A 56,687-nucleotide genomic window follows, 5' to 3' on the forward strand; every position below is an offset into this window, starting at 1 on the left:
TCTTTGCATAGATGCGGCCGGATGAAAACGTCAACTCGACGGTGCCGAACGTCGCCGGATTGCGCGGATGTCGATATGTCCACGTCTTGCCGAGCAGCATCAACGTCTCCAGGTGCAGCCTGGGCAGCCCCGGCGCGGGCGTGCTGGTCGGCTTGGTGTACGCCGCCAAGGCGAGGCGGCCCCGCTCGGGCAGGTCGTGGATCCAGTCGGCTGGTCGCGCGAAGTTGAGGTTCTGAGCCGTGCCGGTGATGCCCGACGTAGTGATGCCCACCAGGCGGCCTTCCTCGTCGAACAGGCCGCCGCCGCTGGACCGGGGCGAGATCGGCGCGGAAATCTGGATGTACTCGACCGCGCCGTTGCCATTTCGGCGCAGGGCCGATACCAGGCCGTCGCTCATGGTTTGTTCCAGCGAGCGGGGGGTGCCTATGGTGTAGATCTTCTGCCCCACCCGCAGCGTGGCGACGGACGCCATCGTGACCGCGGGGGCCGTGAAATTGGCGACCCTGATCGAACACAGGTCGCGCTCCGTGTCGGGATATTCAAGCTGGGCCTGGAACGTCACGTTCTCGTGTTTCACCAGGATCGCCCCGGCTTTCGCGAGTACGTGGCAGTTCGTGACCAGCCTTTGCTGCTCGATCACGACACCCGTGCCTGTGCTCAGGGGCTTGCCCTGTGCATCCAGCGTGCTGACCACCCAGATCGAAGGGGAAGCGCGTCGGAACAGCTCCTCTGCCGACATGGCGCGGCAGACCGTCGGCGCGCTGGCGAGGATGCTCAACCCGAGTACGGCCCAGGTCGCGGTACCGCGGGCAGCGGCCGCGCTGCGCGCACCGGTTGCAGCAAGAGGCGCGCGCGGGTCTGGATTGCTCTCCACTTTGAAGAAGCGACGACTCATGATTTTGATGGCGGTTTGCGAAGAGCGCAAAAAAGTGGCAGCTACGGTTCAGGCGGGCGCAGTTGAAACTAGTTGCGGATGCTTACCGCATGCTGACCAAGCCATAGCGTTCGCGCGGTACCGCGCGGATGCATTCAACCCGCACGACTCTTCTTCAAGACGCACCGCCCGGGGCACGGTAAATATCGCTGGACACATTCACCCCGATTCATCGACCAAAGACCCCCCATGCCCCCCGAAAGCAGCAGGCCGCCCACCTTGACCACCGTGGGCGGCGCGCCCGTGGCGGACAGCCAGCACTCGATCACGGCCGGCCCGCGCGGGCCGATCCTGCTGCAGGACTACCAGATGACCGAGAAGCTCGCCTACCTGGCGCGCGAGCGCATTCCCGAGCGCGTGCTGCATGCCAAGGGCGCGGCCGCGTTCGGCACGCTGCGCATCACCGGCGACATTGCGCGCCATACGCGGGCGCTCTTCTTGCAGCCGGGCTGCGTCACGCCGGTGCTGGTGCGCTTCTCCGGCCTCACGGGCGAGCGCGGCTGCGCGGACGCGGAGCGCGACATGCGCGGCTTCGCCCTGAAGGCCTACACGCAGGAAGGCAACTGGGACCTGGTGGGCAGCCACCTGCCGGTGGCCTGCATCCGCGATCCGCAGAAGTTTCCGGACTTGGTGCGCGCGCTGAAGCGCCACCCGGTGAGCCACCTGCGCTCGCCCACCGCCATCTGGGATTTCTGGTCGCTCTCGCCGGAGAGCATTCACCAGATCGTGATGCTGTTCTCCGACCGCGGGCTGCCCGCCGGCTACCGCCACATGCACGGCTACGGCGTGCATGCCTTCGGGCTGCTGAACGAGGCGGACGAGCGGGTGTGGGTAAAGTTTCATTTCCGCACGCGCCAGGGCATTCGCTGCCTCACCGACGCGCAGGCGCGCGACACCATCGCCCACGACCGCGAGAGCGCGCAGCGCGACCTGTTCGAGGCCATCGAGCGCGGGGAGCATCCGCGCTGGCAAATGCATGTGCAGCTGATGACCGACGCGCAGGCGCAGGCGATGCCGTTCAATGCCTTCGACCCCACCAAGGTGTGGCCGCAGGACGCGTTTCCGCTGCTGGCGCTGGGCGAGCTCACGCTCGACGCCAACCCCGACAACTACTTTGCGCAGGTGGAGCAGGCCACCTTCAACCCGGCGTGCATGGTGCCGGGCCTGTGCGTGTCGCCCGACAAGCTGCTGCAGGGCCGCCTGCTGGCGTATGCCGACGCGCAGCGCTACCGCGTGGGCACGCACCATGCGGCGCTGCCGGTGAACCGCCCGCGCTCGCCGGTGCACACGTACCACGCCGACGGCGCGATGCGGCTGAATGTGCCGCCGCGCACCGACGCCTACTACGAGCCCAACTCCTTCGGTGGACCGCGCCCCGACCGCCGGCATGCGGAGCCGGCGCTGCCGCTGGACGGCGACGCCATGCGCTTCGACGACCGCCAGGGGCTGGGCGACTACGTGCAGGCGACGGCGCTGTACCGCCACATGAACGACGGCGAGCGTGCTCGGCTGGCGGGCCATCTGGCGGCGTCGATGGCCGGCGTGCCGCCGGGCATTCAGCAGCGGCAGCTGGCGCACTTCAGGCTGGTGGACGCCGCGCTGGGCGATGGCGTGGAGGCCGCGCTGCAGGGGTAGGCAACACGGCGCGTTGGGGCTCCGCTGCGCCGTGCCCCGCCGCGCCGTACCCCGCCGCGCCGTGCCGGCTCAGCTCATGGAGCAGTTGCGCCCGGCCGCCTTGGCCCTGTACAGGGCGCGATCGGCCGTTTCGATGAGCTCCAGCTCCCAGCCCTGCGACTGGCTGCCCTGCAGCGTGGCAACGCCGGCGCTGGCCGTTACGCGTGCGTGCGGGCTGGCGCGGTGCGGAATGTTCAGCGCATGAATGTGCTGCAGCAGCAGGTCGGCCACATTGCGCGCGCCTTGCAGGTCGGTGTTGGGCAGGATCACCGCCAGCTCTTCGCCGCCGTAGCGCGCCACCAGGTCGCCGGGGCGCTTGGCGCGCCGCTGCAGGGCGTCGCTCACGGCCTTCAGGCAGCGGTCGCCCGCCACGTGGCCGTAGGTGTCGTTGAAGCGCTTGAAGTAGTCCAGGTCGAACAGCAGCAGCGACAGGGCCGTGCCTTCGCGTGCCGCCCGGCGGGCTTCCACCGACAGCGCCTCGTCAAAGCTGCGCCGGTTGGCCAGGCCGGTGAGCGAGTCTTGCGTGGCCTGCACTTCCAGCCGGCGGTTGGCCCGCAGCAAGTCTTCGCGCAGGGCCAGCAATGACGCCTCGGCAACAACGCGGCGCTTGATGTTGACGATCAGCCGCCGGCCCACGGCCGCTACGGCGGCCAGCAAGGCGATCACCACGCCCAGCGTGACCAGCGCATCGTGCCGCCAGGCCGAGAGCGCCTCGTTCTTGCCCAGCGCCACGGTGGTCACCACCGGATACTGGTCGCTCTTGCGAAAGGCATACAGGCGCTGCGTGCCGTCCAGGCTGGAGCGGAAAGACGCGGTGCCCGACGCGGTGTCGGCAAACTGGCGCACCAGGCTGGAAGACTTCGACAGGTCGCGCCCCGTGTCCTGATCGCGGAACGGGTAACGCACCAGCAGCTGCCCACCTGTGCTGGCCAGGCTGATGGCGCCGCTGCCGCCGATGTCGATCTTGCCGAACGGCCGCAGAAAATTCTCGATGCCCAGCGACACCACGGCCACCCCATTGAAACGGCCGTTGCCGTCTTCCACCCGCCGGCTCACCGTGATCACCCATTCGCCGCTGGCAGGGCTGCGAAGCGGCGCGCCGATGAAGATGTCGCGCGAGGGGTTGTCGCGGTGATGAACGAAGTACGGCGGCGCTGCATTGAAGGTGACGGTGCCTGTACTTGTGGCTGTGCCTGTGCCTGGAATCGAGGCATGCGCGCGGTTGGAGTCCATCAGCAAGGCCCCGTGGGCGTCGAGGATGGCCATGTCGCTGAGCTGGTTGAGCAGCTGCTCCTGGCGGCTTACCAGGGCCTGCACGCGCTGCAGGTGCTGCGGCGTCACACCGTCGGTTTCCACCCGCTCGGACACGCCCAGCAGCAGGATGGCGCTTTGCGTGAACACGCCTTCGGCGTAGGTGTTCAGCGCCTGGGCCAGGTTGAGGTTGTTGGTGTCGATTTCGGCGAGCGTGCGGCGGTACGCCTGCCAGACCTGCCAGGATGTGACCGCCGACACGGCCACCACCACTGCCAGCAGCAACAGCGTGGCAACGCGAACATCACGCTTCACGGGCGCGCACTCTCAAACGAACTGGTTCTCATGGTTCCCTGCGCCACCGGTCCCGCGCAGCGTCCAAGTGCGCTGCTCATCGCTGGGCAAAATCAGCCTCGGACTCTATCCGAATGCGCGGGCCCCATCGGGGAGAATCGCCGCCTTTGCGCATTGGCGCCCGAAATCCCTTCGACCCGCCTCGATGTCCAAAGACCGCACCCTGTCAGAACGCCTCATGTTGCCCCCCGAGCCGCCCACGCTCGCCCCCGGCATTGTTCACAGCAGTTTCAGCGTGCAGGGCGATGCCCGCCACAGCCTGCTGGCGTGGCAGGAGCGCATGAGCCCCGTGTATGACGTGCGCCCGGTGTCGGCGCGCCATCAGGAGGCGGCGTTCGGCGCCTCGTTCGCCCGTTACTCCATCGACGACGTGACCTTCTTCGACATGCGCACCGGCCCCAATGTGGCGGTGCGCTCGCTGGGGCGCGTGTCGACGCAGAGCGTGCGAGACATCTCGTTCAACCTGTTCCTGCAAGGTACGCCCGCCGAATTCAGCGGGCACGGGCGCGAACATCGGCCCGGCACGGTGCCCCTGCCCGGCGTGCCGAGCATCCTGGCGCTCGACATGGACCAGCCGAGCGTCATTCGCAGCTTCGAGGGGCGCATGCTGATGTTCTTCGTGCCGCGCGCGCTGGTGGAAAAGGTGTTTCCCGATGCCGCCTCGCTGCACGGGCGCCGGGTAGACGCCACCACGCCGCTCACGCGCATGCTGGTGGCGCACCTGGTGGCACTCAGCCGGCACATCGTGGGGCTGGGCCTGCAGGAGGCGGGCGCGTCGTTCGACACCACGGTGCGTTTGCTGGCTGCTGCTTTCAGCCAGGGGGCGGGGCTGTCGGGCGACGCCCGCGCGGCAGTGCGCGCGGCGGTGTACGGCCAGGTATGCCGCCATGTCGAGGCGCACCTGCACGACCCCGCGCTCTCGCCCGAGAGCGTGCTGCAGTCGCTCCACCTGTCGCGCGCCAGCGTGTACCGCCTGTTCGTGCACGACGGCGGGCTGGCTGCCTACATTCGCGCCCGCAGGCTGCGCATGGCGGCCGACGAGCTGGTGCGCTTTCCGCACCTGGCGGTGCAGGACATTGCAGCGGGGCTGGGGTTCAACAACGCGTCGAGCTTCACGCGGGCGTTTCGCCGGGCCTACGACATCGCGCCGCAGGAGCTGCATGCGTACGCGCCGTTGCTGCGGCGCGCGCATGCGCACGCGGGCATGCATGCGCTGTGGCCGGGGCACGGCGCCGGCTGAACGAGGCGCCTACACAGCTGAAGTGGCTGAAGTGGCGGAGGTGGCGGAGGTGGCGCAAGTGCTCCCAGGGCCGCCCCCGAACACCGGCGGTGTCTTCACGATCGACCGCAACGCGGGCTCGGCCGGGCGCAGCAAGGCCAGGTCGGGCCGCGGCCGGCGCAACTGCGCATGGGCCGCAAACGCCGCCTCCATGGCGCGCGCCGCGCCCAACACGCGGTGGTCGGTTCTGAAGCCGCCCACCACCTGCAGCCCGAACGGCATGCCCGCGTGGTCCAGCCCGCAGGGCAGCGTGATGGCCGGGTGTGTGGTGAGCGTGACCACATAGGTCAGCGCCAGCCAGCGGTAGTAGTTGGCCTGCGGCTCGCCGTTGATGTGGCTGGCGTACAGCTGCGTCCAGGGAAAGGGCGACACCGGCGTGGTGGGCGACAGCACCAGGTCGAAGTCGGCGAAGGTGGCCTGAAAGCGCTTGATGAGCCGCGTTTGCTCGGCCTGCGCCCAGGCGCTGTCGAGCAGGCTCATCTTGGCGCCCATTTCGTAGTTGGCGCGCGAGTTGGGGCCCAGGCTGGCCGGGTCGCGCTCGTAGGCGGCATGCATGCCGGCCACGAAGGCCTCGGCGCGCAGCACGTCGAAGCAGCGGTGCGCCTCGCCCATGTCGAACTCGACCTGGTCGCAGCGCTTGAACATGTGCCGCATGGCCGCTATCTTTTCGCGGAACGTGGCGCGGATGCCTTCGTCCACGGCGCAGGTGCCGAAGTCTTCCGTGTACGCCACGCGCAGCGTGGACAGGTCGACGTGGGCGGGCGCAAGAAAGGACAGCGGGTCCAGCGGGTAGCTCAGCGGGTCGCCCGCATGCATGCCGGCCGAGGCGGCCATTTGCAGGCAGGCGTCGTCCACGGTGCGGCCCATGGGGCCGACGACCGAAATGGGCGTCCAGCCCAGCGGTTTGCGCACGCTGGGCACGATGCCCGGCGACGGCCTGAAACCCACCACGCCGCACTTGGCGGCCGGAATGCGCAACGAGCCGCCGGTGTCGGAGCCGGTGCACACCGGCAGCATGTCGCAGGCCAGCGCGGCGGCCGAGCCGCCCGAGGAGCCGCCTGCGTTCAGGTTCGGGTTGAAGGGGTTGCCGGTGGCGCCCCACACCTCGTTGCGCGAGTTGGCGCCCGCGCCCATCTCCGGCACGTTGGTCTTGCCCGCCACGATGGCGCCCGCGCGGCGCAGGCGCGCCACCAGCTCGATGTCTTCGGTCGGCACGTGGTCGCGGTAGATGGCGCTGCCCCAGGTGGTGAGCAGGCCCTGTGTGGGTTCGAGGTCTTTCACGCCCAGCGGCAGGCCGTGCAGCAGGCCGAGCGCCTCACCGCGCATCACGGCGCTTTCCGCGGCCCTGGCCTCCGCGCGTGCGCGCTCGAAGCTGGTGGCGGTCACTGCATTGACGAAGGGGTTCACGCGCTCGATGCGCGCAATGCACGCTTCGAGCAGGTCGACCGGCGACAGGGCCTTGCTGCCGATGAGGCGGCGCAGCTCGACGGCGGATTTTTCGACGAGTTCGCTGCCCGCGTCGTGCGGGAGGGTGGTGCTGGGGGTCGTGGGGGGTGTCGTGGTGGGGTTCATCAGTCGGCAGTGATGTTGGCGCGCGCCGCCACGGCGCGCATCACGGGCAGTTCGCGGTTGATGAGTTCGCTGGCCGCCGCGGCGTTGCTGTAGGCCGGCTCCAGCCCCTGGGCGAGCAGCTTGGCGCGCGTGTCGGGGTCGGCAATGGTCACGGCCAGGGCCTTCTCCAGCTTGGCCTTCACGTCGGCGGGCAGGCCCTTGGGCGCGGCCAGCACCAGCCAGGTGTCCATGTCGATGCCGGGGTAGCCGCTCTCGGCCATGGTGGGCACGTTGGGCAGCAGCGCGGAGCGCTTGGCGGTGGTCAGCGCAATGGCCTTGATCTTGCCGTTCTTGAGCTGCGGAATGGCGGCGCTCACGGTGTCGATGCTGAAGGGAATCTGCCCGCCCATCAGGTCGGTCATGGCCGGCGCGCTGCCTTTGTACGGCACGTGTGTCATCTTCAGGCCCGCGGCATGCAGGATGCTTTCGCCCGCGAACTGCGCGGTGGTGCCGGTGCCGAAGGAGCCGTACGAATACTTGCCTGGCGCGGCCTTCACGTAGTCGATGAACTGCTGCACGGTCTGCACCGGCACATCGCTGTTGGCCAGCAGGATCAGGCCGGTGCGCCCGGCGATGCCGATGGGGTCGAAGCCCTTCACCGGGTCGTAGGGCAGGTTGGGGCGGATGGCGGGGTTCACGGTGAAGGTGGTGCCCGAGCTCACCAGCAGCGTGTAGCCGTCGGGCGCCGCCTTCGACACGTAGGCCGCGCCAATCACCGTGCCCGCGCCCGCGCGGTTTTCGATGACCACCGGCTGGCCCAGCTCTTTGCCGAGCCGCTGCGCGATGACGCGGCCGTTGACGTCGGTCGCGCCGCCGGGCGGGAACGGAATGACCAGCGTGATCGGCCGCGAGGGGTAGCCGGTTTCGGCGGCCTGCGTGGCGAGCGGCAGGGCGCCGAGGCCAAGGGCGCACAGCAGGGCCGTGCGGCCGATCAGTGGAATGCGCGAACGGTGCGAGAGACGCGAAAAGCGGTTCATCGGGACTCCTGGGTACGAAAGAGCAGTGACACGAACCCATGCTAGGAGCCACAACCCCATGCAACAAGCGCAATGTTTAGAATCCTGCGTTGCCGAATCGGCAATCGACGTGCCTCGTTCACGCCGCGTCACTCAAGGACTTTCATGCCGCTTCGTGCCTTGCAGGAAACCGCCGTTCGCTACTTTCTCGAGGTGGTGAAGACCGGCTCGGTGAAGGAGGCGGCGCTCAAGCTCAACGTGGCGCCCTCGGCGGTGAGCCGGCAGGTGGCGCGGCTGGAGCGCGAGCTGGACACGCTGCTGTTCGACCGCCATGCGCGTGGCATGGTGCCCAACGCCGCCGGCGAAATGCTGGCCGCGCATGCCAAGCGGGCGCAGCAGGACATCGAGCGAGTGGTCAACGACATTGCCGGTCTGCGCGGTCTGCGCAGCGGCCATGTGCGCGTGGCCAGCACCGAGGGCTTTGCCTTCGACTTTCTGCCCACGCTCATTGCGCGTTTTCGCCGCAAGCACGAGGGCATTCGCTTTCACCTGGAGGTGTGCGCGCCGGCCGATATTTCGCGCCGGGTGCGCGACGGCGAGGCCGACGTGGGCATCACGTTGAGCGCGTTGCCCGAGCCCGGCATCGAGATCGAGCTGCGCCACCCCAGCCCCATATTGGCCGTGATGGCCAAGGACCATCCGCTGGCCGTGCAGCGGCAACTGGCGCTGCGCCAGGTGGTGGCGTACCCGCTGGGGCTGCTGCAGGAGGACAGCTCGATCCGCCGGCTGCTCGACGCCAGTTGCGCGCGGCAGGGGCTGCGCTATGCGCAGGCCATGTCGAGCAACCATGCCAATGCGCTGCTGAGCTTTGCGGCGGCCGGGGGCGGCAGCATCGCCTTCTACGGCGCGCTTTCTATGCGCACGCTGCTGCAAAGCAAGGCGCTGGTCGCCATTCCGCTGAAAGACCGCGAGATGAACGAGCGCCACCTGGCGATCGAAACCATGGCGGGGCGCTCGCTGCCCGATGCGGGCAAGGCCTTTGTGCGCTACCTGGTGGAGGCGGTGAAAGCCACCTGAGCCCCCCGGGTGCGCGGCTTACTTCAGCGCGCGCTCCACCGCATTGCGCAGGTGCTCCAGCCCGAACGACACGTCGGTGAACTCGCCGTTCACATAGAAGCTGGGCGTGGCGCGCACGTTGAGCCGGCGACCGATTTCCACTTGCTCCTGCACGCGCTGGCGGTAGACGTTGTCCTTCAGCTCGTTCTCGAAGCGCGGCATGTCCAGGCCGAGCTGGCGGGCGTAGGTGTCCAGGTGGGCGGTGTCCAGGTGGCTCTGGTGGGCGAAGAGCAGGTCGGCATAGGGCCAGAACTTGCCCTGCGCGCCGGCGGCCTCGGCGGCTTCCGCGGCCAGCTCGGCATGCGGATGCACCTCACGCAGCGGAAAGTGCCGGAACGCAAAACGCAGCTGGTGGCCGAAGTGCGACAGCAGCATCTGCACGGCCGGGTGTGCCTGGCGGCAGGACGGGCACTCGAAGTCGCCGAACTCGATGACGGTGACCGCGGCGGAGTCCGGCCCGAGCACGTGCTCGGTGGCGCGGTCGGGGGTCAGGAGGGGATTGGCGTGAGGCTGTGCGCTCATGAGGGCCTTGCTGGGTGAGTGAAAGAGAAGGTGCTTGAACGGCAGAGCGGCAGACCGAAAGGCAGTGCAGGACGGCTCAGCGCGCCACCCGCATCTTGCGCCGCCAGGTGCCCGGCGGCGCGCCCATGTACTGCGAGAACACGCGCGTGAAGTGGCTCTGGTCCGAGAAGCCGCAGCACGCGGCCACGTCCGCCAGCGGGCGCTCGAAGTCCATCAGCAGCGCCTGCGCGCGCTCCAGCCGCTGCGCAATGAGCCACTGGTGCGGCGTCTGCCCGGTGGTCTCGCGAAACGCGTGAATGAAATAGCTGCGCGACAGGCTGCAGGCGTCGGCAATTTCTGCGATGGAAATGGCGCCGTCGATCTTGTCGCGCAGCATCTCCTTGGCGCGCGCCTCGTGCGAGCGCGAGAGCACGCGGTGCGTGCGCGGCGCGTTGGCCGGCGCGGCGTGGCCGTGCATGTCGACCAGGTAGCTGGTCATGGCCAGGCAGACCTGGTCGATGAAGAGCAGGCTGGCGTGGGCCGGGTGTTCGAGCGCGGGCGTGAGGGCGGCCGCAAGGTGGGCGAGCACGTCGTCCCGCACGGCCGTGACCTGCGCGAGGCCGCCCATGCGCGGGCCCTGCTTCTCGTCGATGGCGCGCTCCAGCGCCGCGTGCGAAATTTCGAGCAGCACAAAGTCGAAGCCGCTCTGCATGTCCGCGCGGTAGCGCTCGCGAAAGTCGCGGATGTAGACGCTGCCCTTGGCAAAGTCGTGGTTCACCGCGTGGTGCTCGTGAAAGATGCGCCGGCGGTGGCCGTCGCGCAGCGAGATGCCGACCAGCACGCCGCGGCCGCTGGCGGCGGTTTCTACTTGCTGGCGATCGGGGCTGTCGACGGTCTTGCGGTAGACCCGCACGCCATCGGCGGCCAGGTCCTGGTCGGCCTTCAGGTGGTCGGCCATGCAGCCGAGCGTGTCCTTGGGCGGGGCGATGGGGGCTGGCATCGGCATCGACATTGGCACCGGCGCGCAGGCGGGTGCCCTGGCCTGCGGGCCAAGGGAGTTTCTTGCGGCGACGGGGCTGCTTTCTGCGCGCATGAACTTGGAAATACGAGAAACGGAAGGGTCGGGAGCAAAACTGGACAACTGTCCGATTAGCGGTCCTGAGGCGGATTATGGATAGAAGTTTTGCACGCTTTCTTGAAGTTTTTGATGGGTACCTACGGGATTTCGGGCTTGCGGACTTTTATTCGATGGTTTAGGCATTTGGCGCGCCAGGTTGACTGCCACCCATCAGCTTTTGCGTATCGCGCAGCCCGCGCCAGCCTTTATGCTGTGCCCGATCACAAATGCAGCAGCACCCGCTGCTCCCCACCATGACCGATTTCCGCCCCACCTACGACACGCGTTTCGACCGCATCGCCGCCGACCGCCTGCCCGCGCTGCTGTGTGCCATGCCCAAGGCCGAGCTGCACATGCACATCGAAGGCTCGCTCGAGCCCGAACTCATCTTCGCGCTGGCCCAGCGCAACGGCGTGTCCATTCCGTACGCCAGCGTGGAAGAGCTGCGCAAGGCCTACGCCTTCACCAACCTGCAGACCTTTCTGGACATTTACTACGCCGGCGCCAGCGTGTTGTTGAAGGAGCAGGACTTCTACGACATGGCCTGGGCCTACCTGGAGCGCGCCGCCGCCGACAATGTGGTGCACACCGAAATGTTCTTCGACCCGCAGACGCACACCGCGCGCGGCGTGGCGATGGAAACCGTGGTCAACGGCCTGCACCGTGCCTGCGTCGACGCGCAGCCCCGGCTGGGCGTGAGCGCCTCGCTCATCCTGTGCTTCCTGCGCCACCTGAGCGAAGAAGAAGCCTTCGAAACGCTGGAACAGGCGCTGCCGTTTCGCGACAAGTTCATCGGCGTGGGGCTCGACTCCAGCGAGGTCGGCCACCCGCCGGAAAAGTTTGCGCGCGTGTTCGCGCGCTGCCGCGAGCTGGGCCTGCACCTGGTCGCGCATGCAGGCGAAGAGGGCCCGCCGGCCTATGTGTGGAGCGCGCTCGACGTGCTGAAGGTCGAGCGTGTCGATCACGGCGTGCAGAGCGCGAAAGACCCGGCGCTGATGCAGCGGCTCGCGCAAGACCGCATTCCGCTCACCGTGTGCCCGCTGTCCAACCTCAAGCTCTGCGTGTTCCCCGATCTGGCGCAGCACAACCTGGGCGCGCTGCTAGACGCGGGCCTGGTCGCGACCGTCAACTCCGACGATCCGGCCTACTTCGGCGGCTACATGAACCAGAACTTCACGCAGACCTTTGCAGCCACCGGCCTGAGCGTGCGGCACGCGTGGCAGCTTGCGGCCAACAGCTTCGAGGGCAGCTTCATCGACGAGGCGGCCAAGCGCGCCTATGTGGAGCGACTCAACGCGGTCTTCGAGAGCTTTTGATCTGAAGCGACCGGCCGCGGCACCAGCAGCGGCATCGCCACCAGCGCGCACGCACTGGCGGCCAGCCACACCAGCGGCCAGCCCTGCAGCGCCAGCAGATGCGGAATTGAAAGCGGCGTGACAAAGCACACCAGAAACACGCTGGTGTTGGCCATGCCCAGTGCGGTGCCGGCCCGCGCTGCGCCGGCCAGCGTGGCCAGCTCGGTGTAGGCCACGCCGTGCCAGGCGGACACGCACACACCGCTCGCGCCCAGCAGCAGCACCAGCGCGATGCGCAGCGCCGGTGAATCGGCGGCATGCGTGCCCGCGGCCATCACCAGCAAGGCCAGGCCTGCGAACAGCGCCACGCTGAGCATGCTGCAAGCGCGCAGGTAGGCGGGCCGGTTGCGGCGCCGGTCGGTCCAGCGGCCGCTCCACACGCGCAGCACCATCGCACCCACCTGCACGCACACCATCGTCGCGGTGATGGTGGCCAGGCCCGCATGGCCGAAATCGTGCAGGAACACGGTGCCGAAAGACAGCACCGCGAACTGCGGCGCGCAAAGTATGCCGATGCCCGCGACGATGCGCCACACGCGCGCGTCGTGCAGCGGGCCGGTCCTTGGCGCGGAGGCTTCAACGGTGTTGCTGTTGCTGCTGCGCGGTGCGATCGGTGGCTCGTGCACCCAGGCCCAGCTCATGGCCGCGCTCAGCACGCACAGCAGCGCGAGCAACCCGTACAGCGCGGCAAAGCCGAAATGCAACGCGACGAAGGGCAGCACCAGCGCGCCGATGCCGCCGCCCAGCGGCACGGCCGTCTGTCGGATGCTCATGGCCAGCCCGCGCTCGCTGGCGTCGAACCAGGTCATCACCGCGCGCCCGCTGGCGCCGTTCACGCTGCCGCCCAGCAGGCCGACCAGCAACAGCCCCGCGGCCAGCCAGCCCAGGCCGGGCACGTGCCCCGCCACCGGTGCGGCCCACAGCGCCATGGCGACCAGCGCGACGGCCGTGCTGCCCAGGCCCATGAGCAGCACCGGGCGGTCGCCCCAGCGGTCGGTCAGCAGGCCCCAGGGCAGCTCGCTCACGGCAATGCCCAGGCCCATGAGGCCCAGCACCAGACCGAGCGTGGCGTTGTCGAGCCGGTAGCCGGTGCGCATCAGCACGGCGGTCATGGGGATGCCGCTGAAGGCCACGGAAAAGGCCGCGTTGGCGGCCACGCCGGCGGCCAGCACCTTCCAGCGGTGGCGCGGCGGCGGTGCAGGCGATGCATCTGAAGAAGATAAGAGCGGAGGCGAATGTGTCATGTTGCGCCGCAGTGTCCGCCGTTGGCAAGGTTTTGAAAATCAGAAAATAATGCGCCCATCGTCCTGAAAATAAGGACGATCGAAAAGGACGCGACATGGAGCCAGGTGATGCTCGATCTCGACCTGCTGCGCCGCTGTCGCCGTGTGCGCAGCCGCGTGGGAGGCGGTGCGACAGCATGTGCAGGCGGCTACTGTGCCAATGCACCGAGGGGCGCCAGCCTTCACCAGACCTTCAGGGTGCTCCACCAGAATTCGCCGCTTGGGGACAAAGCAAGGGCGATACGGCATGGCCAACCAGAAGAATTTCCTGCACCTGTGGGATGACAGGTTTCTCTATATCACGCCGGCGATCCAGTCTGGGCTGACGGCGCGCTCGTCGGCCACGCTGCTGGCGTCGGTCAGCGGCCATCCGTTCACGCTCGAGGCGGCTGACGGCACGCGCGTGCGGTGCACTGCCGCGCTGCATGGGCGGCCACGGCATTCAGCCCGTCGATGCGCGCCGCTTCGGTCGCCTGCGCGACGACTTCGACCCCGCGCAGCGCGGCTTGCTCAGCGACAGCCAACTGCAGGCGCTGAGCGCGAAGATGGTGGAGGCGATCACCGAATGGCCGGAGCGCGCGACGCCGATCGACCAGCGCATTGCGCGCGTGCTGCAGTGCATCCGCGAACACACGGGCCAGATCGCGCTGAAGGAGCTGTCGACGGTGGCCTGCCTCTCGCCCGACCGGCTCACCCACTTGTTCGCGGAGCAGGTGGGCGTGTCGGTCAAGCGCTATGCGCTGTGGAGCAAGGTGCGGCGCACGGTGCAGCAGTTCACCGGCCACCGGCCGCTCACCGATGTGGCGCTGGTCGGTGGCTTCACCGATGCGGCCCACATGAGCCGCACCTTTCAGCGCTACTTCGGCCTGCCGCCGTCCTTCCTCGTGAGCCAGGTGCAGGTGACGGCGGACGCGCAGGCCTCGCATGCGTGGGGCCGCGCCACGCTTCACTGACCGGCCGCGCGACAACAGCGGCTGCGTTCAAGCCGCAGCCGGGCGCGCTGCCTAAGCTGCAAACGCTTCGTCAAAAGAGCATCAACTGGAGACATCAATGACACAGACATCCTCGCGCGGCGTTGTGCCGCGCTACCTGCTTGCGCTGGCCGCGGCGGCCGTGCTCACTGCCTGCGGCGGCGGTGGAGGCGGCAACGGTTTCTGGCCCGTGCCGGGCACGGGCACCGTCAACCCACCCACCAATCCACCCACCAACCCACCGGCAGAAGGCATCTACAAGGCCGAGATCCGCCGCACCGCCATGGGCGTGCCGCACATCAAGGCCGACAACTGGCCCGGCGTGGGCTACGGCTACGGTTTTGCACAGGCAGAAGACGACCTGTGCACGATGGCCGACTCGTTCCTCACCTACCGCGGCGAGCGCTCGCAGTACTTTGGCGCCGACGCATTGCCGCCGGCCAGCAGCACCATTGCGCAGCCGAAGAACATCGACTCCGATTTCTTCAACAAGCAGGTGATCTCGCCCGACGTGCTGCAGAAGATGATTGCGGCGCAGCCCGACAACCTGAAGCAGTTGGTGGAGGGCTTTGCCGCCGGCTACAACCGCTACGTGCGCGACATCAAGGCCAGCGGCACCGCGCACGCAGCCTGCCGCAGCGAAGCCTGGGTGAAGCCGATAGCGGCCGAGGACATCTATCGCCGCATGTATGCGGTCAACCTCGCGGGCGGCTACAGCAACTTCGTGTCGAACATCGCCAACGCTGCGGCGCCCGCCGCGGCGGCGCCGACCAGGCTGTCCGCGCGCAGCGGCAAGAAGTCGGCGGCGCAGCTCGCGGCACTGAACATCAAGGTGCCCGAGCTGCAGGTGGGCGGCCACGAGGGCGTGGGCAGCAACGTGATCGGCTTCGGCACCGCGGCCACTGGTGACGCCAGCCCGTTGCTGTTCGGCAACCCGCACTGGTACTGGCGCGGGCCCGACCGCTTCTACCAGGCGCAGCTCACGATTCCGGGGCAGCTCAACATCAGCGGCACTTCGTTCCTGGGCATTCCGGTGATCCTGATCGGCTTCAACGACAACGTTGCGTGGAGCCACACGGTGTCGACGGCGCGCCGCTTCGGCTTCTTCGAACTGAAGCTCGCATCGGGCGACCCCACCAGCTACATGCGCGACGGCAAGGCCGTGAAGATGCAGGCGCTGAACATCACGGTCAACGTGAAGCAGGGCGACGGCAGCGTGGCGCCGGTGACGCGCACGCTCTACAAGTCGGAGTACGGGCCGATGATCGATCTGTCGGGCTTTGGCGCGCCGTTCGCCTGGAGCCAGACCACCGCCTTTGCAATTCGCGACATCAACGGCGAGAACTACCGCTCCTTCAAGAACTGGCTGCGCTGGAACCAGGCCAGGTCGCTGGACGAATTCATCGCCATCCAGCGCGAGGAGTCGGCCATTCCGTGGGTCAACACCGTGGCCGTGGGCCGCGACGCGGCCAAGGCCTGGTATGCCGACATCGGCGCGGTTCCCAATGTGTCCGCCGACCAGGTGGCGAGCTGCACGACGCCGCTGGGCGCCGCGGTCAGTGCCCGGCTGCCGCGCACGCCGTTCTTCGACGGTTCGAAGAGCGCATGCGACTGGCAGACCGATGCCGACTCCGCGCAGAAGGGCGCCATTGGCCCGGCGCGCATGCCCAGCCTGCTGCGCGGGGACTACGTCGCCAACATGAACGACAGCTACTGGCTCGCCAATCCGAAGGCACCGCTGACCGGCTTCCCGGACATCATGGGCCCGGCGGGCACCGAGGCCGTCACCTTCCGCACGCGCCTGGGCAACCTGATGGCGCAAGGGCGAATCGACGGCACCGACAGCCACGGTGCCAAGGGCGCCACGGCGGACACAGTGAAGCGCATGGTGCTGGACAGCCGCGTGCACACGGCCGAGCTGTTCAAGGCCCAGGTGCTGGCCATGGTGTGCGCAACGCCGATGATCACCGTTGCGGCAGACCCGCAGGACGGCGCCGCCATCGGTCGCGACATTGCCACGGCGCCGGCCTGCGCCGCGCTGCAAGCCTGGGACAGCACCGGCACGCACACTGCCAGGGGCGCGCATCTGTGGGACGAGTTCTGGGCGCGCGTGGAGCTGCAGTCGCCGGGCACGCTCTACAACGTGCCCTTCAGCGCAAGCGATCCGGTCCACACACCGCGCGACTTGAAGCCGGGTGCCGCGGCAGCGCTGCAGCAGGCCTTTGGCGCGGCCATTGCGCGTGTGGAGGCGAGTGGCTACGCGTTCGACGCACAGCGCGGCGACTACCTGTTCGTCACGCGCGGCGGCAAGAAAATACCGCTCTACGGCGGCTGCGACGAAGTGGGCTACTTCACCATCTCGTGCTCGGAAAATCGCCTGGACAAGGGCGGCTACACGATGGACGGCAACCCGAACGGCAACAGCTAAATGCAGATCGTGCGGTTCCCCGCGGGCGGAGTGGAGGCGCACACCTTCCTGACGTTCTCGCAATCGGACGACCCTGCTTCCGCGCACAACGCCGACTACACGCGCGCCTACAGCGAGGGCAAGTGGCTCAAGGTGCCGTTCTCGGAAGACGAGATCAAGACCGACGCGGACTACCGCAGCGAGACGATCCGGGAGTAGCGGCTGACTGGCGACCAGCAGCGGCCCCTGCGGCCAGCACCTTTCGGCGGTGGCGGGGCGGCGGTGCAGGCGCTGCATCTGAAGAAGACAGGAACGCAGGCGACTGCGTCATGTCGCGGCGCTGTGCCCGCCGTTGCCAAGGTTTTGAAAATCAGAAAATAATGCGCTCATCGTCCTGAAAATCAGCACGATCAAAAAGGACACGACATGAGCCAGGTGATGTTCGATCTCGATGTGCTGCGCACCTTTTCAACCGGCATTGCGCTGGGCAGCTACGCGCGTGCGGCCGACAGGCTGGGCCGCTCGACCTCGGCCGTGAGCGCGCAGTTGAAGAAGCTGGAGTCGCAGGCCGGCACCGTGCTGTTTCGCAAGGCAGGCCGCGGGCTGCAACTCACAGATGCCGGCGAAACCCTGCTCGCCTACGCGCACCGCATGCTCGAGCTCAACGAAGAAGCCAGTGCCGCCATGCGTGGCGCCGACCTGCAGGGCTGGGTGCGCCTGGGCCTGCAGGAAGACTTCGGCGAGACGCTGCTGCCCGCGGTGCTCGGGCGTTTTGCGCGCGCGCATCCCAAGGTGCGCATCGAGGCCTGTGTGGCGCGCAGCGGCGAGTTGCGCGAGCGGCTCGAGCTCGGCCAGCTCGACCTGGCGTTGGCCTGGGACGCGGGCGACCAGCCGTTGTCGCCGTATGCGGAGCGCGTGGCGCGGCTGCCGTTGCTGTGGATCGGCCCGCGCGCGCCGGAGCGGGTCGAGGCCCCCTGGTGGACCGAGCGCGAGCACCGTGCCGGCGGCGCGCGCCAGCCCAAGAGCAAGGAGCCGCTGCCGCTCGTGATGCTCGACGCGCCGTGCCCGCTGCGCGAGATCGTCATCACCGCGCTCGACCGCGCCGGCCTGCCGTGGCGCCGCGCGTTCGGCAGCGCGAGCCTGGCGGCACTGTGGGCCGCCACGTCGGCCGGGCTGGGCCTGACGGTGCGCACGCCGTTCGGGCTGCCTGCGCATGTGCGCACGCTGGACCGCACCACGCTGCAGTTGCCGGCGCTGCCGCAGATATCGCTGGTGCTCTACCGCGCGCAGGCCCACGCGGAGGCACCGGCGAGCCGGCTGGCCACGCTGCTGCTGGAGGCGGTGCGACAGCATGTGCAGCCCGTGGCGATGCCGATGCGTGAGAGCCCGCTGCCGGAGACAAAGACAAAAGCAAAGGCACAAGCAGCAAAGGCACAAGCAGAAAAGCGTGGCTACGCACAACTTCCTGCATCTGTGGGATGACCGGTTTCTGCAGCAGGCCGCCGTCGGACCCTAGACTCAGAGGACGAAAAAAAACCGGCCTGGGCCGGTTTTTTCAGACGCCTGGTTCAGGGCTTGGTTCAGTAGCGACCGCCACCAAAGCCGCCGTTGCCATAGCCGACGTCCGAGCGTTTGGATGCGCCGTAGCCGGCAGCGCTGTAGCCGCCCGCGCCGCCACCCTCTTCGCGGGGACGGGCGAGGTTGACCACGATCGAACGCCCGTCGACGGACATGCCGTTCAAAGCGGTAATGGCGGTCTGAGCGGCTTCTGCAGAGGCCATTTCAACAAACGCGAAGCCCTTGGAGCGGCCGCTTTCGCGGTCCATCATGACCTTGGCCGAAGACACTTTGCCGAATTCGGCAAAGTTGCTTTCGAGGATGGCATCGGTAACGGAAAAGGGCAGGTTGCCCACGTAGATTTTGGTGCTCATGGAAGGAGCCTTTCTGAATGAAGGTGCGCGACGGCTGCCGCACGGTTGAACTCGGATCTTCGGATCTGAAGTCCGCAGCGAGGGGCAAGGTGAACGGAAGTTATGCCAGCGGATCACCAGCACTTGGAAGATGCGGCTTGCACGTCTGCAGCCAGGCCTGCGTGACTGCAAGAAGCCGTGCGGCTTCGCGCGAGGCAAAGGCGTTTTCGAGCTGGAACACGCGGCAGGGGCTGGCGCTGCTCCGGGATCGATGGACCGAGAAGGAGGCGCGAAAACGGCCGCAATCGGTCGGGTGTGTCGAGGGCGAAACGACGAACTTGCCCATGGAAATGCCGATATTTGAAATCTAATTCATCCGGGACCGCACGCTTGAATCAACCGTGCGTGAGCCAACTAGGAACTCGTTTGGCTGCAGCTCTACAGACCAAAAGGCGACGATTGTCGCAACACCACGCCTGTGTAAGCACATTCGCTTCATGAACAGGCGGTGCAGTACGGAACAGAGAGAACCCGTTGCCGCTGCAGCCTGTCGATTATAACTACGGTCAGCAATAAACGTCGATCATCGGACTGTTTGGTGTTAAAGGGCGGTGTCGGGCGCACCCGATGGCTGCCGCAACCCAGGGTCTTAAGATCGGCGGTGGACGCGCCACGCACGCTCACTGCCCACGCAGCTGCGTTCCTTATTCATTACAGGAACTCAGCATGCGCGTTGAATTTTCGTGCGGCCTTCGGCCGCTTTTTCTTGTGCCCCTGGCTTTGGCCCTGGTGGCCTGCGCCGGCGGTACCGACCGTGCGGCATCCGGGCAGCCCCCCACGTACCAGGCCGAGATACGCCGCACCGCCATGGGCGTGCCGCACATCCGCGCCAACGACTGGGCCGGCGCCGGCTATGGCTACGGCCATGCGCAGGCGCAGGACGACCTGTGCACCATGGCCGAGGGCTTCGTCACCTTCCGTGGCGAGCGTTCTCGGTTCTTCGGCGCCGAGGCGCAGATACCGGCCAACAGCACCATTGGCCGGCCGAAGAACATCGACGCCGATTTCTTCCACAAGCAGGTGCTGACCGACGAGGCGGTGGACGCGATGGCGCGCGCGCAGCCCGCGAGCATCCAGCGCCTGGTGGAGGGCTTTGCCTCGGGCTACAACCGCTATCTGCGTGACCTGAAGAACGATGCCGCCGCGCATATGGCGTGCCGCGACCAAGCCTGGGTGCGCCCCGTGAGCGCGCAGGATATTTACCGCCGCATGTACGCCACCAACTTGGCGGCGGGCTACAGCAACTTTGTCGCGAACATCGCGACGGCGGTGCCACCGGGCGCAAAGATGGCCTTGAGCGACGCACAGGGCGACGCACAAGGCGAAGCACAGGGCGACGCACCAGCGCAGCCCTTCGCCATGGAGGTCGGCGGCGCCGCGGGCGTGGGCAGCAACGTGATCGGCTTCGGCACCGCGGCCACCGGCGACGCCAGCCCGCTGCTGTTCGGCAACCCGCACTGGTACTGGCGCGGCCCCGACCGCTTCTACCAGGCGCAGATCACCATTCCGGGCCAGCTGGACGTGAGCGGCACCTCCTTCCTGGGCGTGCCGGTGATCCTCATCGGCTTCAACCAGAACGTGGCCTGGAGCCACACGGTGTCGGCGGCGCGGCGCTTCGGGCTGTACCAGCTTCAACTGGTGCCCGGCGACGCCACCAGCTACCTGCGCGACGGGCAGCGCGTGAAGATGCAGGCCCGCGCCATCACCGTGAACGTGAAGCAGCCCTCGGGCGCCATCGTGCCGGTGACGCGCACGCTCTACACGTCGGTGTACGGCCCGCTGGTAAACCTGGGCGCCATCAACCCGGCGCTGGCCTGGAGCGAGACCACGGCGTTTGCCATGCGCGACATCAACGCCGACAACTACCGCACCTTTCGCACATGGTTGCGCTGGGGGCAGGCCAGGTCGCTCGACGAGCTGATGGCCGCGCAGCGCGAAGAGGCTTCCATTCCCTGGGTCAACACCGTGGCCGTGGGCCGTGGCAGCGCCAAGGCCTGGTATGCCGACATGGGCGCGGTGCCCAATGTGTCGCCCGCGCAGGTGAAGGACTGCACCACGCCCGCCGGCCAGGCCATTGCCGCCGTCATGCCGCGCGTGCCGGTGTTCGACGGCGCGCGCAGCGCCTGCGACTGGCAGACCGATGCCGATGCGGTGCAGCAGGGCGCCATCGGCGCGTCGCGCATGCCCAGCCTGCTGCGCGAGGACTACGTCGCCAACATGAACGACAGCCACTGGCTCGCCAACCCGAAGGCGCCGCTCACCGGCCACCCGGCCATCTTCGGCCCGACCGGCGAAGAGGCGCTGACCTACCGCACGCGGCTGGGCCATTTGATTGCGCAGGGCGTGGGCACCCACGCCACGGTCGACACCGTGAAGCGCGCCGCCTTGAACAGCCGCGCCTACACCGCCGAGCTGTTCAAGGCCCGCGCGCTGGCCATGGTGTGCAACGTGCGCCGCATCGCGGTCAAGGCCGATCCGCAGATCGCCGAGGCGTTCTCGCCGCCGCGCAGCGTCGACACCGGCCCCGCCTGCGCCGTGCTGAAAGCCTGGAACAACACCGGCCTGGCCGACGCACGCGGTGCCCATGTGTGGGACGAGTTCTGGGCCCGCGCCGAGCTGCTGCCCGCCGCAAAGCTGTATGCCGTGCCCTTCGACGCGCGCGACCCGGTCAACACCCCGCGCGGCCTGCAAGCCGCTGCGGCCGAAGACCTGCGCCAGGCCTTTGGCGCGGCCGTGCTGCGCGTGCAGGCCAGCGGCTTTGCGCTGGACGCGCCGCGTGGAAGCACGCTGTTCGTGACGCGCAACGGCCAGAAGATTGCACTGTCGGGCGGCTGCGACGACAGGGGCTACTTCACCATCCTGTGCTCGGACAACCGCCTCGACCAGGGTGGCTACAGCATGGACGGCAACCCCAACGGCAACAGCTACATGCAGATCGTGCGGTTCCCTGAAGGCGGTGTGGAGGCCCACACCTTTCTGACCTTCTCGCTGTCGGACGACCCCGCATCCGCGCACCACGCCGACTACACACGCGCCTACAGCGCCGGCCAGTGGTTGCGCGTGCCGTTCACCGAAGCCGAGATCAAGGCCGACGCGGACTACCGCAGCGAGACGATCCGGGAGTAGCGCTGACTAGCGACCCGCAGCGCCATCGCTCGCCTGCCGCCGACTGGCGAGCCAGTTCCACCCCGCGCCTGCAGCCATCAGCACGCAGGTGCCGAGGAACACGGCGCGCATGCCGATGTGCCCGCCCACAAAGCCGCCCAGCAGCGGCCCGGCGACCTGGCCCGTGTACTGCGCCGAGGTCGAGTAGCCCAGCATGTTGCCGGCCACCCGCTCCGGCACGCTGTGGCGGATCACGCTGGCAATGCAGGGCAGCAGCCCGCCCAGCGACAACCCCATCAAGAAGCGCAGCACCACCAACTGCCAGCCCGAGGTGACGAAGGCCTGCGGCACCAGCAGCAGCGCCGACACCGCCAGGCAGCCGACGATCACGTTCCAGTGCCCCACGTGGTCGGCCAGCTTGCCCAGCCGCGAGGCCGACAGGATGCTGCCCAGCGCGGCGGCAGACATCACCAGGCCGGCCATCATCGTCACCCGGTTCGGGTCTTCGACCAGCGTGGCCACGTAGACGGTGATGATCGGCTCGATCGACATGTTCGCCAGCATCAGCAGCATGCCGGTGAACAGCATCGCGACCAGCGGGCGCTTGTCGGGCACGGCGGCCCAGCCGGTGTCGCTGGCTTGCTGCCCGGCTTTGTCGGTGGGCGCCTTCTTTGGTTTCCTGTCCTCGCGGATCAGGAAGGCGGTGGCCAGAAAGGCCACGAAGATCATGGCGCCCGCCGCAAAGAAGGTCGCGCGAATGCCGATGAGCGGCGGCAGCACGCCGCCCACCAGCGGCCCCACCAGGTTGCCCGCCATGATGGCCGACGACATGGTGCCCAGCGCCCAGCCGGTGCGCGCCTTGGGCGTTTGCGTGGCGACCAGCACCATCGAGCCCGAGGCATAGCCGCCCAGCAGGCCGGCCAGCAGCCGCAGGCCCACCAGCTGCCACACATTGGCCGCCAGGCCGATCAGCGCCATGGCCACCGCCATGCCCAGGCTCGCGCGAATCAGCATCGGCTTGCGCCCGTAGCGGTCGGCCAGCCGGCCCCACAGCGGCGCGACCAGCGCGGCACTGAGAAAGGTGGCCCCATAGGCCGCACCCGACCACTGCACGATGGCCGCATGGTCCTTCACGCCCAGCTGCTCGACGTACAGCGGCAGAAAAGGCAGCAGCAGCGTCATCGCGATGATGGTGGTGAACGAGCCGAACATGCACACCGCAAGGTTGCGCTGCCAGTGCATGTGGGTATGAGGGGCTGCCGCGGCGTTGGGTGACGGCGTGGCGAGGGCGATGGGAGTGGTGGGGCGCGTCATGGGCAGCGGGCATTGTGTGGCGGCATGGGGCCCGTGGCGCTTGCCGGTTGGTGGTGGCACCCATCGCGAGCGGCGGCGGCGGAACGTTGCCCCGATGGGGCTCGTCGTCAATTCAAAGTGGCGCTTTGTGGGGCCTGAATTGCCGGTTGAAATTCCGCAAGAATCGGGGAAAAATTACTTTCAAATCAACAACTTATTGATTTTTGATGCCGGTTCAGTTGCCGGTTCAGTTGCCGGTTGGATTTCCGGTCGGCTTTCCGGCTTGGCATCCAACTCATTCGCCCTCGCCCGGCAAACCACCTCATCCCCCACGCGCACCACCCCACCCTGCAGCACCCGGGCCGTCAGCCCGCCGTGCCCGCGAATCGCGTTGTACGCGCCGGGGCCCAGCGCTTCTTCCATGCGCGAGCAGGGCTCGCACGGCCCGCTGATCTCCAGCACCACGTCGGCGCCGATGTGCAGCGCCATCGGCTGGTCGCGGAACAGCGCGCGCGCGGCCAGCAGGTTCAGGCCCGACACCACGAAGTTGCGGCGCAGCACGTCGGCACCCACCTCGGCCAGCGCACAGAGCGAGGCAATGACCGGCAGGTGTTCGGCCTGCAACAGCGTGACCTGCCGGCGCCCGCCGGGCTTGGCCGCGCTCGCGCTGCGGTCGCCTTGCAGGCCGCGGCCTTCGATCACGAAGGCTTGCTCTACCGCTTGCACCGGCGCACGGCGCGCGGGCCTCAGCAAGATGGTGTCGAGCCGGCCGGGCCGGGGAAACTGTCGGGTCAATTCGCGAAGATCGGGCATGGGGTGATTGTGCGCAGGCCCGTGTGCATGGCCCTGCGGCCGATAAGGTGGACCGGCGGACGTTAGCCTCCGCGTCTCGATCAGCAAGCAACCCTCCTTTCAGGACATGGCCATGAAACGCATCGGCGTGCTCGTTTTCCCCGGTTTCCAGATTCTCGACCTCGCCGCCATCGCCGCCTTCGAGCTTGCCAACATGCATGCGGGCAAGCCGGTCTACAAGGTCGAGCTGCTGTCCGAGGCCGGCGGCCTGGTGGCCAGTTCGTCGGGCGTGACCACCGGCAGCAAGCGCTTTGGCAGAGCCAGGTTCGACACGCTGCTGATGACGGGCGCGCTCACCATCGAGCCCACGTCCGAGAAGATGTGCCGCTTTCTGCGTGCCGGCCTGCGCAACGCGCGCCGCGTGGCCAGCATCTGCACCGGCGCCTTCGGGCTGGCCGACGCGGGCCTGCTCGACGGGCGCCGTGCCACCACGCACTGGGCCTTTGCGCACGAGCTGCAGCAGCGCCACCCCGGCATCAAGGTGCAGCCCGACCGCATCTTCATCAACGACGGGCCGGTGTGGACCTCGGCCGGCATGACGGCGGGCATCGACCTGGTGCTGGCGCTGGTGGAGGAAGACATGGGCGTGGAGGCGGCGCGCTTCATTGCGAAGAAGCTGGTGGTCTATCACCGCCGCGCGGGCGGGCAGTCGCAGTACTCCGCGCTGCTGGAACTGGAGCCGCGCTCCGACCGCATCCAGCAGGCGCTGGTGCATGCGCGCGCCAACCTGCGCGATGTGCTGTCGGTGGACGAACTGGCCGAGGTTGCGCACCTGAGCCCGCGCCAGTTCAGCCGCGCCTTCAAGGCCGAGACCGGCCAGTCGCCCGCACATGCGGTGGAAAACCTGCGCGTGGAAGCGGCGCGCGCGCTCATCGACGAAGGGCGCCTGGCGCTGGGCGTGGTGGCCAGCGAGACGGGCTTTGGCGACCCGGAGCGCATGCGCCGCGCCTTTCTGCGCACGCTGGGGCAGCCGCCGCAAAGCGTGCGCCGGGTGGCGCGGCAGCAGGGCGCCACGGCCTGAACCTTGCGCCGAGACGAATGGCCTGAAAGGTGGCTTATATGACATTACGCCATAGCTTCCAAAGAGGAAACTTCCCCCATGCCACACAACGACGTGGCCAACAAAAGGAAGTTTCCATGACTGCAATCACTCAGGGCACCGCCCTCATCACCGGCGCATCGTCTGGCATTGGCGCCGTGTACGCCGACCGCCTGGCCCGCCGCGGCTACGACCTGGTGCTGGTCGCGCGCAACGGCGAACGCCTGCGCGCGCTGGCCGACCGGCTCACAGAGCAGACCGGCCGCAAGGTCGAGCCGCTGGTGGCCGACCTGACAGACGCCCAGGGCATTGCGCGCGTCGAGGCCGTGCTGCGCACCCACCCCGGCATCACGCTGCTGGTGAACAACGCCGGCGTGGGCGCCACCGCGCCGCTGCTGGCGTCGGACATCGACAAGATGGAAGACATGATTGCGCTCAACGTGAACGTGCTCACGCGGCTCACCTACGCGGCGGTGCCCGGCTTTGTGGCGCGCGGCGCGGGCACGCTGGTGAACATTGCCTCCATCGTGGCCATTTCGCCCGAAACGCTCAACGGCGTGTACGGTGCCAGCAAGGCCTATGTGCTGGCGCTGAGCCAGTCGCTGCAGCACGAGCTGGCCGACAAGGGCGTGCGCGTGCAGGCGGTGCTGCCGGGCGCCACCGCCACCGAGTTCTGGGCCACCGCGGGCCTGGCGGTGGAGCACTTGCCGAGCGAGATCGTCATGAGCGCCGAAAACATGGTCGATGCGGCGCTTGCGGGGCTCGACCTGGGCGAGCAGGTGACGATTCCCGCGCTGCCGAGCCAGGACGAGTGGAACGCGTTCGAGGCGGCACGCCGCGCGATGTCGGGCCGGTTGTCGAGCACCGCGCCAGCGGCGCGGTACGCCGTGGGCACGAGCAAGGTCACTGCCAAGGTCACGGCCGCCGCCATCTCAGGGTAAGTCTGTCCCCATCGCGGCAGACAGACGCCGCGGCCTTGCCTGCTTACGCTCCCCTTCAGACATTTGCCCGGCAACGGGTTCCTCTGACTTGGGAGCGTGTGTTTGAAAGCAGCAGCTGGCATCAGGAGCCTGGAAGACATTCGCGAGATTGAATCGCGGCCTTACGCGGATTTCATGCCGCACACGGACGTGCTCGACGCGCTGGAAGACGCGGCGCGCCGGCATCCGCAGCGCCCCGCCATCACCTTCATCCCCAGCGCTGATGCTTCGGTGCCGCCCGCGCGCTGGACGCATGCGCAGATGGTGGCGCAGGTGCGCCGCGCGGCGCATGCGTTCAAGCACCTGTGCGGCGACGCCGAGCCGCGCGTGGCGTTTCTGCTGCCGGCCATTCCGCAGGCCTACTTCACGCTGTGGGGCGCGCAGGCGGTGGGCGTGGCCTGCCCCATCAACTACCTGTTGGGCGAGGCGCACATTGCCGAGCTGATCGACGCGGCGCAGGTCAACGTGCTGGTGGCGCTGGGGCCGAACCCGGAGCTGGATATCTGGCAGCGCGTGCCGGGCCTGCGCGCACGGTGCAAGTCGCTTGCGCATGTCATCGCGGTCGGTGGCGCGCAGGGTGAGTTGGATGGTTTGGATTGCGACGCGCTGGATTTCGACACGTTGCTAGCCAGCCATTCCGACGCACCCCTGACCCCATTGCGCCAACCCGACGCAAACCGCATCGCCGCGCTGTTCCACACCGGCGGCACCACCGGGCGCCCCAAGCTCGCGCAGCACACGCATGGCAATCAGCTGCATGCCGCCTGGGGCGCGGCGCGCATGTACGGCACCACCGAGCACGACGTGGTGCTCAACGGCTTTCCGCTGTTCCATGTGGCGGGCTCCTTCGTGTACGGCCTGTCGACGCTGCTCGCGGGCGGCGAGGTGGTGCTGCCCACGCTGCGGGGCCTGCGCAACACGGCCTTCATGCAGGCCTACTGGCAGTTCGTGGCGCTGCACCGCGTGACGTTGCTGGCGGCGGTGCCGACCGTCATGTCCACCTTGCTGGGCGTGCCGACGAAGGGTGAAGACCTGTCGCGTGTGCGCTGTCTGCTTACCGGCGGCTCGCCCTTGCCGTCGGACCTGGCCGAGGCCTTCGAGCAGCGGCTGGGCATGGCGGTGCGCAACATCCTGGGCATGACCGAGTGCGGCGGCGTGATTGCCATCGAGCCTGCCGGCGCGCCGCGCGTGGCGGGGTCGGTCGGCTGGCCGCTGCCGTTCACCCGCGTGCGCGTGGCCGATGAAACGGGCGCGCCTTTGGCTGTGGGTGAAGAAGGCATCCTGCAGATCCAGGGCCCGAACGTGGGCCCCGGCTACACCGACGCCGACAACAACGCCGGCGTGCTCATCGACGGCGGCTGGTTGGTGACGGGCGACGTGGGCCGCATCGATGCACAGGGGCGCGTGTTTGTCACCGGCCGCTCGAAGGACCTGATCATCCGCAGCAGCCACAACATCGACCCGCTGGTGATCGAAGACGCGCTCATGGCCCATCCCGATGTGCTGCTGGCTGCGGCCGTCGGCGCGCCCGACGAGTACGCGGGCGAGGTGCCGGTGGCCTATGTGTCGCTGCGCGCGGGCCGCACGGTCGGCACCGACGCGCTGGTCGCTTTTGCGCAGGCCCGCATTCCGGAGCGGCCCGCGTTCCCCAAGGCCATTTTCATCCTCGACGCGTTGCCGGTCACCGCGATCGGCAAGCTCTACAAGCCCACGCTGCGCGCCATGGCCATCCGCTGGGTGGTGGAAGACCGCATCGCGCGCAGCGCGCTGGCGTCCACCGTGGCGGTCGATGTGCGCGCCGAAGGCAAGGGGCTGGTGGTGCATTGCACGCCCGCGGACGACAACCCCGAAACGGCCGTGCTGTTGCGCAAACTGCTCGGCGTGTTCGCGCTGACCTGCCGCGTGGGTGCGGCCGAAGGAGAACGCGCATGAGCGAAATCAAGAGCGAAGGCATCCGCTACGAAAAAAACGGCCATGTCGCCACCATCACCCTCGACCGGCCCGAGGCACGCAACGCGCTCACGCCGCGCATGCTGTGCCTGCTGGCCGACGCCTTCGTCGACTTTCGTGCCGACGCGGCGCTGCGCGTGGCCATCCTCACCGGTGCGGGCGAGCTGGCCTTCTGCGCGGGCGGCGACCTGGCGACCACGCTGCCGCTGATGACCGGCGACCGCGCACCGGCCGATGCCTTCGAGCACCGCATGCTGACCGACCCGCTGGTGCTGGCGGCGTCCTCGCTGCGCGACTTTGCGCTGCACAAGCCGGTGATTGCGGCCATCAACGGCGCCTGCATGGCCGCGGGCTTCGAGACGATGCTGGGCACCGACATCCGCATTGCCGCCGCGCATGCGAGCTTCGGCTTGCCGGAGGTGCAGCGCGCGTTGATCCCATTCGCGGGCTCGATGGTGCGCCTGCCCCGGCAGATAGGGCATGCGCGGGCGATGGAGTTCATGCTGACGGGCCGGCCCATGAATGCCGAGGCCGCGTTGCAATGCGGGCTCGTCAACTACGTGGTGCCCGCCGCGCAGCTGATGGCCAAGGCCCAGGAAATCGCACGGCAGATTGCAGCCAACGGACCGCTCGCCGTGCAGGCCGTGAAGCAGACGGTGATGGAAGCCAACGGCGTGCCGCTCGATGTGGGCTACCGGCTGGAAGACCGCGCAAAGAAGGCCGTGTTCGCGAGCGCCGATGCGCGCGAAGGCCCGCGGGCCTTCATGGAAAAGCGCAGCCCCGACTACACCGGGCGCTGAGTGCCGCGTGCGGCAAAAAATTCGATTCAAAAACCGACGGAGACAATACCGATGAACAACATGCAAATGACCCGCCGAGGCTGCCTCACCGCAGGCGCCGCCGCGTCGCTGGCGCTGGCCTGCCCGCAGCTTGCCCTGGCCCAGACCGCGCAGGCCTACCCCTCGCGGTCGGTACGCCTTGCCGTGGGCTTTGCGCCCGGCACCGGCCCCGACGTGCTCACGCGCGTGCTCGGCCAGCGGCTGGGCGAGACCATCGGCCAGCCGGTGGTCGTCGAGAACCGGGCCGGCGCGGGTGGGCAGATTGCAGCGCAGTTCGTGGCCAAGAGCACGGCCGACGGCTACACGCTGCTGATTGCCGACGTGAGCGCCATCAGCATTGCGCCGGCCGCGTTCTCCAAGCTGCCCTATGACCCGGCGCGCGAGTTGGTGCCGGTGTCGGAGGTGGTGCGCACCGACTTCATTCTGGTGGTGCCCATGTCGTCGCCGGCAAAGACGGTGGCCGACTTCGTGAAGATGGCCAGGGCGGAAAAAGACAAGGTCAATTTCGGCACCTTCGGCGCGGGCACGCCGGGGCACTTTGGCGCGGAAATGTTCGCGGAGCAGGGTGGCTTCAAGGTGGAGCCGGTGCACTTTCGCGCGACCGGCGACGCGGTGACCGCCATCATCGCGGGCGATGTGCAGGGGGCGTTCGTGTCGACCGCGCTGGCCATGGCGCAGGTCAAGGGAGAGAAGATGCGCGCGCTGGCGACCACCGCGCCGCAGCGCTCGCCGTTGCTGCCGGGCGTGCCCACCTTCACCGAGTCGGGCTTTCCCAAGGCCGACTTCTCCGCGTGGTTCGTGCTGTTCGTGCCGGCCGGCACGCCGCAGCCGGTGATCGACAAGCTCAACGCGCAGGCAGTGGCCGCCGTGCAGGCGCCAGAGGTGCGCCGCCGGCTCGAGGAGGCCGGCTTCAGTATTGCGGGCACCAGCGCGGACGACGCGCGCCGCATGATCGTGGGCGAAACGGCGCGCTGGCAGAAGGTGGTGGCGGCTACCGGCTTCAAGGGAGACTGAGCATGCGCACGCACCTCCTGGCCGCCGGGGCGCTGCTCATGGCGGGTTGCTCGGGCATCGACACGGGCGCGCCTGCGGGCGCTGGCGCATCGGCCACATCCGGCGCACCGCTGGCCTGTGCGCGGCTGGCCACCGCGGTGCCCATCGGCACGCGCCTTGTGCTGAGCGAGACGGTGCCCGCGGGCGAGATCCAGCTCACCGGCGTGCAGCCCGGCGCACCGGGCGCCAAGGCGCCGGTGCCCGCGCATTGCCATGTGCAGGGCAAGATCAACGAACGCACCGGCATCGACGGCAAGCCCTATGCCATCGGCTTCGACCTGCGCATGCCCGCGGAATGGAACGGCCGGTTCTTCTTCCAGGGTGGCGGCGGCACCGACGGCACGCTGCGCGACGCGGTGGGTCAGCTCACCGGCGGCGGCAACACCAGCAATGCGCTGATGCAGGGCTATGCGGTGGTGTTCACCGACACCGGCCACCTCGACGAGCCCGGCCCCGACGGCCCGTACCGCTTCGGCCTCGACCCGCAGGCGCGGCTGGACAACGGCTTCAACTCGATGGCGCAGACCGGCCGCGTGGCCAAGGCGCTGATTGCCGCGCACTACGCCAAGGCGCCCGAGCGCTCGTACTTCGTGGGCTGCTCCAACGGCGGGCGGCAGGCCATGATGATGGCGCAGCGCTACCCCGACATGTTCGACGGCGTGATCGCTTCCGCGCCGGCCTACCGGGTGCCGCTGGCGTCGGTGCAGGCGGTGTTCGACACGCAGCGCTATGCCAAGGCCGCGGCCGAAAACGCGCCCCTGGTCAGCGGCCGGCCCGTGCTGTCCGCCGCTTTTTCGCCGGCCGACATGAAGCTGCTGACGGCCGAAGTGCTGAACCAGTGCGACGCACTCGACGGCCTGAAAGACGGCATCGTCGACAACTGGCCCGCCTGCAAGTTCAAGCCCGAGGCGCTGCGCTGCACCGGCGCCAAGACCGCCCAGTGCCTCACGGGCACGCAGGTCGATGCGCTCGCGCAGTCCTTTGCCGGCCCCAAGGACGCCAACGGCCGCGCCATCTACAGCGACTGGACATTCGACGCGGGCCTGCACTCGGTCGAGTGGACGCGCTGGAAGTTCGGCGACGCGCCCGGAGCCGTGCCCAATGCACGCAACATCACGCTCATGACCGGCGCGCTGGCGATGGTCTTCAGCACGCCGCCCACGGTCACGACCGACTTCTACGGCCACGCGCTGGGCTACGACGTGGCACGCGACAGCGCCAAGGTGGCGGCGGTCAGCAGCACCTTTGCGCAGTCGGCCCTGCAATGGGAGGTGCCCGATTCGCCCGACGTCGACGCCTTTGCGCGGCATGGCGGCAAGATGCTTTTCTTTCACGGCGTGAGCGACCCGGTGTTCTCTGTGAAGGACACGGTGCGCTACCTCGGTCTGCTGCGCGAGCGCTACGGCGAGCGCACCGACGCCATGGCACGCCTGTTCACCGTGCCCAACATGGCGCACTGCGCTGGCGGCCCCGCCACCGACCAGTACGACGGGTTGAGCGCGCTGGTCAACTGGGTAGAAAAGGGCCAGCCGCCCGAGCGCATCGTGGCGCGCGCCCGGCCGGAGAACCGCGAGGTGACCACGCCCGGCCGCACGCGCCCGCTGTGTGCCTGGCCGAAGCAGTCGCGCTACAAGGGCAGCGGCAGCACGGAAGACGCCGCCAACTTCAGTTGCAACTGAGGCCGCGGGAACAGGGTCAATCCCGATGGAAGATTGCGCCGCAGCCGCTAGCTTGCCCCCATGGACCTGATTCCCCTCAAGCAGCGCGCGCCACGGCCAGACCCCGCGGGTGTGCCGGAGCGCGCCAGCCTGGCGCTGGCCGGCGTCATCGGCTGCACCGGCCAGCCTAACTTCAGCGCCAAGGCACTGGCTGAACTCAACCGCGCGCTGCCGATGTGCTGGATGTCGGTCTACAAGCTGTTCCCCGATGCGCCGCCCGAAAGCTACGGCGGCGGCGCCTTCGGCATTGCCGACGGCACGCGCGACTCGTGGCGCGTGTACCGACAGGGCCTGTACAGCCGCGACTGCACTTTTCTGGCGGCCCGCGAAGTCGCGGATGGCGGCGACGCCGTGGTCACGCGCTGGCACGCACGCGAGATTCCGCTGGAGCACCGCAAGGCCATCTACATACGCCACGGGCTGCGCGAGCGGGTGTCGCTGGTGGAGGGCGACGCTTCTGGCGGTGTGCTGGCAGTGAACCTGTACCGCGGCATGGCGCAGCCGTCGTTCCGCGATGACGAGGTCGATCTGCTGTGCAGCCTGGCGCCGCCGTTGCTGGCCACGGTGAATCTGCATCTGCGGCTCACGGCGGCGCAGCAGGTCGAGGAGTCACAGTGCGATGGCAGCGACGTGGTCGCGCTCAACCCCGAGCCGTCTGCCTTGTCCGAGCTGCCACGCCGCGAACGCGAGGTGTGCCAGCGACTGCTGCGCGGCTGGACCTACGACGGCATTGCCGCCGACCTGGGAATTTCCGCGGGCACGGTGAAGACGTATCGCAACCGGGCCTTCGAGCGCATGGGCCTGCACCATCGCAACGAGCTGTTTGCGAAAGCGCTGGCAGAGGCGGGCGGCGCGCCTGCCCTGGCGGGAGCAGCGGGAGCAGCGGCGTTGCCTGTCGCTTGAGCGCGCCGGTGTCTGGCGCCGGGTGGCGCGTTGCATGCGCATGATTCGGCGATGCGCAATTCACTCGACTTCAGTTCCTGGCAAGGCCTGCTGACCACGCTGCTCGGCCTTGTCGTCGTGTCGCTGGTGGCCGTGGGCATTCGACTTATCGTGATGCATGGCATTCAGCAGCGACGCGAGCGGCAGAACCGCCAGATCAACGAGCGCCTGAAGACGTTGATTGCGGCCTACAAGGTGCTGGGCGGTTCTTTCACCGGCGACCTGTCGGTGGACCCCAGCCACCTGCGCGAACTGCGCGCGCGCGAAGGTGTGGAGGCCGCGGCGCTGGCGGCATCGGACCGCAGACGGCGCATTCGCGACACGGTGGAGGCCGCGCTGTCCGACGTGATCTTGCTGGGCACTGAGGAGCAGGTGCGGCTGGCGGCGCGCGCTGCCAACGACATGGTTGCAGGGCGGCCCGTGGAAACGGCGAAGCTGGTGGTGTCGCTGCGCCTTTTCATTCGGGAGGTACTCGACCTGGGGCCTATTCCCGCGGAGCTTGGCATTCCCAAGCAAGGGCCGGTGCGAGCCAAAGGCACACCGCAGCGTGAAGGCGGCGGCGGCGCGAAAAGTGGAGGCGGTGGTGGCGCAGGTGGAATGGGTGGCGCTGGAGGCGCAGGCATGGGCGGTGGCATCGGCTTGAACGCAGACGCCGCGCACGACCCCACCGCGCCCTAGCTTCTTCAATCCCTAAGAAGCGGCTGCTCAGAACCGGTTGGTTCGCCGCCCATAGACCAGTGCCAGCGCAATGCCGGCCGCAGCCGTAGCGCCCCATGCCACGGCAGGACTGCGAAGCGCGCGCAGCAAGCGGGCGCCGTTGCTCAATTCGGTGTCGTTGCCAGCCGGCGCACCGCGCGCTGCCTGTTCCTTGGGCGTGAGGGGGCGTGCGACGTTCGGGTTTTCTTCGCCTTCGAGCATGGCCTGCGAAACGTCGAGCGGGGTCATGTGGGGCGGGGTCAGCAATGGGTCTGCGGTCGGGGCGGGCATGGCGGTAATTGCAGCGGTCATGTTGGCTGGCCTTTCTTGTGTGTGTGTGGATGACGGGTCTGGCCTTGGAGGCTCGCTCGGCTTGGCGCCTCACGCATACGGTCAAGCGCGGACATTCGAGTAGGTCAATGTCCCGGTCAGTGCAGCGATGAAGGCCCCGATAAATGCTGCGGTGAATATTGCGGTAAATGCCCCGGTGAAGGCCCCGATCAACGCCCAGAAAAGCCGATCTCAGGAAGTGGTGTGAAATTGTTAAAACGTGAAACAATCTAGTCAGGAAGGGACGTGCATGCCGCACGGCTCCAAACAGCTAGGCATGGACGACTCAGATGTTTTTCGGCTCAGAGAATCTGGTGCAGGCCCTGATGGCCCATGGGGCGTCTGCTGTTTGCGGCTACGACGCGGCGGACCGGGTCATTTTCTGGAACGAGCGCTATGTGGCGTTCTTTCCGGAGGTGGCCCCGTTCCTGCGCGTGGGCACGCCGTACGTTGAAACGCTGGAGCCTTTTCTCGCGCTCCAGCATCCGCAAGCCTCGCTCGAGGAGCGCGCCGATGCCATGCGCAACGCGATGCACCGCCACGCCAACGAGCAAGGGCCGATTCGCTACCAGCGCGCCGATGGCCGCTGGCTCGAACTGCGCATGTTCCCGCAGCCCGATGGCGGGCGTTTCAAGGTCTGGTCCGACGTGTCGGGGCAGAAGGCACCCGGCTCGGACGACAGCCTGCTGCAGGGGCTGATGGCGGTGGTGAACGTGGGGCTCATCGTGCACGATGCTGCAGGGGCGCTGTGCTATGTCAATTCCAGGTTCTTCTCGGAGCACTTTCTCAGCCTGATCGAAAGCGTGCCGGAGATCGAGCGGCGCGGCGCGGCGCAGGGCGAGTACTGGAAGAAGTTTCAGGACATCTTTGGCGGCGACGAAGCCCACGCGCTGTTGTGCCAGAGCACCCAGACCGGGCCGCTGCAGGTGCCGCTGACCATGCGCGCGCGCAACGGGCGGTTCTACCGGGTGCAGGAGCAGCCCTGGGACGCGGGCGGCATCGCCTGCGTGTGGACCGACGTGACCGAACTCATCCAGCGCGAAGACGCCCTGCGCGCAGCGCACCGCGAGCTCTCGCTGCTCAACCGCAAGCTGATCGACCTGTCGGAGACCGACGCGCTCACCGGCTTGCCCAACCGCCGCCGCTTCAACAGCGCCATGCAGTCGGCGCAGGCCGTGGTGGAGAGCGGCGCGCAGGCCTCGTTGGCCATCATCGACCTGGACTATTTCAAGTCCATCAACGACCGCTTCGGCCACGACGTGGGCGACGTCGCATTGGTGGAGGTGGCCAGGCGGCTGCGCGCGCTGGTGCCCGGCCAGGTGCCCCTTGCGCGGCTTGGCGGGGAGGAGTTCGGCCTGGTCTTCGACACGATGCCGCTGACGGAGGCGCATGCCTGCGTGGAAGCGGTTCGCCAGGCGTTTTCGGCGCACCCGTTCGTGACCGGCTCGGAAGCGATACCGCTGACCGTGTCGATCGGCATCGCGCCGATGCTGGCCGACCGCGATGCCAGCGCGTCGCTCAGGGAGGCCGACCAGGCGCTGCTGCGGGCCAAGGCGCGCGGGCGCGACTGCGTGGTGCTGGCGGGCCAGCATGCCGCAGCTGGCCGCGAGCATGCATGGGGCGACGCACACGGCGCGGGCGCGGCTGCGTTCTCTATGGACGACTTTGCCGACGAGCTCGACCTGGGGGCCACCGGCCTGCGCGACAAGTACGCACCGGCGCCCGAGCACCCTGCCTTTGCCCTGGCCAACTGGGAGCGGGCCGTGCGCGACGGCACCACGCTCGACCACTACTGGGGCTGGGTCGAGTACCAGATTTCCGCGAGCCTGCAGGCGCCGGACAACGAGTAGGCCGCGGGGCGCATCAGCCCTTGCGCAACCAGCCGCCGAAGGCGCGGGCCAGCAGGCCCGCCGGCTTGACCGAGAGGTTGTGCGAAGGCGGAGCATGCGTGGTCTGCGCCATAGACGAGGCCGCGATCTGCCCCAGCGTTTCGAACAGGTAGCGCTGCGGCTCCACCCGGTAGCCCAGTTGCAGTGCGGTCTGTTGCACCGCGCGCTGCGCGAGCAGCGAGTCCCCGCCGAGCTCGAAGAAGTTGTCGCTCGCGCGAATGTCCCGCACGTCGATGCGAATCACGTCGGCCCAGATCTGCGCCAGTGGCGCCTCCCCGGGGCGCGCCAGATGGGTCGTGGGCAGCGGCAGTGGCTGCGCCGCATCAGTGATTTCTGCAGGCGCTGTCGCAAGCAACTTCAGCAAATACGTCGCGCTGGCCGAGCCTTCGGTGCTGGCGATGCTGGCCAGCGTGGCGTCGGGCTGGTCGGCTGCGCGACGCAGCAGCTCCAGGTAGCGCTCGCGCAGCCGGGCGCCGGTTTCGCGCAGGTAGAGGCCGGTGTTGCAGACCAGCGCGCCCTGGAGCCCGTGCGGCCTTTCCACCAGCCGCAGGGCGATGTCCTCGGTGGCGCCGCGCTGCATCAGGTGCATCGGGTGTGAGCGCAACGCGCCAAGGCGGCCCGTGTCGTGGCTGGCGTCGCGGAAGGAAAAATTCCAATGGCACGGTGCCGCCAAGCGCTCCGTCGGCGCGTGCGGGTGGTGCGCGAGCAGGTGCAGTTCGTTTTTTACGCCGCGCAGAAAGCGCGCCAGCGGCTGTTGCATGTCCAGCGTCAGCGCCACCGGCAGCAGGTGGTCGAAGCGGCCCATCACACCCTCGGTTTCGGGCTGCTGGCGCCCGCGCACCGGGTGGGCGATGGCGAGCGCGCCGGTGCCCGTTACCTGGCCCAGGGTCAGCGCGTAGATGCCGAAGGCCAGCATGCCCAGCGTCACGTCCAGCCCGTGGGCCACGCCGCGCAGGCGCTGCGTGGTGGCGAGGTCGATGTCGATCGGCTGCGTGCCGCCCTGGCCGTGCCGGCCCGCGCGGCGCGGCATGTCAGTGTGCGGCGGCGGCAGCGGTGGCACGCCGACGGCGCGGTTGCGCCAGAAGCCGAGCTGCTCCTTGAAGGCCGGTTCCGTCATCGACCGGGTCAGCCATTCGGCATGGTCGCCGTGCGTGGTGGCAATTGCGGGCAGCGGTTGCGAGCCGGCGTTGCCCGAGCTGCTCGTGGCCTCGAAGAGCGCCGCCAGTTCGCGCTGGAGAAGCGCGAACGAGCCGTCGTCCCACACCAGCTGGTGCGGCACGAACACGAAGGCATGCTCGTTGTCGTCGAGTTGGAACAGCGCCGCATGGGCCATCGGCGCACGGTGCATGTCGATGGGCCGGTCGGCCAGCGCCTGCATGCGGTCGGCCAGCTCGGCTTCGCGCTGGTCCATCGGCAGGCCGCGCAGGTCGGTCAGCGGCAGCGAGAACGCCACATGCGGCGCGATCGACTGAACATGCAGCCCGCTGCGTGGGTCGACCCCCAGGCAGGTGCGCAGCGCGGGCTGGCGACGAATGACTTCGCGCAGCGCATCTTCGAGGTGCGCCACATCGAGCGCGCCCAGCAGCCGCCGCGCGCAGGGCATGTTGTGGAACGCGCGGCCGGGGTGCTGCTCTTCCATCAAGCGGATGCGCTCCTGCGACGGCGTGAGCGGCGCGCTGGGTCGGTCGAAGCGGCAGTCCAGCGGCGCGTGCGGCAAGGGCGCCGGCACGGTGTCGATGGCGATGTCTGTGGCGATGTCAGTGCCGGCCTGCACATCGCGCGGCACGGCCTGCGGTGGCGGCAGCGCGGCGCGGTCGATCTTGCCGTTGGGCAACGTCGGCAGCGCCGCGAGCGTCACCACATGCTGCGGCACCATGTACGCAGGCAGCCGCTCGCGCAGGTGCTGCGCCAGCGCGCGGCGCTCGAGCGTGGCGCCGGGCACCAGCGTCAGGTAGGCCACCAGGCGCACGTCGCCCGGGTGGTCTTCGCGCGCCACCACCACGCTGCGCGACACGCCGGCGTGTTCGTTGCAGCGTGCCTCGATCTCGCCGGGCTCTATGCGGTAGCCGCGCACCTTCACCTGAAAGTCGAGCCGGCCCAGGTGCTCCAGCAGGCCATCGTTGCGCCATCGGCCGCGGTCGCCGGTGCGGTAGACCTGTGTGGCGGTGCCCAGAATGTTCACCTGCACGAAGCGCTCCGCGGTGAGCTCGGGCCGCGCGAGGTAGCCCAGCGTCACGCCGTGCCCGCCGATGCAGATTTCTCCGGGCACGCCCTGGGGGCAGGGCTGCAGCGCGGCGTCGAGGATCCACACGTCGGTGTTGGCAATGGGCTGGCCGATCGACACGCCGCTGGCGGCGATTACGTCGGGCTGCATGCGCCACGCGGTCGACCACACGGTTGTTTCGGTCGGGCCGTAGAGGTTCCACAGCTCGGTGCAGCGCGCGAGCAGCGCAAGCGCCAGGTGCCCGCGCACTGGCTCGGCGCCGATCCAGCCGCGCAGGCCGGGGCCCGGGCCATTTTCATCGAGCCGGCCCTGCCATTGCGCCTCCAGCAGCAACTGCCACATGCCGGGCGCGGCCTGCAGCACGGTGATGCGCTCGGCGTCCAGCAGGGCGCGCAGACGAAGGCCGTCCATGGCGGTGTCGCGCTGCACCAGCACGATCTGGGCGCCGGCGGCCAGCGGCAGCAGCAGCTCGGGCACCGCCATGTCGAACGACAGCGTCGTCACCGCCGCGAGCCGGTCGCCGGGGCCGATGCCGGGCGCCTGCTGCATCGACTGCAGCAGGTTGGCCACCGCGCGGTGCTGCACGCACACGCCCTTGGGCTTGCCGGTGGAGCCGGAGGTGTAGATCACGTAGGCGGCGTCGTCGGGCAATGCGTCCAAGGGGCTCGGCGCAAGCGGGTCGGGGCATGCGCCGCGCCAGCCGGGCTCTCGGTCGAGCTCGAACAGGCGGGTGGCGGCGTCGGCGCACCACGCGCGCGGCGCGGTCGCCATGTCGGACGTGGTCAGCAGCACGCCGAGTCGGGCGTCCTGCGCGTAGTAGTCGAGCCGGGCCTGCGGAAAGCTCGGGTCCAGCGGCACATAGGCGGCGCCCGACTTCAGCACGGCCAACAGTGCGACCAGCATGTCGATGCCGCGCGCCAGGCACAGCCCCACGCGCTGGCCGCGGCCGACGCCGCGCTCGCGCAGCACATGGGCCAGGCGGTTGGAGAGGGCGTGCAGCTCGCCGTAGCTGCAGCGCTGCGCACCGTCTTGCACGGCGGGCTGCGTGGGGTCACGCGCGGCGCGCACCATGAAACCGGCATGCGCGAAGGGCGCGCCCACCAGCGCGGTGCGGGGCGGCTGCAGCGCCAACAGGGTGCGGGCGGCATCGGGCGAGAGCACGTCGAGCCGGCCGATGACCTGGGTGGGGTCGTGCGCGGCCGAGCGCGCGACGCACTCGAACATCTCCAGCCAACGCTGCACGCTGGCCTCGTCGAACAGGGCTGCGTTGTAACGCGCCTCGGCCACTAGGCGGCCGTGCAGCGGGCGCAGGGTGAGGGTGAGCTCGACGGTTTCAAAGGCGGGTGGCGGGGTGCCTTGTGTGCTGACTGGGCGGTCGTCCAAGGCGGGGTCGAGCTGGAACCGCACGCTCGCCGATGAATGCGGGGCCTCAAGCGCGTCGCTCAGGGCCACTTGGCATTCGGCCACCAGGGCGTCGAAGCGCAACTGGCCCTGCGTGGCAATGCGCACTGGCAGGAGGGCGGTTGCGGGTGGGCTGTTCACCGGAATGCCGACGGCGATGTCGTCCTGCCCGGTCAGCCGGTACAGCGTGGCCACGAACGCGCCGAGCAGTCCGGCGAACAGGCTGCTGCCGGCCTGGGCGCTTGCCGCGCGCAAGGCCGGCAAGAGGCCGTTGTCCAGCGTGCGTTCCGTCTGCCGCACGTCGAAGCCGGGCACCGCAGGCCGGGGGCGGTCCAGCGGCAGCTCGAGCACGGGAAGGTGAGGGGCGATGTCGATCGCGGGCCGAGGCGGCGCACTCATGCGCTTGCGCTCTCGCGCCCGCGCACCGTCGACACGTATCGAGCCCTGTCGCAGGACAGGGAATGGGTGCAAGAAATGCGGATGCGCCGAGATGCACGTGTCACGTGTCCCTCCTTTGTTTGGCGCCATCCTAGGAGGTTTGTTACGAATTACGTACTACTTATCGCCCCGGGTTACATCACGCAAAGATCCTTGCCAAAGCGAACTAACCTGCGTGTCAGGTTCAGGTCAGGCTTGCTTGTTGTTGGCGCACCCGGCTCGGCCGTGCACCGTTCGCAGGTCACGGATTCGCAACGGCAGGCGTCACCAGCAGCAGCGGCCGCGATGCAGCCTCCAGCCGCTGGGCCACCGCGCCCAGCAAAGCGTCCGCGAACCCGCCGACGGCCCGTGCATCCTTGCGCGCGCTCGTTATCACGCGGGGCTTCGCGCTCCATGCCACGGACGCGCCGCACGCGACCAGCGCATTGACCAGGGCCACGTCTTCGCTGCACGCCAGGTGACGAAAGCCGCCCGCGCGCCGGTACGCGGCCGCGCACACACCCAGGTTCGCGCCGTGAATGTGCGAGTGCCCTTCGTCGTCTGTATAGGTCTGCTCAAAATGCCACGCGAGCAGGGGCGCGTGCGCGCCATGCGGCGTCCAGTCGGCCACCGCCACCGTGCCACACACCACCTCGGCACGCAGTGACAACTGGTCCGCCAGCCACGAGGGCGACACGATGGTGTCGGCATCGGTAAACGCAAGCCAGCGTGCGCCGCGCGCAAGAAGCGCCTCGGCGCCGACGGCGCGTGCCATGCCGACGTTCTTCGCGCGAATGCTCAGCGTGGTCGCGCCGCCGGCGCAGGCGAACACGCCGGTGGCGTCGGTGCATGAATCCAGCACGACGAAGATCTCCACACGCTCGCCCGCGAGCTCGGTGTGCCGGGCAGCGTCTTGCAGGGCAACCAGGCATGCGCTGATGCAAGCCTCTTCGTTGTGGGCGGGAACGACGATGCCGATCATTCGACGGTTCTCCTTCAGGTGTGGGGAAAGGTGGGTTGTGTGCAATCTAGGGCTGCGCTTGTCGCGTTGCGTCGGCGCGCATGCGGGTTGCGTGTAGGCGGCGGTGTGGGGCTGGCGCCCGCTCATTCAACGCCATGCACCCATTCACCAACCATGGATCTGGCGGCGTTTTCCTACGCGCACACCCAGGCCGTGTTGGGCAATATCGCTGGTTTTTTTGTAGGGCCGAGATGCTGAAACTCTTCCTTGGCATTGCTGCAAGCCCCTTCATCGCGGTGGCGATGTTCAGCTTGGGCTTGTTGTTCGCTGCAATTCATCAGCTCGCATTGCCTTTGCTTTTTCTGTGGGAGCGCTACCTGGAGCACAGGCCGCCCAAACCACCGAGGTTGCAGAAGTAGCCGGCTCTGCAGTGCCTTCCAGGCCCCACGCGGACTGTCTTCTCCTGTTGCAAATCTCCCGGTGCCGATGCGGCGGCTTCCTACAAAGCGCGGCAGTTGTGAAACATAGCCTTGCCCTCCCCATTTCGAGAGAAAGCCATGGCCAAGAAAACCCCTGTGACCCCCGCAGCCAGCGCTGCCGAGATTGACGCGGCGAGAGCCGCAGCGCGCAACACCGACAGTGGGCCCGCGAGCCCCATGCCCCCTCAAGCCGGCAAGGGCGATCCGCCTGCTCAGAAGGCAATGGACACCCAAGCCCTGGCCAGCGGCATGCCCTCGAACACCAACAAGGCACTGGAGCACGGCGAGGCCAATGCACAGGCCACGCCGGCAGGTGTGACTGTCAAGCCGCCTTCGCGGCTGCCGGGCGGGAGCACGCTGTCCGAGCAGAACGCGTCGGAGAAAACGGGCACGGTCGCAAGCGAGGGCACCAACGCGACCATCGGCACGCTGGACCGGGTGCGGGTCGATTCGAGTGGGCAGATGCTCACCACCAACCAGGGCGTGCCGATCGCGGACAACCAGAACTCGCTGAAGGCGGGCGCGCGCGGCCCGGTGTTGCTCGAAGACTTCATCCTGCGCGAGAAGATCACGCACTTCGACCATGAGCGCATTCCGGAGCGCATCGTTCACGCGCGCGGCTCGGGCGCCCATGGTTTCTTCGAGGCGTACGAGCCGCTGACCAAGTACACCAAGGCCGCGCCATTCAAGGAGGCGGGCAAGGTCACGCCGGTGTTCGTACGCTTCTCCACGGTGGCCGGTGAACGCGGCTCCAAGGACACCGCGCGCGACGTGCGCGGCTTTGCCGTGAAGTTCTATACCGACGAAGGCAACTGGGACCTGGTGGGCAACAACATGCCGGTGTTCTTCATTCAGGACGCGATGAAGTTCCCCGACCTCGTGCACGCGGTGAAGCCGGAGCCGCACCATCAGATGCCGCAGGCGGCCAGCGCGCACGACACCTTCTGGGACTTTGTCTCGCTGATGCCCGAGTCCACGCACATGCTGATGTGGCAGATGTCCGACCGCGCCATTCCGCGCAGCTACCGAATGATGCAAGGCTTTGGCGTTCACACCTTCCGGCTGGTGAACGAGGCGGGCGAGAGCTTTCTGGTGAAGTTCCATTGGCAGCCCAAGCTCGGCACGCATTCGCTGGTGTGGGAAGAGGCCGTCAAGATCTCAGGGGCGGACCCGGACTTTCATCGGCGCGACCTGTGGGAGGCCATCGACGCGGGCGAATACCCCGAGTGGGAGCTGGGCCTGCAGATCTTCACGGAAGAGCAGGCGGAGCAGTTCAGCTTCGACATCCTCGATGCGACCAAGCTCATTCCCGAAGAGCTGGTGCCTGTGCAGATCGTTGGGCGCATGGTGCTCAACCGGAACCCGGACAACTTCTTTGCCGAGACGGAGCAGGTGGCGTTCTGCACGGCGCACATCGTGCCGGGCCTGGACTTCACCAACGACCCGCTGCTGGCGGGGCGCATTCACTCCTACGTCGACACGCAGATCAGCCGCTTGGGCGGGCCCAACTTTCATGAGCTGCCGATCAACGCACCGATAGCGCAGGTGCACAACAACCAGCGTGACGGCATGCACCGCCAGGCGATCCATCGGGGTCGCGTGGCTTACGAGCCGAATTCGCTGGCCGGTGGTTGCCCGTTTCAGGCAGGCGCAGCGCAGGGGTTCACGAGCATCGCGAGGCGCATCGACGCCAAGGAGAGCGCGGACAAGCTGCGCATCAAGCCCGAAAAGTTTGCCGACCATTACACGCAAGCCACGCTGTTCTACGAAAGCCAGACCGAGGCGGAGAAGGCGCACATCGGCAATGCGTTTCGCTTCGAGCTTTCCAAGGTGACGGTGCCTGCCGTGCGTGAGCGCGTGGTAGCCAGCCTGTTGAACGCCGCACCCGACTTGGCACAGCGCCTGGCGCAGGACCTGGGCATGGACCTGCCCGCGCCTTTGCCCAAGGCCTTGGAAACGCCGGCGGCACCGGAGGTGGAGGTGTCACCGGCGCTGTCGCTCACGGCACGACCCGGCGACGGCGGCATTCGCACGCGCAAGGTGGCCGTGCTGGTGGCCAACGGGGTCGAGGGCGCATCGCTGCAGAAGCTGGTGTCGGCGTTGGTGGCCGCCGGTGCGGTGCCGCGACTCGTCGGCGCGCGGCTGGGAACGTGCGTGGGTGTGGGCGGCGAGAAGTTCGCAATCGACGCGACGATGGAAAACTCGCCCGGCTTCCTGTTCGACGCGCTGGTGCTGCCCGACGGCGAAGCGGCCGTCGAAGCGCTGGACGCGGATGCCCACACGCTGGAGTTTGTGCGCGACCACTACTGGCACTGCAAGACGATTCTGGCGCTGGGTGCCTCCGAGGCGCTGCTGGCCGAGGCGCAACTGCCAATGACGTTGCCGGACGGCGCGGCGGACCCGGGCCTGATCCTTGCTGCTGCAGCCGGAGCCGATGAAGCCATTGCGGCTTTCATCACGGCGGTGGGCGGGCCCCGCCACTTCGATCGCGAGAACGATCCGCCGAAGGCTTGACGGGTTATTGAGGCGCGCAGGGCCTGCTCGCAATGAAGCGGCAGGCCCATTCTTTTTCCATGTTTCAACCAGCAAGGACATGCCCATGAGGCTCCACGCGACATGTCAGATGACAGTGACCGCCCCCAGCGACTGCCCCGTGGTCGCCATGCTGCGGCCCCGCAGCGGCGAGGCCCAGTGGATGGTCAGCGAGCGCTATGAACTGCACCCCTGGGTGCCCACCACCGAGTACGTCGACAGCTTCGGCAACCTGTGCCAGCGCCTGAAGATCCCGCAGGGCACGATGCGCATCGAGGTGGAGATGATCATGGAGGCCGAGGGCGCCATTGCGGTGGAGCCCAGCGCCGCGGCGGTGCCGGTCGAAGACCTGCCGTTCGACGCGCTGCAGTACCTGCTGCAAAGCCGCTATTGCCCGTCGGACAAGATGGGCGAGCGCGCCGAACAAATTGCGGGTGATGCCACGCCTGGCTATGCGCAAGTCGAGGCCATCCGCAGCTGGATTCACGCCAACCTCGAATACAAATACGGCGTGAGCGACGGCTCCACCGACGCCCTGGACACGCTGAACGACGGTGCGGGTGTGTGCCGCGATTTCTCGCATGTGGGCATCGGGCTGTGCCGTGCCCTGCACATTCCGGCCCGGCTGGTGGTCGGCTTTCTGCATGGGCTCGACCCGATGGACATGCACGCTTGGTTCGAGGCTTTCGTCGGCGGGCGCTGGTACACCTTCGACGCCACGCAAGACCAGCCGCGCGGCGGTCGCATCGTGGTGGCCTATGGACGCGATGCGGCGGACGTGGCCTTTCTGTCGAACTACGGGCCGCTGGAAATGGGCGAGATGACAGTGACGGTGGAAGAGATTCAGGCGTCCGCCACGCGCATGGCAGCGCCGCAGTAGGGCGCTGGTTGCCGCAGCTGGCTGAACCGCCGTGCCCGCACGCCCGGCACAAGGGGTTCAGCCGTTCATGATTCGCGCGAACAGTGGCTGGTGCAACCAGCGCGGCGTGGCCCACACCATCGCCACTGCGGCCTTGTTGTTGAAGCCGGGCACCACGCTGATGCGGCCCGCATTCAGCGCGCGAATGCCAGCGCGCACCACGGGCGCCGGCTTCATCATCAGGAGCTTCAGCCCCCATGTGATCTTCTGCTTGGCCGCCTGCGCGAAGCCGGTGTCCGACATGCCGGGGCACAGCGATGTCACCGTCACGCCGTCGCGCTTGAACTCGCGGTGCAGGGCGTCACCAAGGCGCAGCACGTAAGCCTTGGCTGCGCCATACACGGCCATGTCTTCCACGCCGTAGTGGGCCAGCAGGCTGGCGACGAGCAGGATCTTTCCGCGGCGGCGCTGGCGCATGTCTTCGCCGAAGAGGCGGGTCATCACTGTGAGACTTGCAATGTCCAGTTGCAGCATGTCCAAGGCGCTTTGCACCGGCGTGTCGAGGAAGGCGCCCTGCAAGCCGTGGCCGGCGTTGTTGATGAGGATGTCGACCGCGATGCCGCGCTCGCGCAGGCTGGCGTGCAGGCCGGTGACTGCCGCCATGTCCGACAGGTTGGCTTGCTCCACGATGACCTTCACGCCGTGCGCCTGCCGCAGCGTGGCGGCCAAGGCCTGCAGCCGATCGAGCCGGCGCGCGACCAGAATCAGCGGATGGCCTTTTGCGGCGTATTGCCGGGCGAATTCCTCGCCAAAACCGCTGGACGCACCAGTAATGAGAACCCATGAGTCGACGTTTGCAGCCATGACATTTGCCTTTGTTGAAGTCGCGTTGAAGCAGAAGGTGGTCGGCCCCCTTGCTTTCAGGCAAGATTGGAGACCAGTGGTCTTCAATGTAGCAGACCACTGGTCTTTAATCAAATAGAGAGTGATTTCCGCATGAACCCGCCCGTGAATTCGCCCGTGAACGCGCCGGCCTTGTACTTACGCGCGAGGTCCGCCGAGCAGAAGGAAGAGCGGCGAACCCACCTGCTGGCCACCGCGCGAAACCTGCTGCAAGAAAGCCCGACCGTGCTCGACCTGGGCATCAACGAACTGGCGCGGCAGGCACAGATGACCAAATCGAACGTCTACCGGTATTTCGAGAGCAGTGAGGCGGTGCTCATGGCGTTGCTCGTCGAAGAATTCGGCGGCTGGCATGCCGAGCTGAGCGCGATGCTGACGCAGGGAGGCCAGGCGGACGCGACGGTCGAACACATCGCCCGCGCCTTCTCGTCGACCGTTGCTGCGCGGCCGTTGCTTTGTCGGCTGACGAGCATCCTGCCGTCCATCCTGGAGCGCAATGTGTCGCTCGAGCGCATGGTCGAATTCAAGGGCAACCTGCTCGCCGTTCGGCAGCAGACGGCGCAGAACTTTCATGCGCGCCTGCCCAGCATGTCGGTGCAGTCTTTCGAGACAGTCGTGAAGCACGCGCTGCCGTTGATCATCGGCCTGTGGCCGCTCAGCAACCCGTCGGAAGTGGCGGGCCAGGTGATCGCGCAACCCGGGCTGGAAAGCCTGCGGTACGACTTCGAGCAGGACCTCGAACATGCGCTGCTGGCGCTGATGCGGGGGCTCGCATCAACCCCAACGAAGTAGCCATCGGCTGAACTGCCGGATCGACGTCGGTGCTTGAAGGCGAGAGCCTGGACAAAGTCTCGCTGCCGGCCGCCGCATAAAATCACGCCCCCGCATCAGGTCGTCCCAGCCGGTTGCGGGTCTTGTTTTTCTGGGGCCATGTAGAGGAACACCATGTACAAAAACCTCGTGGGCCGCGCCGTTCTGGCGTGTGTTGCCGCTTGCTTTTTATCGTCTGCTCATGCGCAGACACCGCCGCCGCTGAAGATCGGCTTCGTCTATGTCACGCCCGTCACCGACGCCGGTTGGGTGCGCCAGCATGAAGAGGGCCGCCAGGCCGTCGCAGCCGCGTTGGGCGACAAGGTCAAGACCACCTACGTCGAGAACGTGGCCGAGGGCGCCGACGCTGAGCGCGTGATCCGCGACCTTGCGCGGCAAGGCCATTCGCTGATCTTCACGCCGAGCTTCGGCTACATGGAGCCGACGCTGAAGGTGGCGAAAGACTTTCCCGAGGTCAAGTTCGAATCGATCACCGGTTACAAGACCGCGCCCAACGTGGCGACCGCCAACGCGCGCTATTACGAGGGGCGCTACCTCGCCGGCATCGCGGCGGGCCGCATGACGAAGACGAACATTGCGGGCTACGTCGCGGGCTTTCCGATTCCCGAGGTGCTGCAGGGCATCAACGCCTTCACGCTCGGCATGCGCTCTGTCAACCCGAAGGCCCAAGTTCACGTGGTGTGGCTCAACGCCTGGTTCGACCCGCCGAAGGAGCGCGACGCGGCCATGGCCCTGTTCAACCAGAACGCCGACGTGGTGTCCTTCCACACCGGTTCCACGGCCGTGATGGCGGCCGCTCAGGAGCGCGGCAAGATGGCCATTGCCTACCACTCCGACATGCGCAAGATCGCGCCTGACGCGCAGCTCGTCGCGGTCACCCATCAATGGGGTGGCTACTACACGCAGCGCGCCAAGGCCGTGCTCGACGGCAACTGGAAGAGCGGCAACCTCTGGGGCGGCGTGAAGGAAGGAATGATCCGCGTCGGCGACTTCGGCACGCGCGTGCCCAAGGCCGTGCAGGAGGAGGTGCTCGCGCGGCAGCAGGACATTGCCGCCGGCAAGCTGCAGCCCTTTCGCGCGGTGGCGGGCGACGTGCGCGACAACGAAGGCCGCATGGTGATCGTCAAGGGCGCGCAGTTGACCGACGAGCAGATCCTGAAGATGAACTGGCTGGCCGAAGGCGTGCAGGGGCGTGTGACGCGCTGAGCGGCCAACGGCCGCGGCGAGCGGTACAGGCCTATAAAGCCGGCATGGCCGCCAGCACCTTGGCGCAGCGCGCGAGCCCTTCCAGAATCTTGTCGGACACCGCAGCCGGAAAGTGCGGCGGCAAGCGCGCGCCCATCCGTTCGATCACGCCCGGCGTGTCTGCGAGCACGCGCTGGATGATGTCTTCTGCATCCGGGCCGTAGTGGCACTTTTGTGCCATGGCGTTGAAATGGCGCCGCTGGATGGTCTTGAACGGGTAGTGCTTGCTTTTGCCGATCAGCGCCATGGCCAGCTTGGCCTCGTGCCGTGAGAACTGGTTGGGTCCCTTGCCCTCCACGGGCCAGATGGACATCACGTCGTAGATGGGTGTCAGCCTGTAGCGGCCCATCGGGAGCCAGGCGATGCTGAAGTTCTTTGCATGCCCGTCGGGCGCACCGAGCATCCAGAAGAGAAGCTGCACGGCCAGCAGCGTGGCAAGGTCTTCCTGCGCATTGGCCGAGCTGCGAAGCACGCCCGCAAGGTCGGTCATACCCGGTCCGCCGTCGGCTTCGTACTTCAGGTGCGAGGGCTTGCCCAGCGCCTGGCAGAAGTCTTCCTGCGGCAGGCGCAGCCACCACTTGCCCGACGAATGCAGCCGGCGGTCGAAGCGCTCGACGGCCAGCACCTTCTGCGCGCCGAACTGCAGCATGGCCGTGCGTGGCACGGGAATACCGTATTCCTGAAGGATGTTCAGGCAGAGCCACTCGTTCTCCACCGAGGTCGAGAAGTCGGCCTTGCGATGGCCGACCAGGCCCAGCGGCAACTTCAGGATGTGCGTGGTGGGCGTCGCGCCGTGCGGGCGCACCCACTGGCCCTCGTGCCACAGCAGCGCGGTTTTTTCCTGGGCGCCGGCCAGGGAGATGCGCAGTTCGTCTTCGGGCGCCGAGGCCTGCGCGAACCTGCCAGGGTCGACGGTTTGCTGCAACAGCTTTTCGACGCCGGCTTCGCTCATCGGCTCGCCTTCGATGCGCTCGACGCTCGCCGGGGTGTCGTCCTCGCCCAGCAATTGAATGGCGCCTACGCAATCGCGGCCGATGGCCTGGAGCAGGTCGAACGGCTGTGTGGTGCGCGTGCGAAAGCGGCTTGCGATGCGCTCGCGAATCGGCAGGCTGTCAGGCAGCAGATTGTCGAAGTAGTTCTGAACGACCGCTCCCTTGTGGATGAAGCCGCCGACCAGTGGCAACGACAGCGAGAGCGGGCGTCCTGCAGGTGAGCTGACCCAGGCATCGTCGTAGCGCAACTCGTCCGCGCCGCGCTCGGGTATGCGCCAGGTGCCTACGCGTTGGCCGTTGGCCCAGATGGCGAGCGTCGGAATATGGGGTGTACGCGCCATGCTCACCACTCCGAAGCAGATGTTTCATTGGCGACATGCCTGGGACTCGGGTGCTCGCCATACGGCGTGGGCGTGTTGGAGCGCTGCGTCGGATTCTTCGAGCCGACCAGCATCTCCATGCCCAGCACACCGAAGATGGCCAGCAGTTGCTCCAGGCTCACCGAACCGGGGTTGAGCTCCATGTGCGACATGCGGCTCTGGCTGATACCGAGCCGTTCGGCCAGCTTCACCTGCGAGATGCCTGCTGCCTTGCGTGCGGCCTTGAGCAGCACGCCGAGCTGCGACGGGACTGAAAGAACTTGCTGCATGGATATACCAATGAAATGGGTAATTAGTAATTTACCGATCTGATGGGTATTTGTCAAATTACCCATGAAATAGGTAAAACCATAAATACCCATTTGGTGGGTATATCGGGGCTGCCACCAATGCATTGCCTGCGGAATCAACAGCGGACCCATAGGGCTGCATGCCAAGCAAACAAGAACTTTTCTCAATTGCGTCGGACTAACGGTTCCGCGTCCATATAGCACTCATACGCGCAAGGGAATTTCGCTGCGGCAGGGCTGCATTACCCTCCGCATCCACGATGAAAAAAGCCTACCGCGCCTCCCTCCTGCGATTCGACGCCGCCGGCCAGCCCGTTTTCGACGAAGACGGCCTGCTGGTGATCGCCCCCGACAGCACGGGCCGCCAGCGCGTGCTGGACGCCGGCAGCCATGCCGCCGTGGCGCCGCGCCACGCCGACGCCGAAGTAACCCACCTGCCAGGCCGCATCCTCGCGCCTGGCTTCGTGGACATGCACATCCACTTTCCGCAGACCGACATCATCGGTTCGCCCTCGCCGGGGCTGCTGCCCTGGCTCGAGAACTACACCTTTCCGGCGGAAGCCAAATTTGCCGACCCCGCGCATTCGAACGAAGTGGCCGACGTGTTCTTCGACGAACTGCTGCGCAACGGCGTCACCACCTCGCTGACCTTCGCAACATCGCATGTGGCCTCGGTCGACGCTTTCTTCGAAGGCGCGCAGCGCCGTGGCCTGCGCATGATCACCGGCAAGGTGCTGCAGGACCGCAACTCACCCGACGGCGTGCGCGACCACACCGAGCAGAGCCTCGTCGACACCGAGGCGCTCATTCGCAAGTGGCACAACGTCGACCGGCTGGGTTACGCCATCACGCCACGTTTTGCGCCCGCGAGCACCGACGCGCAGATGCGCGGCGCGGGCGAGCTGGCCGCAAAGTACGCAGACACCTGGATCCAGTCGCACGTGGCGGAAAACCGCGACGAGGTGGCGTGGGTGCGCGAGCTGTACCCGCAGTCGCGCTCCTACCTCGACGTGTACGCCGGTTTTGGCCTGATGCGCGAGCGCGCCGTGTACGCGCACTGCATCTACCTGGACGACACCGACCGCGCCCTGCTGCGCGACACCAAGACAGCCGCGGCCGTCAGCCCGACCAGCAACCTGTTCCTGGGCAGCGGCTTCTTCGACTTTGGCGCGGCCGACCGCGTGGGCTACCCCTACGGGCTGGCCAGCGACGTGGGCGGCGGCACCAGCTTCAGCCCGTTCCACACCATGATGGCCGCGTACTACGTGGGCCGCGAGGGCCAGACCAAGACCGGCCTGAGCATCGCGCCTTCGGAGCTCTGGTGGCGCCACACCGGCGGCGCGGCACGCGCGCTGGGTCTGGACGGTGTGGTCGGCAACCTGCAGCCGGGCTGCGAGGCCGACTTTCTGGTGCTCAACCCCTCAGCCACGCCGTTGCTGGCGCGCAAGACGAAGCTGGCGAACACGCTGGAAGAAATGCTGTTCGCAATGATCGTGCTGGGCGACGACCGGCTGGTAGAGCGCACGGTGATCTCGCAGGCGGGCTGAACCGCGCCAGGGCAAAGGGCGAAGGGAAAGTGCGAAGGGGGAGGGCGGGCGCGGGCACCCATGCCACAATTCGCCCCCCATTCCTCCCCCGCAGCAGCAGCGAGCGCATATGAGCATCAAGAGCGACAAATGGATTCGGCGCATGGCCGAAAACGAAGGAATGATCGAGCCCTTCGAGCCGCGCCAGGTGCGCGAATCCGCGGGCCACAAGATCATCAGCTACGGCACTTCTAGCTATGGCTACGACATTCGGTGCGCGCCTGAATTCAAGGTCTTCACCAACATCCACAGCACCGTGGTCGACCCGAAGAATTTCGACGAAAAAAGCTTCGTCGACATGCACGGCGACTACTGCATCATTCCGCCGAACAGCTTCGCGCTGGCGCGCACGGTCGAGTACTTCCGCATTCCGCGCAACGTGCTGACCATCTGCCTGGGCAAGAGCACCTATGCGCGCTGCGGCATCATCGTCAACGTGACGCCCTTCGAGCCAGAGTGGGAAGGCTTCGTGACGCTGGAGTTCAGCAACACCACGCCGCTGCCCGCCAAGATCTACGCGGGCGAAGGCTGCGCGCAGGTGCTGTTCTTCGAGAGCGACGAGGTCTGCGAGACCAGCTACAAGGACCGCGGCGGCAAGTACCAGGGCCAGCGCGGCGTGACACTGCCGAAAGCCTGACAGCGCGCCAAGCCAGGCGCTGACGGCCGGTTACGCCCCGCAGCCCCGGGGGCAAGTACCATCCTGCGACCGCCGGCAACTACTCCTGCAATAAGCCGGCAAGGAGAGCGCGATGAGATGGGAAGGCAACGATCAATCGGACAACGTCGAAGACCGCCGTGGTGAAGGTGGTGGCGGCGGTGGGGGCGGCGGCGGTTTTCTCGGCGGGCGAAGCATTGGCATCGGCACCATCGCGGTTGCGCTGATCGCGGGCTGGGTTTTCGGCATCAACCCGCTCACCGTACTGAGCCTGCTGAGCGGTGGCGGTGGTCCCGCGCAGGTGCAGCAGCAGCAACAACAGGGGCCGGCGCCCAAGCCGCCCTCCAACGACCGCGAGGCGGCCTTCGTCTCCACGGTGCTCAAGAACACCGAAGTGGTCTGGACGGACATCTTCAAACAGAACGGCGGCACGTACCACGCACCGCGCCTGGTGTTGTTCCGCAATGCCACGCCCACGGCGTGCGGCACGGGGCAATCGGCCATGGGGCCGTTTTATTGCCCGGGAGATCAGAAGGTGTACATCGACCTCGCCTTCTACGACACGCTGAAGAACCAGCTTGGGGCGCCGGGCGAGTTTGCGCAGGCCTACGTCATTGCGCACGAAGTCGGCCACCATGTGCAGGACGAGCTGGGCATTACCGCCAAGGTCGACGGCATGCGCAACCGCCTGAGCCAGACCCAGAACAACGCCATGAGCGTTCGCGTCGAGCTGCAGGCCGACTGCTTTGCCGGCATCTGGGCTCACCATTCGCAGGAGTCGAAGAAGTGGCTCGACCCGGGCGACATCGAGGCCGCAATGAACGCCGCGCAGAAGATCGGCGACGACGCATTGCAGCGTTCTGCGGGCCGCGCTGTGGTGCCAGACAGCTTCACTCACGGGTCGAGTGCGCAGCGCCAACGATGGTTTGGCGCGGGGTATCAAAGCGGCGACATCAAGGCCTGCGACACCTTCAATGCACGCAGTCTTTGAGCTGAATGCTCTTGAAGTGCTCATGAATGCTGTAATGTTTGCTATCAAATAAATAGCAATTCTGCCGGCGCGGACGTTGTCATGTCGCCGTCACTGCCGTTTTTTGCGGCAATGCGACAATCGAAGGCTTAATGACAAGCTCCTTCTCCAATCTAATGCTGGCGGAACCGCTGGCGCGCGCCGTGGCCGAAATGGGCTACGAGACCATGACACCCATCCAGGAGCAGGGCATTCCGGTCGTGCTTTCAGGGCAGGATGTGATGGGCGCCGCCCAGACCGGTACCGGCAAGACGGCCGCGTTCTCGCTCCCGTTGCTCCAGCGCATGCTCAAGCACGAAAACGCCTCGACCTCGCCCGCGCGGCACCCGGTTCGGGCCCTTGTGCTGTTGCCCACCCGCGAACTGGCCGACCAGGTCGCGCAACAGGTCAAGCTGTACGCCAAGTACACCAACCTGCGCAGCACCGTGGTGTTTGGCGGCATCGATATGAAGCCCCAGACGCTCGAGCTGAAAAAGGGCGTCGAAGTGCTGGTCGCCACCCCCGGCCGTTTGCTCGATCACATCGAAGCCAAGAACACGGTGCTCAACCAGGTCGAATACGTCGTGCTCGACGAGGCCGACCGCATGCTGGACATCGGCTTTTTGCCCGACCTGCAGCGCATCCTGAGCTATTTGCCCAAGCAGCGCACCACGCTGCTGTTCTCGGCCACCTTCTCGTCCGAAATCAAGCGCCTGGCCGGCAGCTACCTGCAGAACCCAGTCACCATCGAAGTGGCGCGCCCTAACGAAACCGCGTCCACCGTCGAGCAGCGCTTCTTCAGCGTGAGCGACGACGACAAGCGCCGTGCGCTCACGCAAATCGTGAAGCAGCGCGGCATCACGCAGGCCTTTGTGTTCGTCAACAGCAAGCTGGGTTGCGCACGCCTGGCGCGTTCGCTCGAACGCGACGGCCACCGCACCACCGCGCTGCACGGCGACAAGAGCCAGGACGAGCGCCTGAAGGCGCTGGCCTCGTTCAAGGCCGGCGAAGTCGACCTGCTGGTTTGCACCGACGTTGCGGCACGCGGCCTCGACATCAAGGACGTGCCCGCCGTCTTCAACTTCGACATTCCGTTCAACGCCGAAGACTACGTGCACCGCATCGGCCGCACTGGCCGCGCCGGCGCCTCCGGTCTGGCCGTGAGCTTTGCCAGCGGCGGCAACGACGCGCGCCTGGTGGCCGACATCGAGAAGCTGATCAAGAAGAAGATCGAGCTCGAGCCGGTCGAGTGGGAAGAAGACCGCCCGCGTGGTCGCATCAATGACGGACGCCGTCACTGGCGCGAAGAAGGCGAAGCCGGCGACGCACGCGATGTGCTCGACCAGCCGCGCGAACGCAGCAGCAGCCCGAGCGGCAGCGAGGTGCGACGTGCTGGCGGCATTGGCGGCGGCAATGGTGGTGGCGGCGGACGCCCGCACCGTGCGCCTTCGGGCTCGCGCGACCCGTTCTTCGACAAGCCCTACGAGCCAGGCGCACCGCCTGACGCCACACCAGCGTGGGAAGCCGCTGCCAAGAACGCGCCTGCGCGTAGCGTGTCGAGCAACATCAAGAGCAAGCGCAAGGTGGCTGCGCTGTTCAAGAGCGCCGAGCCAAGCTGATTTTGCTGAATGAACCGCGGCGTCATGCGCCGTGATTCATTTCATTCAACCGCGAGAAAGCTCAGCGCCAGCCGCGGTGCCAGCCGTACTGCGGATGGTGCCAACCCCAGCCGTAGCGCGGGTGATAGGCCCATGCAAAGCCCACGCCGGGCGACACATACGTCGGTGCCACGTAGGCCACGCCAGGTGGCGCTGCATAGATGGGTTGGGCCGGTGCAACCACGCAACCGGTCAAGGTTGCGGCCAACACGGCGGCGGACAAGGCAAGAACGGGCAATCTCATGGCGAAGCTCCTGGGGAGTTGTTGTCGGTCTTCACAACCAACGCCCCGCCGCTGCACCGGATGACGCCCTTTACCCGGGCGCAACAGTGTCACTGCACTGTTGTCATCCTTTCAATGGGCTTTCGCAGCCGTTGCCCCTCAGACAACCTTGAAATGATGCGTGCCGTCGCGCCCGAGTTGCGCGACCAGGCCGAACTCCCAGTCCAGGTACGCCTGCATCGCTTCGGGCGGGGCATCGGTGCCTTCGTAAGGGCGGCGATAGCGGTCGGTGCGCGGCGTGCCAAGGCGCGTTTCGCCGGTCTCCGCGGGCAGGCCCGCAGCGAACCACGCGGTGTTGCCCCCGGTGAGCACCAGCACTTCGACATCGCCCTTGCCGCGCGCATCGAGCAGCCCGCGCAGGTCCGCCGCGGCGTAGCGTGCGAGCAGGCTGCTGCCGCATGTCAGCACATAGCGCTGTGATGCCGGAACGACGGCGTTCACCGCCTGCGCCAGCTGCGCGCGAATGACGAACCATGCGCCCGGAATGTGGCGCTTCACGTAGTTGGCGCCGGTGGTCACGTCGATCACCTCGGTGCCGCCCTTTGCCAGCAGCGCCGCCAATTCGGAAGGCGTGATTTCTCCCACCACGGTCGCGACCTGCGGATGGTGCACCGCAAGCGCTGCCGTCTCGGTGAAATCCACCGCCGTCGGCACTGCATCGGGCACGTACACCTCCCACCCCATCTGCGCGAGCCACGAGGCGCTCATCGACGCGCGCACGCCGTCGTCGTCCGCCAGCACGATGCGCGCGCCGCGTACCGGCACCTGGTGGTCGGTCTCCTGCACCAACTGGCCGCCGGGGGCGCTTGCAAAGCCGGGCAGGTGGCCCGCTGCGTACTCCTCAGGGGTGCGCACGTCGAAGCGGTACACGGTGCGCCCTGGGGCTTCGAGCGTGTGCAACGCATCGAGTGCGATGCGGCGCACGCCGGCCAGGTCGGCCACGCGCCGTGCATCGGCCTGCGCCTGCGCGCGGTGCGCGTCTGACACCGCGGCCGGCGCCTGCCGCGCGGCGCCATGGTCCAGCACCTGCCCCGCCAGCTTCCAGCCGATCGTGCCGTTGCGCAGCGCCGCCACCGGGTTGGGAATGCCCGCGTTCACCAGCGACTGCGTGCCGATGATGCTGCGCGTGCGGCCCGCGCAATTGACGATGACCTGCGTGGCCGGGTCGGGCGCCAGTTCGCGCACACGCAGCACCAGCTCGGCGCCGGGCACGCTGGTGGCCGAGGGAATGCTCATCGTCTGGTATTCGTCGAAGCGGCGCGCGTCGAGCACTACCACGTTGGCCTTGCCCTCGACCAGCGCCTTCACTTCTGGCGCGGAGAGCGAAGGCGTGTGCCGCTCGTGCTCGACCAGTTCACCGAAGGACTTGCTCGGCACGTTCACGTCGCGAAACAGCTCGCCGCCGGCTCGGCGCCAGCCCTCGAGCCCGCCTTCGAGCCGGTGCACATTGGTGTAGCCCAGCTCGGTGAAGACCTTTGCCGCAATCGGCGCGAGATCGGTGCCGTCGTGCTCGCCGTACAGCACGATGAGCGTGTCGCGCCGCGGAATGCGGCGCCAGGCTTCGATCTCCACGCGCGACAGCGGCAGGTTGGCCGCCCACAGCGGATGCTCCTGCGCGAACGGGTCTTCCTCGCGCACGTCGAGCAGGGCGGTTTCGTCGCGTGCGATGAGGCGCGCGCGCACCGCGGCGAAAGGCAGAACGGAAAAGGTGGCAGTCGTCATGCGGGTGTCGATGCAAGTCTGAGTTCGGCGGAGCGGTCCCACAGGTTGGGCAGCAGCGCGTTGGAGTATCCGGAGACGAAGGGCTTGCGGCCGCCCTGCGCCGGGTAAGTATGCCGCCGCACCGCGCCGATGTTGGCGCCGTAGACGTGGATGCTGATCGACACCCGGTCGGCGTGCGCGTTGTGCACGCGGTGCAGGTCGCCGATGAGGGGCGACACGGCTTGCACGTCACCCGCCTCGAGCCGCACCGACTGACCGTGCAGTTGCGCTTGGCCTTCGGCGTCGACCTCATAGCCTTGGCTGTACTCCGCCCCGCGCAGCATGCCGATGAGCCCCCACACCGTGTGGTCGTGCACCGGCGTGGCCTGCCCCGGTCCCCACACGAAGCTCACGACCGAGAAGCGTTCGGTGCTGTCCGCATGCAGCAGAAACTGTTGGTAGCGCGCCGGGTCTGGCTGAGCGAAAGCATCGGGCAGCCAGTTGTCGCGTGCCACCAGCGTGCGCAGCAGGGCGCCGCCTTCGGACAGGATGCGGGGCTCATTTGACTGGTCGGGCACAGCGTCGAGCAGGCGACCGAACGCGCCGACGAATTCGCGCAGCGGCGCTATCGAGGCGGGCGCCGTCATGCCGCACGCTTCCAAACGTTCGTGTCGGTGATGGCGCGCACGTCCACCCGCACCGGCAGGATGCCGTCGCGCGCCGAGCGGTCGGCCACCGCCTGCAGCGCGGCGATGTCGGCTTCGCTCACCGGCCGGCCCGCCACCGACGCGCGCGCGGTGATGATGCGCGCCGATG

General features: G+C 67.6%; 46 protein-coding genes and 1 pseudogene (2 of these 47 cut by a window edge). 26 read left to right on the forward strand and 21 right to left on the reverse strand.

Annotated features, from left to right (window positions below; genetic code table 11):
* Window positions 1–895: the 5' portion of a S1C family serine protease gene (locus tag VLK31_RS23615; RefSeq protein ID WP_409170889.1), read on the reverse strand. 170 nt of this gene lie to the left of the window's left edge; 895 of the gene's 1,065 nt are visible here — the first part of the coding sequence; it begins with the start codon at window positions 893–895; its stop codon lies beyond the left edge, outside the window.
* Between the two features lie 228 nt (window positions 896–1,123).
* On the opposite strand from VLK31_RS23615, the gene VLK31_RS23620 reads away from it, so the two are divergent.
* Entirely contained in the window at window positions 1,124–2,569 is a 1,446-nt protein-coding gene (locus VLK31_RS23620) for a catalase (protein WP_409170890.1), read from the forward strand.
* Between the two features lie 69 nt (window positions 2,570–2,638).
* On the opposite strand, the gene VLK31_RS23625 is transcribed toward VLK31_RS23620, so the two are convergent.
* A complete protein-coding gene (locus VLK31_RS23625) occupies window positions 2,639–4,174 on the reverse strand; it encodes a diguanylate cyclase (RefSeq protein ID WP_409170891.1) in 1,536 nt (511 codons plus the stop codon).
* A gap of 217 nt (window positions 4,175–4,391) precedes the next feature.
* On the opposite strand from VLK31_RS23625, the gene VLK31_RS23630 reads away from it, so the two are divergent.
* Complete coding sequence (locus tag VLK31_RS23630) at window positions 4,392–5,453, forward strand: helix-turn-helix transcriptional regulator (protein ID WP_409170892.1); 1,062 nt, start codon at window positions 4,392–4,394, stop codon at window positions 5,451–5,453.
* A 9-nt stretch (window positions 5,454–5,462) separates the two neighbouring features.
* On the opposite strand, the gene VLK31_RS23635 is transcribed toward VLK31_RS23630, so the two are convergent.
* Window positions 5,463–7,064, reverse strand: a complete 1,602-nt coding sequence (locus VLK31_RS23635) for an amidase (RefSeq protein WP_409170893.1) — start codon at window positions 7,062–7,064, stop codon at window positions 5,463–5,465.
* The gene (locus VLK31_RS23640) at window positions 7,064–8,080 is read right to left on the reverse strand and encodes a Bug family tripartite tricarboxylate transporter substrate binding protein (RefSeq protein WP_409170894.1); all 1,017 of its coding nucleotides are present in this window, start codon (window positions 8,078–8,080) and stop codon (window positions 7,064–7,066) included. The genes VLK31_RS23635 and VLK31_RS23640 overlap by 1 nt, the downstream gene beginning before the upstream one ends.
* Window positions 8,081–8,224: 144 nt before the next feature.
* On the opposite strand from VLK31_RS23640, the gene VLK31_RS23645 reads away from it, so the two are divergent.
* Window positions 8,225–9,136 (forward strand): LysR family transcriptional regulator, encoded by a 912-nt coding sequence (locus VLK31_RS23645; protein WP_409170895.1) that lies wholly within the window; start codon window positions 8,225–8,227, stop codon window positions 9,134–9,136.
* 18 nt (window positions 9,137–9,154) lie between these two features.
* Here the strand turns inward: VLK31_RS23645 and VLK31_RS23650 are convergent, their stop codons facing one another.
* Window positions 9,155–9,697 carry a DsbA family protein gene (locus tag VLK31_RS23650; RefSeq protein WP_409170896.1) on the reverse strand — a complete coding sequence of 181 codons (543 nt, stop codon included), beginning with the start codon at window positions 9,695–9,697 and terminating at the stop codon, window positions 9,155–9,157.
* Window positions 9,698–9,773: 76 nt separating this feature from the next.
* Window positions 9,774–10,676 (reverse strand): helix-turn-helix transcriptional regulator, encoded by a 903-nt coding sequence (locus tag VLK31_RS23655; protein WP_409170897.1) that lies wholly within the window; start codon window positions 10,674–10,676, stop codon window positions 9,774–9,776.
* Between the two features lie 371 nt (window positions 10,677–11,047).
* On the opposite strand from VLK31_RS23655, the gene VLK31_RS23660 reads away from it, so the two are divergent.
* Window positions 11,048–12,109 (forward strand): adenosine deaminase, encoded by a 1,062-nt coding sequence (locus tag VLK31_RS23660; RefSeq protein ID WP_409170898.1) that lies wholly within the window; start codon window positions 11,048–11,050, stop codon window positions 12,107–12,109.
* On the opposite strand, the gene VLK31_RS23665 is transcribed toward VLK31_RS23660, so the two are convergent.
* Window positions 12,070–13,392: an MFS transporter gene (locus VLK31_RS23665; RefSeq protein ID WP_409170899.1), complete on the reverse strand. Its 1,323-nt coding sequence runs from the start codon at window positions 13,390–13,392 to the stop codon at window positions 12,070–12,072. The two genes, VLK31_RS23660 and VLK31_RS23665, sit on opposite strands and share 40 nt — an antisense overlap.
* 464 nt (window positions 13,393–13,856) lie before the next feature.
* On the opposite strand from VLK31_RS23665, the gene VLK31_RS23670 reads away from it, so the two are divergent.
* From VLK31_RS23670 to VLK31_RS23680, 3 genes and pseudogenes are all read left to right on the forward strand, one after another.
* Window positions 13,857–14,384: a helix-turn-helix domain-containing protein gene (locus VLK31_RS23670; RefSeq protein ID WP_409170900.1), complete on the forward strand. Its 528-nt coding sequence runs from the start codon at window positions 13,857–13,859 to the stop codon at window positions 14,382–14,384.
* Between the two features lie 97 nt (window positions 14,385–14,481).
* Window positions 14,482–17,028, forward strand: a pseudogene (locus VLK31_RS23675) (penicillin acylase family protein).
* Window positions 17,029–17,235: 207 nt separating this feature from the next.
* Entirely contained in the window at window positions 17,236–18,291 is a 1,056-nt protein-coding gene (locus tag VLK31_RS23680) for a LysR substrate-binding domain-containing protein (protein WP_409170901.1), read from the forward strand.
* A gap of 98 nt (window positions 18,292–18,389) precedes the next feature.
* Here VLK31_RS23680 and VLK31_RS23685 read toward each other — a convergent pair whose 3' ends face one another.
* Both VLK31_RS23685 and VLK31_RS23690 read right to left on the reverse strand, forming a co-directional pair.
* Window positions 18,390–18,740, reverse strand: coding sequence for an RNA recognition motif domain-containing protein (locus tag VLK31_RS23685; RefSeq protein ID WP_409170902.1), 351 nt, complete (start codon window positions 18,738–18,740; stop codon window positions 18,390–18,392).
* 100 nt (window positions 18,741–18,840) lie between these two features.
* On the reverse strand, window positions 18,841–19,065 hold the full coding sequence (locus VLK31_RS23690; protein WP_409170903.1) for a hypothetical protein: 225 nt from the start codon (window positions 19,063–19,065) through the stop codon (window positions 18,841–18,843).
* 380 nt (window positions 19,066–19,445) lie between these two features.
* Between VLK31_RS23690 and VLK31_RS23695 the strand changes: the two genes are divergently transcribed.
* Window positions 19,446–21,905: a penicillin acylase family protein gene (locus VLK31_RS23695; protein WP_409170904.1), complete on the forward strand. Its 2,460-nt coding sequence runs from the start codon at window positions 19,446–19,448 to the stop codon at window positions 21,903–21,905.
* Between the two features lie 6 nt (window positions 21,906–21,911).
* On the opposite strand, the gene VLK31_RS23700 is transcribed toward VLK31_RS23695, so the two are convergent.
* Together VLK31_RS23700 and VLK31_RS23705 are read right to left on the reverse strand one after the other, a co-directional pair.
* The gene (locus VLK31_RS23700) at window positions 21,912–23,198 is read right to left on the reverse strand and encodes an MFS transporter (RefSeq protein ID WP_409170905.1); all 1,287 of its coding nucleotides are present in this window, start codon (window positions 23,196–23,198) and stop codon (window positions 21,912–21,914) included.
* Between the two features lie 180 nt (window positions 23,199–23,378).
* Window positions 23,379–23,990: an MOSC domain-containing protein gene (locus VLK31_RS23705; protein ID WP_409170906.1), complete on the reverse strand. Its 612-nt coding sequence runs from the start codon at window positions 23,988–23,990 to the stop codon at window positions 23,379–23,381.
* Window positions 23,991–24,102: 112 nt separating this feature from the next.
* On the opposite strand from VLK31_RS23705, the gene VLK31_RS23710 reads away from it, so the two are divergent.
* The 8 genes from VLK31_RS23710 to VLK31_RS23745 all read left to right on the forward strand — a co-directional run bounded on the left by VLK31_RS23710 (window position 24,103) and on the right by VLK31_RS23745 (window position 33,228).
* Window positions 24,103–25,050, forward strand: a complete 948-nt coding sequence (locus VLK31_RS23710; RefSeq protein WP_409170907.1) for a GlxA family transcriptional regulator — start codon at window positions 24,103–24,105, stop codon at window positions 25,048–25,050.
* Window positions 25,051–25,166: 116 nt separating this feature from the next.
* Window positions 25,167–26,009 (forward strand): SDR family NAD(P)-dependent oxidoreductase, encoded by an 843-nt coding sequence (locus tag VLK31_RS23715; protein WP_409170908.1) that lies wholly within the window; start codon window positions 25,167–25,169, stop codon window positions 26,007–26,009.
* 174 nt (window positions 26,010–26,183) lie between these two features.
* The gene (locus VLK31_RS23720) at window positions 26,184–27,980 is read left to right on the forward strand and encodes an AMP-binding protein (protein WP_409170909.1); all 1,797 of its coding nucleotides are present in this window, start codon (window positions 26,184–26,186) and stop codon (window positions 27,978–27,980) included.
* Window positions 27,977–28,798 (forward strand): enoyl-CoA hydratase-related protein, encoded by an 822-nt coding sequence (locus VLK31_RS23725; RefSeq protein WP_409170910.1) that lies wholly within the window; start codon window positions 27,977–27,979, stop codon window positions 28,796–28,798. The genes VLK31_RS23720 and VLK31_RS23725 overlap by 4 nt, the downstream gene beginning before the upstream one ends.
* Before the next feature lie 51 nt (window positions 28,799–28,849).
* Window positions 28,850–29,851 carry a Bug family tripartite tricarboxylate transporter substrate binding protein gene (locus tag VLK31_RS23730; protein WP_409170911.1) on the forward strand — a complete coding sequence of 334 codons (1,002 nt, stop codon included), beginning with the start codon at window positions 28,850–28,852 and terminating at the stop codon, window positions 29,849–29,851.
* A gap of 2 nt (window positions 29,852–29,853) precedes the next feature.
* Window positions 29,854–31,569 carry a tannase/feruloyl esterase family alpha/beta hydrolase gene (locus VLK31_RS23735; RefSeq protein ID WP_409170912.1) on the forward strand — a complete coding sequence of 572 codons (1,716 nt, stop codon included), beginning with the start codon at window positions 29,854–29,856 and terminating at the stop codon, window positions 31,567–31,569.
* A gap of 60 nt (window positions 31,570–31,629) precedes the next feature.
* Window positions 31,630–32,511 carry a LuxR C-terminal-related transcriptional regulator gene (locus VLK31_RS23740; RefSeq protein ID WP_409170913.1) on the forward strand — a complete coding sequence of 294 codons (882 nt, stop codon included), beginning with the start codon at window positions 31,630–31,632 and terminating at the stop codon, window positions 32,509–32,511.
* 51 nt (window positions 32,512–32,562) lie between these two features.
* A complete protein-coding gene (locus tag VLK31_RS23745) occupies window positions 32,563–33,228 on the forward strand; it encodes a hypothetical protein (protein WP_409170914.1) in 666 nt (221 codons plus the stop codon).
* 27 nt (window positions 33,229–33,255) lie between these two features.
* On the opposite strand, the gene VLK31_RS23750 is transcribed toward VLK31_RS23745, so the two are convergent.
* Window positions 33,256–33,495, reverse strand: a complete 240-nt coding sequence (locus tag VLK31_RS23750) for a hypothetical protein (protein ID WP_409170915.1) — start codon at window positions 33,493–33,495, stop codon at window positions 33,256–33,258.
* 371 nt (window positions 33,496–33,866) lie between these two features.
* Here VLK31_RS23750 and VLK31_RS23755 point away from each other — a divergent pair, with 371 nt between their 5' ends.
* A complete protein-coding gene (locus VLK31_RS23755) occupies window positions 33,867–35,426 on the forward strand; it encodes a diguanylate cyclase (RefSeq protein ID WP_409170916.1) in 1,560 nt (519 codons plus the stop codon).
* A 13-nt stretch (window positions 35,427–35,439) separates the two neighbouring features.
* Here VLK31_RS23755 and VLK31_RS23760 read toward each other — a convergent pair whose 3' ends face one another.
* Together VLK31_RS23760 and VLK31_RS23765 are read right to left on the reverse strand one after the other, a co-directional pair.
* Complete coding sequence (locus VLK31_RS23760) at window positions 35,440–39,489, reverse strand: amino acid adenylation domain-containing protein (protein ID WP_409170917.1); 4,050 nt, start codon at window positions 39,487–39,489, stop codon at window positions 35,440–35,442.
* A 280-nt stretch (window positions 39,490–39,769) separates the two neighbouring features.
* Window positions 39,770–40,489, reverse strand: coding sequence for a glycosyltransferase (locus VLK31_RS23765; protein ID WP_409170918.1), 720 nt, complete (start codon window positions 40,487–40,489; stop codon window positions 39,770–39,772).
* 134 nt (window positions 40,490–40,623) lie between these two features.
* Between VLK31_RS23765 and VLK31_RS23770 the strand changes: the two genes are divergently transcribed.
* From VLK31_RS23770 to VLK31_RS23780, 3 genes are all read left to right on the forward strand, one after another.
* Window positions 40,624–40,887 carry a hypothetical protein gene (locus tag VLK31_RS23770; RefSeq protein WP_409170919.1) on the forward strand — a complete coding sequence of 88 codons (264 nt, stop codon included), beginning with the start codon at window positions 40,624–40,626 and terminating at the stop codon, window positions 40,885–40,887.
* Between the two features lie 138 nt (window positions 40,888–41,025).
* Window positions 41,026–43,461 carry a catalase gene (locus tag VLK31_RS23775; protein ID WP_409170920.1) on the forward strand — a complete coding sequence of 812 codons (2,436 nt, stop codon included), beginning with the start codon at window positions 41,026–41,028 and terminating at the stop codon, window positions 43,459–43,461.
* 109 nt (window positions 43,462–43,570) lie between these two features.
* Window positions 43,571–44,359 (forward strand): transglutaminase domain-containing protein, encoded by a 789-nt coding sequence (locus VLK31_RS23780; protein WP_409170921.1) that lies wholly within the window; start codon window positions 43,571–43,573, stop codon window positions 44,357–44,359.
* Window positions 44,360–44,416: 57 nt separating this feature from the next.
* Here VLK31_RS23780 and VLK31_RS23785 read toward each other — a convergent pair whose 3' ends face one another.
* Window positions 44,417–45,202, reverse strand: coding sequence for an SDR family NAD(P)-dependent oxidoreductase (locus VLK31_RS23785; protein WP_409170922.1), 786 nt, complete (start codon window positions 45,200–45,202; stop codon window positions 44,417–44,419).
* Between the two features lie 132 nt (window positions 45,203–45,334).
* Between VLK31_RS23785 and VLK31_RS23790 the strand changes: the two genes are divergently transcribed.
* Both VLK31_RS23790 and VLK31_RS23795 read left to right on the forward strand, forming a co-directional pair.
* Complete coding sequence (locus VLK31_RS23790) at window positions 45,335–46,033, forward strand: TetR/AcrR family transcriptional regulator (protein ID WP_409170923.1); 699 nt, start codon at window positions 45,335–45,337, stop codon at window positions 46,031–46,033.
* A gap of 153 nt (window positions 46,034–46,186) precedes the next feature.
* The gene (locus VLK31_RS23795; RefSeq protein ID WP_409170924.1) at window positions 46,187–47,278 is read left to right on the forward strand and encodes a BMP family ABC transporter substrate-binding protein; all 1,092 of its coding nucleotides are present in this window, start codon (window positions 46,187–46,189) and stop codon (window positions 47,276–47,278) included.
* A gap of 31 nt (window positions 47,279–47,309) precedes the next feature.
* Here VLK31_RS23795 and VLK31_RS23800 read toward each other — a convergent pair whose 3' ends face one another.
* Window positions 47,310–48,650: a type II toxin-antitoxin system HipA family toxin gene (locus VLK31_RS23800; RefSeq protein WP_409170925.1), complete on the reverse strand. Its 1,341-nt coding sequence runs from the start codon at window positions 48,648–48,650 to the stop codon at window positions 47,310–47,312.
* Window positions 48,651–48,652: 2 nt separating this feature from the next.
* Window positions 48,653–48,958: a helix-turn-helix domain-containing protein gene (locus VLK31_RS23805; protein WP_409170926.1), complete on the reverse strand. Its 306-nt coding sequence runs from the start codon at window positions 48,956–48,958 to the stop codon at window positions 48,653–48,655.
* 281 nt (window positions 48,959–49,239) lie between these two features.
* Here VLK31_RS23805 and guaD point away from each other — a divergent pair, with 281 nt between their 5' ends.
* From guaD to VLK31_RS23825, 4 genes are all read left to right on the forward strand, one after another.
* On the forward strand, window positions 49,240–50,526 hold the full coding sequence (guaD, locus tag VLK31_RS23810) for a guanine deaminase (protein ID WP_409170927.1): 1,287 nt from the start codon (window positions 49,240–49,242) through the stop codon (window positions 50,524–50,526).
* 109 nt (window positions 50,527–50,635) lie between these two features.
* The gene (gene dcd / locus VLK31_RS23815; protein ID WP_409170928.1) at window positions 50,636–51,202 is read left to right on the forward strand and encodes a dCTP deaminase; all 567 of its coding nucleotides are present in this window, start codon (window positions 50,636–50,638) and stop codon (window positions 51,200–51,202) included.
* Between the two features lie 112 nt (window positions 51,203–51,314).
* Entirely contained in the window at window positions 51,315–52,211 is an 897-nt protein-coding gene (locus VLK31_RS23820; RefSeq protein ID WP_409170929.1) for a neutral zinc metallopeptidase, read from the forward strand.
* 131 nt (window positions 52,212–52,342) lie between these two features.
* The gene (locus VLK31_RS23825; RefSeq protein WP_409170930.1) at window positions 52,343–53,848 is read left to right on the forward strand and encodes a DEAD/DEAH box helicase; all 1,506 of its coding nucleotides are present in this window, start codon (window positions 52,343–52,345) and stop codon (window positions 53,846–53,848) included.
* 61 nt (window positions 53,849–53,909) lie between these two features.
* Here VLK31_RS23825 and VLK31_RS23830 read toward each other — a convergent pair whose 3' ends face one another.
* The 4 genes from VLK31_RS23830 to VLK31_RS23845 form a co-directional block, all read right to left on the reverse strand.
* Window positions 53,910–54,131 carry a hypothetical protein gene (locus tag VLK31_RS23830; protein ID WP_409170931.1) on the reverse strand — a complete coding sequence of 74 codons (222 nt, stop codon included), beginning with the start codon at window positions 54,129–54,131 and terminating at the stop codon, window positions 53,910–53,912.
* Window positions 54,132–54,269: 138 nt separating this feature from the next.
* Window positions 54,270–55,892, reverse strand: coding sequence for a rhodanese-related sulfurtransferase (locus VLK31_RS23835; protein ID WP_409170932.1), 1,623 nt, complete (start codon window positions 55,890–55,892; stop codon window positions 54,270–54,272).
* On the reverse strand, window positions 55,889–56,518 hold the full coding sequence (locus tag VLK31_RS23840) for a cysteine dioxygenase (RefSeq protein WP_409170933.1): 630 nt from the start codon (window positions 56,516–56,518) through the stop codon (window positions 55,889–55,891). Before VLK31_RS23840 ends, VLK31_RS23835 begins: the two co-directional genes overlap by 4 nt.
* On the reverse strand, window positions 56,515–56,687 hold the 3' portion of the coding sequence (locus VLK31_RS23845; protein WP_409170934.1) for an ABC transporter substrate-binding protein. Its footprint extends 808 nt past the window's final position; 173 of the gene's 981 nt are visible here — the last part of the coding sequence; its start codon lies beyond the right edge, outside the window — the gene reads right to left on this strand; it ends in the stop codon at window positions 56,515–56,517. The genes VLK31_RS23840 and VLK31_RS23845 overlap by 4 nt, the downstream gene beginning before the upstream one ends.

Source organism: Variovorax sp. H27-G14 (genome assembly GCF_046156345.1).
Lineage (GTDB): Bacteria > Pseudomonadota > Gammaproteobacteria > Burkholderiales > Burkholderiaceae_C > Variovorax.

What these genes read in the sequence shown, in the direction of transcription:
- VLK31_RS23840 (WP_409170933.1), bottom strand. Translation starts at nt 56,518, where the DNA reads ATGACGGCGCCCGCCTCGATAGCGCCGCTGCGCGAATTCGTCGGCGCG.
- VLK31_RS23690 (WP_409170903.1), bottom strand. Translation starts at nt 19,065, where the DNA reads ATGGGCAAGTTCGTCGTTTCGCCCTCGACACACCCGACCGATTGCGGC.
- VLK31_RS23730 (WP_409170911.1), top strand. Translation starts at nt 28,850, where the DNA reads ATGAACAACATGCAAATGACCCGCCGAGGCTGCCTCACCGCAGGCGCC.
- VLK31_RS23630 (WP_409170892.1), top strand. Translation starts at nt 4,392, where the DNA reads ATGTTGCCCCCCGAGCCGCCCACGCTCGCCCCCGGCATTGTTCACAGC.
- VLK31_RS23645 (WP_409170895.1), top strand. Translation starts at nt 8,225, where the DNA reads ATGCCGCTTCGTGCCTTGCAGGAAACCGCCGTTCGCTACTTTCTCGAG.
- VLK31_RS23700 (WP_409170905.1), bottom strand. Translation starts at nt 23,198, where the DNA reads ATGACGCGCCCCACCACTCCCATCGCCCTCGCCACGCCGTCACCCAAC.
- VLK31_RS23785 (WP_409170922.1), bottom strand. Translation starts at nt 45,202, where the DNA reads ATGGCTGCAAACGTCGACTCATGGGTTCTCATTACTGGTGCGTCCAGC.
- VLK31_RS23655 (WP_409170897.1), bottom strand. Translation starts at nt 10,676, where the DNA reads ATGCCAGCCCCCATCGCCCCGCCCAAGGACACGCTCGGCTGCATGGCC.
- VLK31_RS23735 (WP_409170912.1), top strand. Translation starts at nt 29,854, where the DNA reads ATGCGCACGCACCTCCTGGCCGCCGGGGCGCTGCTCATGGCGGGTTGC.
- VLK31_RS23750 (WP_409170915.1), bottom strand. Translation starts at nt 33,495, where the DNA reads ATGACCCCGCTCGACGTTTCGCAGGCCATGCTCGAAGGCGAAGAAAAC.
- VLK31_RS23710 (WP_409170907.1), top strand. Translation starts at nt 24,103, where the DNA reads ATGAAACGCATCGGCGTGCTCGTTTTCCCCGGTTTCCAGATTCTCGAC.
- VLK31_RS23695 (WP_409170904.1), top strand. Translation starts at nt 19,446, where the DNA reads ATGCGCGTTGAATTTTCGTGCGGCCTTCGGCCGCTTTTTCTTGTGCCC.
- VLK31_RS23745 (WP_409170914.1), top strand. Translation starts at nt 32,563, where the DNA reads ATGCGCAATTCACTCGACTTCAGTTCCTGGCAAGGCCTGCTGACCACG.
- guaD (WP_409170927.1), top strand. Translation starts at nt 49,240, where the DNA reads ATGAAAAAAGCCTACCGCGCCTCCCTCCTGCGATTCGACGCCGCCGGC.
- VLK31_RS23725 (WP_409170910.1), top strand. Translation starts at nt 27,977, where the DNA reads ATGAGCGAAATCAAGAGCGAAGGCATCCGCTACGAAAAAAACGGCCAT.
- VLK31_RS23760 (WP_409170917.1), bottom strand. Translation starts at nt 39,489, where the DNA reads ATGAGTGCGCCGCCTCGGCCCGCGATCGACATCGCCCCTCACCTTCCC.
- VLK31_RS23820 (WP_409170929.1), top strand. Translation starts at nt 51,315, where the DNA reads ATGAGATGGGAAGGCAACGATCAATCGGACAACGTCGAAGACCGCCGT.
- VLK31_RS23775 (WP_409170920.1), top strand. Translation starts at nt 41,026, where the DNA reads ATGGCCAAGAAAACCCCTGTGACCCCCGCAGCCAGCGCTGCCGAGATT.
- VLK31_RS23790 (WP_409170923.1), top strand. Translation starts at nt 45,335, where the DNA reads ATGAACCCGCCCGTGAATTCGCCCGTGAACGCGCCGGCCTTGTACTTA.
- VLK31_RS23705 (WP_409170906.1), bottom strand. Translation starts at nt 23,990, where the DNA reads ATGCCCGATCTTCGCGAATTGACCCGACAGTTTCCCCGGCCCGGCCGG.
- VLK31_RS23670 (WP_409170900.1), top strand. Translation starts at nt 13,857, where the DNA reads ATGGGCGGCCACGGCATTCAGCCCGTCGATGCGCGCCGCTTCGGTCGC.
- VLK31_RS23650 (WP_409170896.1), bottom strand. Translation starts at nt 9,697, where the DNA reads ATGAGCGCACAGCCTCACGCCAATCCCCTCCTGACCCCCGACCGCGCC.
- VLK31_RS23720 (WP_409170909.1), top strand. Translation starts at nt 26,184, where the DNA reads ATGCCGCACACGGACGTGCTCGACGCGCTGGAAGACGCGGCGCGCCGG.
- VLK31_RS23680 (WP_409170901.1), top strand. Translation starts at nt 17,236, where the DNA reads ATGAGCCAGGTGATGTTCGATCTCGATGTGCTGCGCACCTTTTCAACC.
- VLK31_RS23835 (WP_409170932.1), bottom strand. Translation starts at nt 55,892, where the DNA reads ATGACGACTGCCACCTTTTCCGTTCTGCCTTTCGCCGCGGTGCGCGCG.
- VLK31_RS23685 (WP_409170902.1), bottom strand. Translation starts at nt 18,740, where the DNA reads ATGAGCACCAAAATCTACGTGGGCAACCTGCCCTTTTCCGTTACCGAT.
- VLK31_RS23770 (WP_409170919.1), top strand. Translation starts at nt 40,624, where the DNA reads ATGCACCCATTCACCAACCATGGATCTGGCGGCGTTTTCCTACGCGCA.
- VLK31_RS23795 (WP_409170924.1), top strand. Translation starts at nt 46,187, where the DNA reads ATGTACAAAAACCTCGTGGGCCGCGCCGTTCTGGCGTGTGTTGCCGCT.
- VLK31_RS23635 (WP_409170893.1), bottom strand. Translation starts at nt 7,064, where the DNA reads ATGAACCCCACCACGACACCCCCCACGACCCCCAGCACCACCCTCCCG.
- VLK31_RS23640 (WP_409170894.1), bottom strand. Translation starts at nt 8,080, where the DNA reads ATGAACCGCTTTTCGCGTCTCTCGCACCGTTCGCGCATTCCACTGATC.
- VLK31_RS23755 (WP_409170916.1), top strand. Translation starts at nt 33,867, where the DNA reads ATGTTTTTCGGCTCAGAGAATCTGGTGCAGGCCCTGATGGCCCATGGG.
- VLK31_RS23740 (WP_409170913.1), top strand. Translation starts at nt 31,630, where the DNA reads ATGGACCTGATTCCCCTCAAGCAGCGCGCGCCACGGCCAGACCCCGCG.
- VLK31_RS23715 (WP_409170908.1), top strand. Translation starts at nt 25,167, where the DNA reads ATGACTGCAATCACTCAGGGCACCGCCCTCATCACCGGCGCATCGTCT.
- VLK31_RS23825 (WP_409170930.1), top strand. Translation starts at nt 52,343, where the DNA reads ATGACAAGCTCCTTCTCCAATCTAATGCTGGCGGAACCGCTGGCGCGC.
- dcd (WP_409170928.1), top strand. Translation starts at nt 50,636, where the DNA reads ATGAGCATCAAGAGCGACAAATGGATTCGGCGCATGGCCGAAAACGAA.
- VLK31_RS23620 (WP_409170890.1), top strand. Translation starts at nt 1,124, where the DNA reads ATGCCCCCCGAAAGCAGCAGGCCGCCCACCTTGACCACCGTGGGCGGC.
- VLK31_RS23780 (WP_409170921.1), top strand. Translation starts at nt 43,571, where the DNA reads ATGACAGTGACCGCCCCCAGCGACTGCCCCGTGGTCGCCATGCTGCGG.
- VLK31_RS23665 (WP_409170899.1), bottom strand. Translation starts at nt 13,392, where the DNA reads ATGACACATTCGCCTCCGCTCTTATCTTCTTCAGATGCATCGCCTGCA.
- VLK31_RS23765 (WP_409170918.1), bottom strand. Translation starts at nt 40,489, where the DNA reads ATGATCGGCATCGTCGTTCCCGCCCACAACGAAGAGGCTTGCATCAGC.
- VLK31_RS23830 (WP_409170931.1), bottom strand. Translation starts at nt 54,131, where the DNA reads ATGAGATTGCCCGTTCTTGCCTTGTCCGCCGCCGTGTTGGCCGCAACC.
- VLK31_RS23800 (WP_409170925.1), bottom strand. Translation starts at nt 48,650, where the DNA reads ATGGCGCGTACACCCCATATTCCGACGCTCGCCATCTGGGCCAACGGC.
- VLK31_RS23805 (WP_409170926.1), bottom strand. Translation starts at nt 48,958, where the DNA reads ATGCAGCAAGTTCTTTCAGTCCCGTCGCAGCTCGGCGTGCTGCTCAAG.
- VLK31_RS23660 (WP_409170898.1), top strand. Translation starts at nt 11,048, where the DNA reads ATGACCGATTTCCGCCCCACCTACGACACGCGTTTCGACCGCATCGCC.